This is a genomic window from Candidatus Roizmanbacteria bacterium (assembly GCA_016700135.1).
Lineage (GTDB): Bacteria > Patescibacteriota > Microgenomatia > UBA1406 > GWC2-37-13 > UBA1450.
The window spans coordinates 1,145,802-1,203,472 of record CP065004.1 but is presented as its reverse complement, the minus strand read 5'-3'; the positions used below and the strand labels follow the sequence as shown (position 1 = coordinate 1,203,472).

59 protein-coding genes and 3 tRNA genes (2 of these 62 cut by a window edge) are annotated in these 57,671 nt (G+C 42.8%); 49 read left to right on the top strand and 13 right to left on the bottom strand.

Going from position 1 to position 57,671, the window contains the following annotated elements:
• From IPM65_06380 to IPM65_06355, 6 genes are all read left to right on the top strand, one after another.
• On the top strand, nt 1–195 hold the 3' portion of the coding sequence (locus IPM65_06380; GenBank protein QQS43733.1) for a hypothetical protein. Its footprint begins 570 nt before the window's first position; only the last 195 of its 765 coding nucleotides appear in the window; its start codon lies beyond the left edge, outside the window; its stop codon occupies nt 193–195.
• A gap of 55 nt (nt 196–250) precedes the next feature.
• Nucleotides 251–958, top strand: coding sequence for a M48 family metallopeptidase (locus IPM65_06375; GenBank protein QQS43732.1), 708 nt, complete (start codon nt 251–253; stop codon nt 956–958).
• An 82-nt stretch (nt 959–1,040) separates the two neighbouring features.
• Nucleotides 1,041–1,454: a hypothetical protein gene (locus IPM65_06370; protein QQS43731.1), complete on the top strand. Its 414-nt coding sequence runs from the start codon at nt 1,041–1,043 to the stop codon at nt 1,452–1,454.
• Nucleotides 1,455–1,484: 30 nt separating this feature from the next.
• Entirely contained in the window at nt 1,485–1,958 is a 474-nt protein-coding gene (locus IPM65_06365) for a tryptophan-rich sensory protein (protein QQS43730.1), read from the top strand.
• Entirely contained in the window at nt 1,959–2,600 is a 642-nt protein-coding gene (gene upp / locus IPM65_06360; GenBank protein ID QQS43729.1) for a uracil phosphoribosyltransferase, read from the top strand.
• Between the two features lie 317 nt (nt 2,601–2,917).
• Complete coding sequence (locus tag IPM65_06355; GenBank protein ID QQS44728.1) at nt 2,918–3,409, top strand: peptidylprolyl isomerase; 492 nt, start codon at nt 2,918–2,920, stop codon at nt 3,407–3,409.
• A 46-nt stretch (nt 3,410–3,455) separates the two neighbouring features.
• On the opposite strand, the gene IPM65_06350 is transcribed toward IPM65_06355, so the two are convergent.
• From IPM65_06350 to IPM65_06340, 3 genes are read right to left on the bottom strand one after another with little or no spacing between them, the layout of a single operon-like run.
• The gene (locus IPM65_06350; protein QQS43728.1) at nt 3,456–3,962 is read right to left on the bottom strand and encodes an NYN domain-containing protein; all 507 of its coding nucleotides are present in this window, start codon (nt 3,960–3,962) and stop codon (nt 3,456–3,458) included.
• A 60-nt stretch (nt 3,963–4,022) separates the two neighbouring features.
• Nucleotides 4,023–5,261: an LCP family protein gene (locus IPM65_06345; GenBank protein QQS43727.1), complete on the bottom strand. Its 1,239-nt coding sequence runs from the start codon at nt 5,259–5,261 to the stop codon at nt 4,023–4,025.
• Nucleotides 5,262–5,278: 17 nt separating this feature from the next.
• Nucleotides 5,279–5,959, bottom strand: coding sequence for a ribonuclease HII (locus IPM65_06340; protein QQS43726.1), 681 nt, complete (start codon nt 5,957–5,959; stop codon nt 5,279–5,281).
• Between the two features lie 40 nt (nt 5,960–5,999).
• Between IPM65_06340 and IPM65_06335 the strand changes: the two genes are divergently transcribed.
• On the top strand, nt 6,000–6,623 hold the full coding sequence (locus IPM65_06335; GenBank protein ID QQS43725.1) for an acyltransferase: 624 nt from the start codon (nt 6,000–6,002) through the stop codon (nt 6,621–6,623).
• Here IPM65_06335 and IPM65_06330 read toward each other — a convergent pair.
• Complete coding sequence (locus tag IPM65_06330) at nt 6,620–8,026, bottom strand: VanW family protein (GenBank protein QQS43724.1); 1,407 nt, start codon at nt 8,024–8,026, stop codon at nt 6,620–6,622. The genes IPM65_06335 and IPM65_06330 overlap by 4 nt on opposite strands.
• A 69-nt stretch (nt 8,027–8,095) precedes the next feature.
• Here IPM65_06330 and IPM65_06325 point away from each other — a divergent pair, with 69 nt between their 5' ends.
• The 4 genes from IPM65_06325 to pbpC all read left to right on the top strand — a co-directional run bounded on the left by IPM65_06325 (nt 8,096) and on the right by pbpC (nt 14,981).
• The gene (locus IPM65_06325; protein ID QQS43723.1) at nt 8,096–9,574 is read left to right on the top strand and encodes a sugar ABC transporter substrate-binding protein; all 1,479 of its coding nucleotides are present in this window, start codon (nt 8,096–8,098) and stop codon (nt 9,572–9,574) included.
• A 44-nt stretch (nt 9,575–9,618) separates the two neighbouring features.
• A complete protein-coding gene (locus IPM65_06320; protein ID QQS43722.1) occupies nt 9,619–11,742 on the top strand; it encodes a baseplate J/gp47 family protein in 2,124 nt (707 codons plus the stop codon).
• A 1-nt stretch (nt 11,743) separates the two neighbouring features.
• Nucleotides 11,744–12,490, top strand: coding sequence for a class D sortase (locus IPM65_06315; protein QQS43721.1), 747 nt, complete (start codon nt 11,744–11,746; stop codon nt 12,488–12,490).
• Between the two features lie 139 nt (nt 12,491–12,629).
• Entirely contained in the window at nt 12,630–14,981 is a 2,352-nt protein-coding gene (gene pbpC / locus IPM65_06310) for a penicillin-binding protein 1C (protein QQS43720.1), read from the top strand.
• Here pbpC and IPM65_06305 read toward each other — a convergent pair.
• The gene (locus IPM65_06305) at nt 14,978–15,226 is read right to left on the bottom strand and encodes a glutaredoxin family protein (GenBank protein QQS43719.1); all 249 of its coding nucleotides are present in this window, start codon (nt 15,224–15,226) and stop codon (nt 14,978–14,980) included. The genes pbpC and IPM65_06305 overlap by 4 nt on opposite strands.
• A 51-nt stretch (nt 15,227–15,277) precedes the next feature.
• On the opposite strand from IPM65_06305, the gene IPM65_06300 reads away from it, so the two are divergent.
• The 13 genes from IPM65_06300 (at nt 15,278) to IPM65_06240 (ending at nt 29,362) form a co-directional block, all read left to right on the top strand.
• A complete protein-coding gene (locus IPM65_06300) occupies nt 15,278–16,600 on the top strand; it encodes a hypothetical protein (GenBank protein QQS43718.1) in 1,323 nt (440 codons plus the stop codon).
• Nucleotides 16,597–17,823, top strand: a complete 1,227-nt coding sequence (gene murD / locus IPM65_06295) for a UDP-N-acetylmuramoyl-L-alanine--D-glutamate ligase (protein ID QQS43717.1) — start codon at nt 16,597–16,599, stop codon at nt 17,821–17,823. Before IPM65_06300 ends, murD begins: the two co-directional genes overlap by 4 nt.
• On the top strand, nt 17,816–18,934 hold the full coding sequence (ftsW, locus tag IPM65_06290) for a putative lipid II flippase FtsW (protein ID QQS43716.1): 1,119 nt from the start codon (nt 17,816–17,818) through the stop codon (nt 18,932–18,934). Before murD ends, ftsW begins: the two co-directional genes overlap by 8 nt.
• Nucleotides 18,935–18,951: 17 nt before the next feature.
• Nucleotides 18,952–20,070, top strand: coding sequence for a UDP-N-acetylglucosamine--N-acetylmuramyl-(pentapeptide) pyrophosphoryl-undecaprenol N-acetylglucosamine transferase (locus tag IPM65_06285; protein QQS43715.1), 1,119 nt, complete (start codon nt 18,952–18,954; stop codon nt 20,068–20,070).
• Nucleotides 19,979–20,749, top strand: coding sequence for a hypothetical protein (locus IPM65_06280; GenBank protein ID QQS44734.1), 771 nt, complete (start codon nt 19,979–19,981; stop codon nt 20,747–20,749). The genes IPM65_06285 and IPM65_06280 overlap by 92 nt, the downstream gene beginning before the upstream one ends.
• Nucleotides 20,750–20,788: 39 nt before the next feature.
• Complete coding sequence (ftsA, locus tag IPM65_06275; GenBank protein QQS43714.1) at nt 20,789–22,063, top strand: cell division protein FtsA; 1,275 nt, start codon at nt 20,789–20,791, stop codon at nt 22,061–22,063.
• 88 nt (nt 22,064–22,151) lie between these two features.
• Nucleotides 22,152–23,342 (top strand): cell division protein FtsZ, encoded by a 1,191-nt coding sequence (ftsZ, locus tag IPM65_06270; protein QQS43713.1) that lies wholly within the window; start codon nt 22,152–22,154, stop codon nt 23,340–23,342.
• A 163-nt stretch (nt 23,343–23,505) separates the two neighbouring features.
• The gene (locus tag IPM65_06265) at nt 23,506–23,937 is read left to right on the top strand and encodes a hypothetical protein (protein QQS43712.1); all 432 of its coding nucleotides are present in this window, start codon (nt 23,506–23,508) and stop codon (nt 23,935–23,937) included.
• A 128-nt stretch (nt 23,938–24,065) separates the two neighbouring features.
• Complete coding sequence (locus IPM65_06260; GenBank protein ID QQS43711.1) at nt 24,066–27,035, top strand: isoleucine--tRNA ligase; 2,970 nt, start codon at nt 24,066–24,068, stop codon at nt 27,033–27,035.
• Nucleotides 27,036–27,077: 42 nt separating this feature from the next.
• On the top strand, nt 27,078–28,130 hold the full coding sequence (locus IPM65_06255; GenBank protein ID QQS43710.1) for a rod shape-determining protein RodA: 1,053 nt from the start codon (nt 27,078–27,080) through the stop codon (nt 28,128–28,130).
• Between the two features lie 36 nt (nt 28,131–28,166).
• Nucleotides 28,167–28,478 (top strand): 50S ribosomal protein L21, encoded by a 312-nt coding sequence (rplU, locus tag IPM65_06250; protein QQS43709.1) that lies wholly within the window; start codon nt 28,167–28,169, stop codon nt 28,476–28,478.
• Between the two features lie 12 nt (nt 28,479–28,490).
• The gene (gene rpmA / locus IPM65_06245) at nt 28,491–28,736 is read left to right on the top strand and encodes a 50S ribosomal protein L27 (protein QQS43708.1); all 246 of its coding nucleotides are present in this window, start codon (nt 28,491–28,493) and stop codon (nt 28,734–28,736) included.
• A 41-nt stretch (nt 28,737–28,777) separates the two neighbouring features.
• Nucleotides 28,778–29,362, top strand: coding sequence for a hypothetical protein (locus IPM65_06240; protein QQS43707.1), 585 nt, complete (start codon nt 28,778–28,780; stop codon nt 29,360–29,362).
• A 3-nt stretch (nt 29,363–29,365) separates the two neighbouring features.
• Here the strand turns inward: IPM65_06240 and lepB are convergent, their stop codons facing one another.
• On the bottom strand, nt 29,366–29,965 hold the full coding sequence (lepB, locus tag IPM65_06235; GenBank protein ID QQS43706.1) for a signal peptidase I: 600 nt from the start codon (nt 29,963–29,965) through the stop codon (nt 29,366–29,368).
• A 119-nt stretch (nt 29,966–30,084) separates the two neighbouring features.
• On the opposite strand from lepB, the gene IPM65_06230 reads away from it, so the two are divergent.
• From IPM65_06230 to IPM65_06215, 4 genes are all read left to right on the top strand, one after another.
• Nucleotides 30,085–30,157: transfer RNA gene (locus tag IPM65_06230), tRNA-Val, on the top strand.
• A gap of 57 nt (nt 30,158–30,214) precedes the next feature.
• The gene (locus IPM65_06225; GenBank protein ID QQS43705.1) at nt 30,215–30,469 is read left to right on the top strand and encodes a hypothetical protein; all 255 of its coding nucleotides are present in this window, start codon (nt 30,215–30,217) and stop codon (nt 30,467–30,469) included.
• 2 nt (nt 30,470–30,471) lie between these two features.
• Entirely contained in the window at nt 30,472–31,224 is a 753-nt protein-coding gene (locus IPM65_06220; protein ID QQS43704.1) for a glycosyltransferase family 2 protein, read from the top strand.
• Nucleotides 31,217–32,395, top strand: a complete 1,179-nt coding sequence (locus tag IPM65_06215) for an O-antigen ligase family protein (protein ID QQS43703.1) — start codon at nt 31,217–31,219, stop codon at nt 32,393–32,395. The genes IPM65_06220 and IPM65_06215 overlap by 8 nt, the downstream gene beginning before the upstream one ends.
• On the opposite strand, the gene IPM65_06210 is transcribed toward IPM65_06215, so the two are convergent.
• The 3 genes from IPM65_06210 to IPM65_06200 form a co-directional block, all read right to left on the bottom strand.
• Nucleotides 32,380–32,952 (bottom strand): hypothetical protein, encoded by a 573-nt coding sequence (locus tag IPM65_06210; GenBank protein ID QQS43702.1) that lies wholly within the window; start codon nt 32,950–32,952, stop codon nt 32,380–32,382. The two genes, IPM65_06215 and IPM65_06210, sit on opposite strands and share 16 nt — an antisense overlap.
• A gap of 145 nt (nt 32,953–33,097) precedes the next feature.
• A tRNA-Thr gene (locus tag IPM65_06205) sits at nt 33,098–33,170 on the bottom strand.
• A gap of 26 nt (nt 33,171–33,196) precedes the next feature.
• Nucleotides 33,197–34,450 (bottom strand): hypothetical protein, encoded by a 1,254-nt coding sequence (locus IPM65_06200; GenBank protein QQS43701.1) that lies wholly within the window; start codon nt 34,448–34,450, stop codon nt 33,197–33,199.
• Nucleotides 34,451–34,494: 44 nt separating this feature from the next.
• Between IPM65_06200 and IPM65_06195 the strand changes: the two genes are divergently transcribed.
• Genes IPM65_06195 through IPM65_06185 form a run of 3 tightly spaced genes read left to right on the top strand, consistent with a single transcriptional unit; the run spans nt 34,495 to nt 37,002 of the window.
• On the top strand, nt 34,495–34,650 hold the full coding sequence (locus IPM65_06195) for a hypothetical protein (protein QQS43700.1): 156 nt from the start codon (nt 34,495–34,497) through the stop codon (nt 34,648–34,650).
• Entirely contained in the window at nt 34,631–35,185 is a 555-nt protein-coding gene (locus tag IPM65_06190; GenBank protein QQS43699.1) for a prepilin-type N-terminal cleavage/methylation domain-containing protein, read from the top strand. Before IPM65_06195 ends, IPM65_06190 begins: the two co-directional genes overlap by 20 nt.
• Before the next feature lie 29 nt (nt 35,186–35,214).
• Complete coding sequence (locus IPM65_06185; protein ID QQS43698.1) at nt 35,215–37,002, top strand: glycoside hydrolase family 15 protein; 1,788 nt, start codon at nt 35,215–35,217, stop codon at nt 37,000–37,002.
• Nucleotides 37,003–37,022: 20 nt separating this feature from the next.
• Here IPM65_06185 and IPM65_06180 read toward each other — a convergent pair whose 3' ends face one another.
• The 3 genes from IPM65_06180 to IPM65_06170 all read right to left on the bottom strand — a co-directional run bounded on the left by IPM65_06180 (nt 37,023) and on the right by IPM65_06170 (nt 38,046).
• Nucleotides 37,023–37,349: a DUF2200 domain-containing protein gene (locus tag IPM65_06180; protein ID QQS44727.1), complete on the bottom strand. Its 327-nt coding sequence runs from the start codon at nt 37,347–37,349 to the stop codon at nt 37,023–37,025.
• A 64-nt stretch (nt 37,350–37,413) separates the two neighbouring features.
• Nucleotides 37,414–37,487 (bottom strand) — tRNA-Gly (locus tag IPM65_06175).
• 34 nt (nt 37,488–37,521) lie between these two features.
• A complete protein-coding gene (locus tag IPM65_06170) occupies nt 37,522–38,046 on the bottom strand; it encodes a LysM peptidoglycan-binding domain-containing protein (protein QQS43697.1) in 525 nt (174 codons plus the stop codon).
• Nucleotides 38,047–38,108: 62 nt separating this feature from the next.
• Here IPM65_06170 and IPM65_06165 point away from each other — a divergent pair, with 62 nt between their 5' ends.
• From IPM65_06165 to IPM65_06155, 3 genes are all read left to right on the top strand, one after another.
• Nucleotides 38,109–38,699 carry a LemA family protein gene (locus tag IPM65_06165; protein QQS43696.1) on the top strand — a complete coding sequence of 197 codons (591 nt, stop codon included), beginning with the start codon at nt 38,109–38,111 and terminating at the stop codon, nt 38,697–38,699.
• A gap of 113 nt (nt 38,700–38,812) precedes the next feature.
• Nucleotides 38,813–39,703 (top strand): M48 family metalloprotease, encoded by an 891-nt coding sequence (locus IPM65_06160; GenBank protein QQS43695.1) that lies wholly within the window; start codon nt 38,813–38,815, stop codon nt 39,701–39,703.
• Between the two features lie 12 nt (nt 39,704–39,715).
• Nucleotides 39,716–40,474, top strand: coding sequence for a hypothetical protein (locus IPM65_06155; protein QQS43694.1), 759 nt, complete (start codon nt 39,716–39,718; stop codon nt 40,472–40,474).
• A gap of 1 nt (nt 40,475) precedes the next feature.
• On the opposite strand, the gene IPM65_06150 is transcribed toward IPM65_06155, so the two are convergent.
• A complete protein-coding gene (locus IPM65_06150; GenBank protein QQS43693.1) occupies nt 40,476–40,814 on the bottom strand; it encodes a hypothetical protein in 339 nt (112 codons plus the stop codon).
• Between the two features lie 92 nt (nt 40,815–40,906).
• Between IPM65_06150 and gatC the strand changes: the two genes are divergently transcribed.
• The 15 genes from gatC to IPM65_06075 all read left to right on the top strand — a co-directional run.
• Entirely contained in the window at nt 40,907–41,212 is a 306-nt protein-coding gene (gene gatC / locus IPM65_06145; GenBank protein ID QQS43692.1) for an Asp-tRNA(Asn)/Glu-tRNA(Gln) amidotransferase subunit GatC, read from the top strand.
• A 1-nt stretch (nt 41,213) separates the two neighbouring features.
• Nucleotides 41,214–42,596 (top strand): Asp-tRNA(Asn)/Glu-tRNA(Gln) amidotransferase subunit GatA, encoded by a 1,383-nt coding sequence (gatA, locus tag IPM65_06140; GenBank protein QQS43691.1) that lies wholly within the window; start codon nt 41,214–41,216, stop codon nt 42,594–42,596.
• On the top strand, nt 42,589–43,965 hold the full coding sequence (gene gatB, locus IPM65_06135; protein ID QQS43690.1) for an Asp-tRNA(Asn)/Glu-tRNA(Gln) amidotransferase subunit GatB: 1,377 nt from the start codon (nt 42,589–42,591) through the stop codon (nt 43,963–43,965). The genes gatA and gatB overlap by 8 nt, the downstream gene beginning before the upstream one ends.
• A 27-nt stretch (nt 43,966–43,992) precedes the next feature.
• A complete protein-coding gene (locus IPM65_06130; GenBank protein QQS43689.1) occupies nt 43,993–47,238 on the top strand; it encodes a DNA polymerase III subunit alpha in 3,246 nt (1,081 codons plus the stop codon).
• A gap of 48 nt (nt 47,239–47,286) precedes the next feature.
• On the top strand, nt 47,287–47,574 hold the full coding sequence (locus tag IPM65_06125) for an AtpZ/AtpI family protein (protein ID QQS43688.1): 288 nt from the start codon (nt 47,287–47,289) through the stop codon (nt 47,572–47,574).
• The gene (gene atpB / locus IPM65_06120) at nt 47,558–48,478 is read left to right on the top strand and encodes a F0F1 ATP synthase subunit A (GenBank protein ID QQS43687.1); all 921 of its coding nucleotides are present in this window, start codon (nt 47,558–47,560) and stop codon (nt 48,476–48,478) included. Before IPM65_06125 ends, atpB begins: the two co-directional genes overlap by 17 nt.
• A gap of 42 nt (nt 48,479–48,520) precedes the next feature.
• On the top strand, nt 48,521–48,751 hold the full coding sequence (gene atpE, locus IPM65_06115) for an ATP synthase F0 subunit C (protein ID QQS43686.1): 231 nt from the start codon (nt 48,521–48,523) through the stop codon (nt 48,749–48,751).
• Between the two features lie 14 nt (nt 48,752–48,765).
• The gene (locus tag IPM65_06110) at nt 48,766–49,269 is read left to right on the top strand and encodes an ATP synthase F0 subunit B (GenBank protein QQS43685.1); all 504 of its coding nucleotides are present in this window, start codon (nt 48,766–48,768) and stop codon (nt 49,267–49,269) included.
• 146 nt (nt 49,270–49,415) lie between these two features.
• Nucleotides 49,416–49,703: a F0F1 ATP synthase subunit delta gene (locus tag IPM65_06105; GenBank protein QQS43684.1), complete on the top strand. Its 288-nt coding sequence runs from the start codon at nt 49,416–49,418 to the stop codon at nt 49,701–49,703.
• Entirely contained in the window at nt 49,690–51,198 is a 1,509-nt protein-coding gene (locus IPM65_06100; protein ID QQS43683.1) for a F0F1 ATP synthase subunit alpha, read from the top strand. The genes IPM65_06105 and IPM65_06100 overlap by 14 nt, the downstream gene beginning before the upstream one ends.
• Before the next feature lie 91 nt (nt 51,199–51,289).
• Entirely contained in the window at nt 51,290–52,171 is an 882-nt protein-coding gene (gene atpG, locus IPM65_06095; GenBank protein ID QQS43682.1) for an ATP synthase F1 subunit gamma, read from the top strand.
• A 122-nt stretch (nt 52,172–52,293) separates the two neighbouring features.
• The gene (locus tag IPM65_06090; GenBank protein ID QQS43681.1) at nt 52,294–53,673 is read left to right on the top strand and encodes a F0F1 ATP synthase subunit beta; all 1,380 of its coding nucleotides are present in this window, start codon (nt 52,294–52,296) and stop codon (nt 53,671–53,673) included.
• Nucleotides 53,673–54,086 (top strand): ATP synthase F1 subunit epsilon, encoded by a 414-nt coding sequence (atpC, locus tag IPM65_06085; GenBank protein ID QQS43680.1) that lies wholly within the window; start codon nt 53,673–53,675, stop codon nt 54,084–54,086. The genes IPM65_06090 and atpC overlap by 1 nt, the downstream gene beginning before the upstream one ends.
• Before the next feature lie 65 nt (nt 54,087–54,151).
• Nucleotides 54,152–56,302 (top strand): type I DNA topoisomerase, encoded by a 2,151-nt coding sequence (topA, locus tag IPM65_06080; protein QQS43679.1) that lies wholly within the window; start codon nt 54,152–54,154, stop codon nt 56,300–56,302.
• Between the two features lie 20 nt (nt 56,303–56,322).
• On the top strand, nt 56,323–57,671 hold the 5' portion of the coding sequence (locus IPM65_06075) for a CTP synthase (GenBank protein ID QQS43678.1). It continues 340 nt past the right edge of the window; only the first 1,349 of its 1,689 coding nucleotides appear in the window; it begins with the start codon at nt 56,323–56,325; its stop codon lies beyond the right edge, outside the window.

The following is a 57,671-nucleotide window of genomic DNA, read 5'->3' as shown; positions in this document are numbered from 1 at the left end:
GACGTAATGGCAGACGAGGATAGAAATCTCGAAGTAAACAGACATTTTTTTTGCGATGCTGATCCGCATACGTACCGTACTTTTTTGGGAATACATATCCATACGGAACCGCCGCATTTCCGTTCTGCAGACGGCGATGAAATCGCATCTCTTCCCTATATATCTCTATCCTGCAATCCCAATCAGTTTGTCTAGAAAGTATCTATTTTATCTTTAAAAATCACGTAAATATGGTATCGTATATGGTGTTATGAAAGAGATAAGCTTTGTGTATGCCGGAAAAAAGATTGATTGTCAGGTAGACTACAGCTGGCGAAGATCAACAAGCATCAGTATCAAACCTGACGGTCGGGTCCTGGTCAGAGCACCGAAACTGGTTCCTCTTGTCATGATTGAGAAACTTGTCAGAGACAGAGCTTCCTGGATCTTCAAAAAAGTTCATTATTTTGAACAGCATGCGACAAAAAAACAGGAAAAAGAATATGCGGAAGGTGAAATTCATCATTATCTCGGGAAGGAATATCGATTAAAAATCGAGGAATTACCCGAAGATAGTGTGAACATAAACGGCAACACACTACATGTCACGACAAAAAGACCGTCCCCGCGAATTGTCAAAACACTTGTGAAAGCATGGTATCACGAACAGGGTGTAAAGACACTCTACGAGCGGTATGAGTCGGCCTGCAGGATTTTTGCTCAAGAAGGGATTTATCCGAAATCTCTGACATATAAACCGATGCGGGGAAAATGGGGAACCTGCAGTCACGACGATCATGTCTGTCTCAATCCCGAACTTATCAAAACCCCGCTTGAATGCGTCGATTATGTCGTCTATCATGAATTATGCCATGTGAGGCACCACAATCACGGCACCGGCTTTCATCGGCTTATGCAAAAGATGATGCCTGATTGGAAAAAGAGAAAAAAGATTCTCGATACGTACGGTATCGCCTAAGAGCTAATACGTGTCGTCATGTCCGCCAGTCGGCGGATGTTTCGGGATCTTTCTGTTACGACATTACAATTTATCCCATTTTATGAAATTAAGAACAATACTGCTTTTTGTCACATTTGCGGCACTGATAGCTGTCGTGGTCCTCATGTTCATGCCTTATCCGGGTCAGGATGAACTGATGACTGAAGAACCGCCGGTTGAAACACAGCCTGATTTCAATCCTCAATACGGCGATCTGACGGATGAGCAGATAGCCGTAGCGGACCGAGCTATCGGTGATCTTCTGAATTCGGTTGAAGGTCTTAATCCTTCAATGATTGCCGTGAAAAGTTTTGAGACTCGTGAATACGGCAGCACGGCGCTTGACTGTCCTCAGGAAGGACAGATGTATGCAGAAGTCATAACTCCGGGATATCAGATCGTTCTTGAAGCTCAGGGAGAAGAGTATGACTACCGTCTGGATACGAATGAGTCTGTCATCATGTGTCAGAACTAACCGACATTCATGATGTGATATCATGAATATATGACACTTGATGTGCGGAAACTTTCGATATCACTTCTTGCACCGTTTGCATCCGGAGCCATCGGTTCTATAGCCACGGCATCTTCGATTCCCACATGGTATGCAGGACTGGAAAAGCCCGTTTTCAATCCTCCCAATTGGGTGTTCGGTCCCGTCTGGACAATCCTTTATTTGATGATGGGTATCGCTTTCTATCTGATCTGGAACAGCAGTAAACGTACGATTCATAAAAGACGTGCGGTACTGTATTATTGGATCCAACTTGTCCTGAATACTCTCTGGTCGCTTGTATTTTTCGGACTGCGCACAACGCTCGGAGGAATTGTTGTCATTATTCCGCTATTGATTTTCATAATTCTGACAATGAAAAATGCCAAATCGGTGTCATACGCTTCGTATCTTTTGCTGATACCGTATCTGTGCTGGGTATCTTTTGCGACCGTTCTTACCATTTCACTATTTCTTTTAAACTAAATGGAACAGGTATTTCCCTCAAAGCATCCGCTGGTACAGCACAAACTGTCGCTGCTTCGTGATGTAAAAACAGATCCGAAACTTTTCCGGGAACTGGTCGGAGAGATTGCGGCACTTCTTGTGTACGAAGCTACGATGAATCTGCGGACTGTAGAAAAAGAAATTGAAACCCCTCTTACCGTGACAAAAGGTATGTTCATTCAAGAAAAAATCGGACTTGTCCCGATCCTGCGTGCGGGTCTCGGGATGGTCGACGGTATCTGGAAATTGTTACCGCAGTCTGAAGTCTGGCACATCGGTTTGTATCGGGATGAGAAGACACTCAAACCCGTCGAGTACTACAACAAACTGCCCGTTTCGCCGACTGTTGAAATTGTGTTTGTACTTGATCCGATGCTCGCGACAGGCGGGTCGGCATCTGCTACGATTGATATTCTCAAAAAGTGGGGTGCAAAACGAATTGTTTTTATCGGTCTGATCGCGGCTCCAGAAGGGATTGCAGAAGTTCACAAGAATCACCCTGAAGTCCCGATTCATATTGCTCATATCGATGAACGGTTGACGACTGATGCTGACAAGTTTCCCGCAGGATATATTTTTCCCGGTCTCGGTGATGCCGGTGACAGACAGTTCGGTACATGATGTAAATATTCTTCTTTTCATTCTTCGCTCATGTGGTAATATAGTAGGGTATGAACACTAAAGTTTTTGTCATTCTATTCTGCACGCTTTTTTTGATTATTTTGGTAGGACTTGGTGTTTTGTTCCAAAAAAGAATTTCTTCAAATACTGAGACAAAGGAGCCGGACGAAGTTGAAAAACTGAGTTTGGTAGGAAGTGAAGGAGATTCGCAGCTTCCGGACAATATGTCCGATATTATTAGTTCCGATCCTCAGCAACAGCAGCCTCGGCAGGAATCACAGCCGAAAGCGTTGGGTGAGGATACACAACCTCCAGATATGATAATTGATACAGACTCAACATACACAGTCACTCTGAATACCAGTGAAGGCCCGATTGTGATTGAGATGAAAACCAAGGAAGTCCCGAAAACCGTAAACAATTTTATTTCACTTGCACAAAAAGGTTTCTACGACAACACGGTGTTTCATCGTGTGATCAAAGGATTCATGATCCAGGGCGGTGATCCCAAAGGCGATGGTACGGGCGGACCCGGGTATAAATTTGACGATGAACCGTTCGAAGGCGAATATGTCCGGGGAACGGTCGCTATGGCCAACTCAGGTCCGAATACCAACGGAAGTCAGTTCTTTATCATGCATGAGGATACTCCTCTCCCGAAAAATTATGTCATCTTCGGATTCGTAAAAGAAGGACTTGATGTCGTTGACAAAATTGCCGAAGCTCCCGTCACCATGAGTGCAAGCGGAGAAGAATCCAAGCCGGTAAAGCCGGTGAAAGTATTCGAAACGGTGATCGAAGACGAATAGCTCCTGACCGTTTGAGGAAATTGCGCAGCTGATCCTATCGCGTGGATCAAATCCGAAAAAGGAGTCTCTTCTGATGTTCTTCTATATTCGTGAAATCATCTGCAAGCTCCACAAGTTCCTTGTTTGCCGTACGCTTGAACGCCGCAATTTCAACAAGACATCCCAATGCCTGCTGGAGATAGTTAACAACGGGTTTGAAGTCTCCGTCGCCCGTGACCAGAATGATTGAATCGACTTTATTACCCAGTCTGATGGCATCCATAGCGATTCCTAAGTCCCAATCTCCTTTCTTCGCACCGCCGTAAAATGTCTGCAGTGGTTTTTCTTTTACCTCAAAGCCGGCTTCATGCAGGGCATTAAAAAAGACGTTTTCTTTGGTATCGTCAGCATTGATGACATATGCGATAGCCCGGGTAAGAATTCTGCGCTGTACGACCTGGGTCAGAAGATTTTTGTAATTTACGCGTGAACTATAAAGGTTTTTTCCCGAGTAGTACAGGTTTTGTACATCGACAAGTACTGCTACCCGTTGGTCTCTATTTTTTACAATCATATGCAAGTAGTATAAAGTATCTTACGTCAAGTATAAAGTGAAGATGCTTATAGAATTTTGTTACTTCTCAGGAGTAATTGACGGTTGGGGAGTAGGGGAGGGAGTGATGCCGAGTTTCATGTTTTGAATCTCTTTGCGTATTGCACTCCAGTCGTCTTTCCCTACCTTCGGGACCAGAATGTATCCGCCGTAATCGGAGTAGTCATCAGTCAGAAATTTGTCAGATAAAACCAGTGTTTCTACCTTGTAGTTATTCGCGTTTCTGCCTTCAAGCAAAAGCTTATTCATTTCTGAAAGCGGTAAATCCGTTTTTACGTGCTGTTCTAGTTCATTGAGAAGAGGAATAATCTTCGGAATGAAGCCTATTCCCAAAATTTTCTGTTTTGCCGCTTCTATGACGTTCTGCTGTCTCTGTGCCCGGTTGAAATCTCCCCCGTCTTCAAGGGCATGACGGGAACGGGCATACTTGAGAGCGGTGATTCCGTCCATATGTGTTTCTCCTGCGTCGAAGTGCAGGACTTCATACCGGCAGGGAAATGCCGTGCGGGGATGATCTTTTATGTCTTTGTAAAATTGTTCCAGTTCGGGCTTTTCTTCAAAAAGCTTTTTTTGATCCTCTTCAGTCATTTGCTTATTGATAATCGGTTCAATCTGCTTGAATTCCTCATCCCGTCCGCAGAGATCATTCATTTTTTCTTCGATCGGGTATTCATAATCAGTAAATGTCTTTTTGACATTGACATCAATGCCTCCCAACGTATCGATAGTTTTGACAAAACCCTCAAAGTCCACTGCAGCAAAGGCATCAATGTTCAATCCGGTGATATCTTCGGCAGCCTGTTTGAGAAGACCTGACGGATTATCTTCAGTAAGAGATTTGGTATCAACCGCGGGGTAATTTTTCGGGTTAATACCCATCTGGTAGAGAGCATTGATTTTGCTGTGGAATTCTTCTCCGTTTTTCGTCGGTACCCGTACCCAGATATCCCGCGGAAGCGATACCAGGATTGCCCGTTTGTTTTTGATATCCACGTTGGCTACCATGATCGAATCAGTCAGATATGTCCCTTCATGCGATCCTCCGCCGTATCCGAGAAGGAGAAAGGTGTACTCGGTTTTTTCTTCTTTTTGTACGTTATCAGGACTTTCCTGTGCTTCCGTATGAATAGCGTTGTAAAATCCCAAAAGTCTCGTAATGATCAGTCCCACGGACACAAGAAACACCAGCCCCAGCGATATCAGGGAGAGCTTCAGAACATTGTTTCGTTTTTCTATTCGTTTGAGTCGTGATGCTGACATAAAAATGAGTTTGCGTATTATACCTTATTTGCCATATTCTGTCCGAGGACTGATCGGACAAACAGCAGCCGGTGCCAGGGCGTTATACCGTGATCCGTGATTGCCGTACGGTGATCCTTTGTCCCGTATCCTTTGTTACGGTGCCATTCATAAGCAGGAAACCGTCGGGACAGTGCGCTCATAAACATATCACGGGTAACTTTGGCGATAATCGAGGCTGAAGCTATCGCTACACTCTTCGAGTCGCCTTTAATTACGGGGATACTCGTAACATCCTCTTTATATGGTATCGCTTTGACATCTGGTCCGTCAACCAGAAGTGTAAACGGATCATCCGGAAAGTCCAAACGACAAAGATCAAATAGTTTCACAATCCCAGACCGCCAGGCGTTCATAATACCCACACTGTTTATGGTCGGAACACTGATGGAGACAGTATGAGTGGTGATGGGAAACGACTGAAGTGCTTCTGCAGTTTTTGTTCTTTGTCTTTCAGAAAGCTGCTTTGAATCGCGGACTCCCAGGGCCATTATGCGGGACTGTATTTCTGCGGAAAGCGGTCGGAAACAGGCAGCCCCGAGCACTATCGGTCCTGCAAGACAGCCCCTTCCGACTTCATCAATGCCGATCACCGTATGACCCTTTTTCCAAATCGGCTTTTCCAGCTCGAAATCAGGGATTATTGTATGTTTTTTCATCAATATTCATAATTCTATCAGCTGCGTGTATAATATATCTATGCTATCGACTATACGCGATAAGGACGGGAAAAAACTCAGCGGCGGCCAGGTGATTGACAAGATCGGAGGCAGAATTTCCCAAACGCTTCTTGAAACCGAAACATATATTCTTTTACTTTTGGGCTGGGTTCCCGTGAGTTTTTTTCGCGTACTTCTGTACCGCATTTCCGGCGTTAAAATCGGTTCAAATACAGTGATAAACATGGGTGCCAGGTTTTACGATCCTGACAACATTGAAATCGGTGACGATTGTGTCATCGGCGAAAGGATTACACTTGACGGACGGGATAAGCTGAAAATCGGAAGTCATGTCGATATCGCGAGTGAAGTCATGATATACAACTCCGAACATGACGTCCATGACCCGACCTTTGCAGCAGTATCCGCACCTGTTACTGTTGGAGACTACGTGTTCATCGGACCCAGAGCAATCATTCTTCCCGGCGTGACAGTGGGTAACGGAGCGGTGATTGCTGCAGGAGCCGTCGTGACGAAGGATGTACCGGAAAATGCTATAGTTGGCGGTGTTCCCGCAAAAGTGATCGGTCAACGAAAGCAGAGAAAACATGCATATAGACTGCGAAGATTGGGCCTACTTGATCTTTTCCGGAAAATCTCTTAAGTTCCGGCCGTTCCGCGTAAGTACACTGCCTGCCACGGACGATATGAAGAATAAAATGTTTCGTTCTGCATGACCTCTCCGTTCTTATCAAACACTTTGTATTCGAACTTTGCTTTTGCACCCCACGCCGGGTAGTCTACCTGTTTGATGGTACCGTTCGGAAGAGTCGGATCATCTTCATACAGCGGTTCGGGTGGAGGGGCTACATCCCAGACTGTAGCCGGTGAAATCTCAACCTTTCTGTTGTCTTTTTTCCCGTAAAATCTGAATGTAAGCAGTTTCTGATCTTTATCTACTTCCATCTGAATAAGGATTGCTCCCGGAGTATCATTCTTAAATTTCAGATCTACTGTCGGGGAATAAATAGTAGCATCAAAACCCGGTTCCGAGTCATTTTCATAGTATGATACACGGTATGCATGTGCGTGTCTTTCTGAGATAGGCAATCCCGTATTGAGAGCTGCCCGGAACATGGTTGTTGAGACCTGGCATACACCGCCTCCGTCACCGAGTACCGTTCTTCCGTTCTTGATGACATATGCCGGCTGATAACCGGTACTTGATGAAATATCGCCGACAAGGGTATTGAATGAAAATGTCTCACCCTTCGGAATGATCACTCCGTCGAATTTTGAAGCCGCCAAGATCAGATTGTGGACGCGTGAAGGAATGGAGTGCGTATAATCGGATTTTCCTTCGCCGATCAGTTCCTCGATACCGAAGTCATTCGCTTCCGCAAGGGTGATTTCCGGCTTTATTTCTTCTTCCTTGAACGAGATTACAATATTCTTCTTTTTATCGGAAATTGACTGAATTTCCTTTTTCAAATTCATAAGAAATTCTTCGGACTTGAGCTTCATGCCGGGTTCATCTGCCTTAAACGAAGTTACTTTCCCGTTTTCGAAAGTGAACAATGCATTCTTCGGCTCACGGTTGTATACATCTTCCGACTGTTTGACAAACTGGTCAATGACTCCGTTATTATAGCGTACCTCGGTATCAAATGAAAACGTACGGATCTTCAAAAGCGTATTCAGCTGCTGCGCGATACGTGACGGAAGATGATCGGTCCGTCCGATAAGGTATGCCTGATCTACTTTTGTGTCAATATCACGCTCCAGTTTTAGCTCCTGTCCTGAAAATGATGCAATTTTCGCATCTTTGTACATCACCTCAATCAGGGCATCATTGTAATACTCATCCCTTTTAGACAAAAGGTTCAGGGCTTCTTCCTTTGTTTTATAACCCATATCGATTCCGTCAATATAGGTACGGGGATAGATAGTGTCTTTCACTGTTAATCGGACATAGGTCCACGATGCTCCGATTAGGATCGCCAGTATAAGAAATAGGCCTGCAATACCGGCCAGAATTTTCTGTTTTGACGTCATTTCGGAAAGCATAGACTTTTATTATACATAATAGAAAGAAACCCACTAGTCGAATTCTGAAATCTTCTGTATGATTAAAGCATGGATGACCCTGAGAAGAACATACCTGATACCTCTGATGCCGCGCCTCAGCCTCTTCAGCCAGAGGAAGTCGCTCCGGACATCGAACATCCGGAAGAGATTGCCGGCAGTATCCCGCCTGAATTTCCGACAGATGTACCTGTTTATGAAGAAAATTCAAATAAGCTTCCGATTATCCTGGGAATTATATTCTTTTTTCTTGTGGTGTTCGGTCTTATTTTCTGGTTTTTTCTGAAAGACCGGCTTTTCCCTCCTGACAATACTCCTACTCCGAGCAGGGAAGAAGTTACTCTCACATATTGGGGTCTGTGGGATGAACCTGCCGTATATCAGCCTCTTATTGAGGCATATCAAAAAGAGCATCCGAATGTCACGATCAATTATGAACGGATGGAACCGGAAGAATATCGCGAGCGGCTTATTGCCAGAAGTGAAGCCGGAAACGGCCCGGATATTTTCCGTTTTCATAATACCTGGCTTCCCGAAATACAGGAAGTTATTTCTCCGCTGCCTGAAGACATCATGTCGAATCAGGAGTTTGAACAGACTTTCTACCCCATTCATCAAAAGGATTTGAAAATCGCAGAAAAATATTACGGTATCCCGCTTATGGTGGACGGTTCGGTACTCATTTACAATGAAACACTGCTTAAACAGGCAGGTATCAACACACCTCCTCCGGTTTGGGTAGGAGGAGAAAACGATGTCCTGAACACGGTCAACAAGCTTACGGTGAAAGAACCGAGCGGTCAAATTGTCACTTCAGGAATTGCAATCGGAACAGCGAATAATATTCCTCATTACGGAGAAATTTTCGGCATACTGCTTCTTTTGAACGGCGGTGATCTGAAAGATCTGACAACGAATGAAGCTTCGGAAGCATTGCTTCTGTATCGGAAATTTGCTGAGGACGGTTACTGGAATACGTCAATGCCGAATGCCGTTTCGGCATTCACTCAAGGTAAAGCGGCAATGATTATCGGTCCTTCATGGCATGTCATAAACATCAAGGCGCAGAACCCCGATCTGCAGGTAAAGGTTGCGCCGATACCGAAGGGACTGGATGACAGTGCCGTATCGGTTGCAAATTATTGGGTCGAGGGTGTCAACCGCTTAAGTCAGAATCAGACAGAAGCCTGGAAGTTTTTGAAATTTCTTTCGGAAAGAGAACAGCTGACTAAAATGTATGAAACTCAGACACAGGTAAGACTGTTCGGAAATCCGTATCCGCGTCAGGATATGGCTGAATTACTGAGCGATAATCAGTATCTGTCTCCCGTTATCAAGCAGGCTCAGGATGATGTATATGTCGGACTTCCGCTTGTGGACCTCACCCGTGACGGAGGGATGAATGACGAAATCTTACAGTACATCAAAAATGCCATAAATTCCGCGGAGGAAGGTGTAGATTACGGTGCCGCGCTGGGTACGGCTGACCAGGGGATCAAACAGGTCCTTGACCGTTATGCACTGGAATAGAAAATTATTGCTCTTGCCTGTCGGATATGCTAATATGAGTGCATATGGGTTTCTCTCTGCCGTTTCTCAAAAAGAAGTCTTCCGATAATCTATACTTTGGATTGTATCTGACCGACGCTTCAGAATTCGGGTTTGTGTTTGATGCCTCCGGTAACACCCCGCATATCCTCTCCCAAAATGCCGTCAGCTTGACTGCCGGTTTTGATAAGATCCTGGAAGATACGGACAATCTTATTTCTCAGCTTGAACTGCAGACAGGTAAACATCTTGATAAAACCATTTTTTTCCTTCACTCCTGGATGATTGATGAACAAACTTTTGAAATAAAAGAACCGTACAAAAATATCATCAAAAAACTTTCTAAAGATCTGGAACTGGAACCGATGGGATATATTGATGTGCAGGATGCACTCCACGATCACCTGCGAAAGACATCAGTCCTCAATACCGTAGCAATCGAAGTCAACAAGACTAAAGTCGGCATTTCTGTGTACAAAGGCGGAAAGAAAGTCTACCAGCAATATACTGCAAGAACAGATGTGATAGGAGAAGACATCCAAAGCGTTTTGACGTCCATTCCGGGACATATTGTGATGCCGACCAAAATGCTTGTTTTCGGAGACATGGATACTCCTGAGGTTTCATCAGAGCTTGCAACATATGACTGGGATCAGAAGGTGTTTTCACAGCATCCCACGATCGAAGTCTTGAAACAGAACGAGTTGAATACGTCTCTGGCACAAACCTTCAGTGAAGAAGTCATTTCTCAATCAAAAGTTCCCGATCCTACCCAGGATGAACAGATCCCGGTAGTACAGAACACAAACGGTCTTAAGGATGAGCCTGCTGAAGATTTCGGTTTTGTGGTCGGGAAGGATGTCCGTGATACGCCGCCTCCTGAAGACGATTCAGTTACCGCGGTTGCTCCTCCTACTGCCGTTGTTGATACACTGATAAATGATGCGCCCTCTCAGCGTTCAGGTGATTTTGTTTCCAGGTTAAAGGGAATGATACCCTCATTTTCATTCGCCGGAGGGAGCACAACGGCGAAAAAACCGATTATGTTTGGTGTGATTTTTGCGGCGGTTATTTTTGCATTGCTTTTTGTGTATGAATACTTTTTTCATAAACTAAATGTCACTGTCTACCCCAACACCGAAGCTATTTCTGAAAGTTTCTCTTTTGAAGTACCCGTGACGGATTCCGAATCAGGCGAGCTTTCGGTCCTGAGAAAGACAACCGTACAGGAATTTGAGGATGAAAAGGCAACGTCAGGAAAACGTGAAATCGGAGAGAAAGCTACGGGAGAAGTGATTATTCATAATTACGACAAAGAAGCGCGGACATTCCCGCGCGGAACCGAGCTGAGGAAAGGTGAGCTGGTTTTTTCGATTGATACAGAAGCTAAAGTGGCATCGGCAAGCGGCGGTACTGCAGACGGAGTGAAAGAATCAGGGAAAGTAAAGGTGAAAGCAACTGCTGAAGAAATCGGGCCTGAATATAACATTGCAAAAGGTACACAACTTTCCGTTGCTTCACTTTCCGATTCTTTGTTTGTTGCTTTTGTCGAGACCGCTTTCAGCGGAGGATCAAAGAAAGATGTCACCACAATATCAAAAGCAGACATTGATACCCTCAAAAAGAATGTTGAAACAAAAGCTGAAGACGGAAGTAAAGATGTCCTGGGGACACAGATCTCAGAGGACGAAATCATTATTCCTGATATGACATCGGTGACACTTGCAGACACAACCTTTTCGGGAGAAATCGGAGAGGAAGCTTCCAAGCTGTCCGTCAAAGCGGAATCTGAAATAGAGTTTTATACCGTTAAGAAAACCGCACTTGAGCAAAAGCTGAGAGAAATGATTGAAGAAGAGCTGACGGATGATCTCACCGTCGATGCGGACAACATCACCTATGAGATTACTGATATTACTTCCGGCGATGATGAAGTCACACTGGAGGTTGATGCTTCGGGCAAAGCACATAAGAAGATTGATCTTGAAGCTATTAAAGCGGCGGCAAAATTCACTTCGCTCTCAGGTTTTCAGAGCAAAGTGAAGTCTACCTATGACGTTGAGAATATCGAAGTAAAAAAATCTTTCGGCTTCTCGCTTTGGACACCGTTATTTCAAAAAAACATAACAGTTTCCGCAGCAACCGATTAACATGCCGCTTCGCGTATATAAAAAAGAAGAAACTTCGAGAAAGAAGAAAGTGGTTCGTGCCGCGTCTTATGTCGTTTTGCTGGCAGGAATGGGTTTCTTATTCTGGGCCTTGTATCCTATTGTGTCATTCGAATTGTATGCGCGGGTATTTCTCAAAAAAGATGCCGCATCACCACTACCGGAATCAGAGTCGGTTTCTGCACTGGAATTTGCCAAAAGTGTTTACGCCTCCAACACGCTCTTTTCCAGTAATCTCAGAGATTTCACAAACGCCAACGTCTGGTTTCCCGAAAGCAAACTTCCGACACCGAACGGCGATCTGGTAGTAAAATCTTACTCACTTTCCATTCCGAAGCTGAACCTGAAAGATCTCAATGTAGATGTCGGAGGAGAAGATCTTTCGAAAAGCCTTATTCATTATTTACCGACTTCCATACCGGGCCAATACGGAAATGTAGCCATTTTCGGCCACTCTACATTACCGCAGCTTTACAATGCGAAAGACTACAAGTCAGTATTTACCTACCTTCCCAAGCTTGATGTCGGAGACAGAATAGATGTGAGCGTAGAAGGCAAGCAATACACATATGAAGTAGTAGATATGTTTATTGTCGAACCGGATGAAGTCTCGGTCCTGGAACAGGAATTTGATGATTCATACCTTACCCTTGTGACATGCGTGCCTCCGGGGACTTACAAAGAACGGTTGATTGTAAAGGCACGGATTGTTAGAAATACAGCCAACTGATACATTTGTAAGAAATACCTCATTGAGTGGTTATAACTTTCTGATATAGTCTCCGAATACTTCAAACAGGATATTACTCAATCAAAAAGGATAATAACTTACCCTTTTACTTGCCCTATAGTTTTGTTAAAATATCCGTATGTCAAGTGAAATACGACTATCATTTCGCATGCTTAAAAATGCAATTTTACGGAGTATCTTTTTTCTTCTGTATGTTTGGACGGTCGTTGTAGTATATGTCGGGAAATCCGTAATGCGGGCTGTTTTATTTCCTTATACTTCTTTGCGCTATCTTACTCAAAAAGTGTCTTCACTTATAACTGTTAAAAATATTGGCGCCGCCGGTACAAACTCTGCCGGTGCAGTCTCATACGGTCTAAAGCAGACAGGATCATTTCTTTGGTATGTTATTAAAAATACTCCGTTGTTTCTCATTTCGATTGCGAAACAGATTATTGCAATAATTGAAGGAATATTTTTAGGAATTATTCATCTGATTGCTTCTTTTTACTCTTTTTTGACAAGTAAATATTTTCAGTATTTTGTATACGGATTTTTGTTTTGTTTACTGTTTCTGTTTATCCAACAGGCATACTTTTTTGTGCGTGAACTGCCGTCACCTGCTGCGATCGGTCAGGTAAATTTTGCTCAATCTACTCATTTGTATGACCGGAACGGGAAATTGCTGTACGCGATTTATCGGGATGTGAACCGTACCTCCGTGCCGCTTTCTTCAGTTCCGAAAGCGGTCATTCAGGCGACTATTGCGATTGAAGATAAGAATTTTTACAATCACAAAGGGATTTCCTTTTTCGGAGGTATTCTGCGGGCAGCAAAAGATTCATTTATTTACAATGAACTACAGGGAGGATCGACTATCACACAGCAGCTGGTAAAAACGGCTCTCCTTACTCCTGAACGGACTATTGAAAGAAAACTCAAAGAGATGGTGCTCGCACTATGGACGGAACAGATGTATACAAAAGATGAAATTATGGAAATGTATCTGAATCAGGTGCCGTACGGCGGTTCTGCATACGGCATTGAAGAGGCTTCAAAAGTATATTTCGGTAAAACCGCTCAGGAACTCACGCTCGGAGAAGCGGCATTGCTGGCTGGTCTTCCCAGAGCGCCTTCCATTTATTCGCCTTTTATCGATCCTGACCTAGCCGAAAGAAGGCGTGATCAGGTGCTGCAGGAAATGTATCTTCAGCACTATATTTCCAAAAATCAGTTTGAAAATGCGATACAGGAAGATCTTACTGTGCTCCCTCCGACCACAAACATCCGTGCCCCGCATTTTGTCATGTATACCCGGACCGCACTTGAAAACGAATTCGGCACGAAAAAAGTTGAAGAATCAGGTTTTAATATTGTGACGTCTTTGGATCTTGATATTCAGACGAAGGCTGAAGAAATTTTACGGGAAGAAGTAGAAAAGCTGCAGCCGCTTAATGCGTCAAACGGTGGTGTAATTGTAATGGACCCCAACACCGGTCAGATTCTCGCAATGGTGGGATCAGTAAATTATTTCGGAGAAAACTACGGAGCGTTCAATGTCACGACCGCTCAGCGTCAACCCGGTTCTACGCTGAAGCCGATGCTGTATGCCATGGCTCTTGAAAACGGATATACGGCTGCAACACCTATCGACGACTCACCTATTGTGTTCAATATTGCCGGTGCCGAACCGTATCAACCGGTCAATTACGACAGAAGGTATCACGGAAGGGTTCCGATACGTTACGCCCTCGGAAATTCATATAATGTTCCTGCTATTAAAGTTCTAAACACCATGGGTGTACAACCGTTTGTAGATTTTGCCAAAACCATGGGAATCGACACCTGGGAGGAATCATCACGGTTCGGTTTGTCAATAGCACTCGGCGGCGGAGAAGTAACTCTCGTAGATCTGACACAGGTATACAGCGTATTTGCCAACGGCGGATATAGGGTGGAACCGACTCCGTTTGTGGAGATTAAGGATTCACGGGAAAAGGATGTGACCCATATCCGCAGTACAAAGACTCGTGTTCTCAATGAAGGTGTAGCTTTTATCATTTCAGATATTCTTTCTGACAATACAGCAAGACAGCAGGCCTTCGGAGTAAATAATCCGCTGCATGTTAAGGACGAAATAGTCTCGGCAAAGACGGGAACAACAAATGATTACAAAGATGCATGGACGATCGGATTTACCGACAAAGTAGTAGTCGGAGTCTGGGTCGGGAACAATAACAACAGTTCAATGCACAGCATTGCCGGTTCGCTCGGTGCCGGACCTATCTTTAACCGGATTATGAAATATATGATTGAGGAACATGATGCCGCAGGCAAGATGCCGCAACCGGTTAATGTTGTCTCCATGCCCTGTTATAACGGCCGGGTGGAATACTTCCTGAGAGGCACAGAGCGGAAAAGTTATTGCCAGCAAACCGTAATTAAGCAGGGTGACAAACCGGTTCAGGAAGTCAGAAACGCGGTCCCTTAACCTTTTATTTTTTCTTCAATTTCTTCAATATTCGGTTCAATAAGCACTGTTTTGTCAGGGAACACCAGAAGAGGAATCTTTTGATAACCGTTTGTTTGATTCGTGACTTCAAGAGCAGCGGAAGGATGCTCATCTATGTCGATATACAGATAGGGAATACCGTGAACATCCAAAAAATTTTTGATGCTTTGGCAGTCCCGGCAATCGTGCCTACCGTATAGAATGATCGTTCCCGGGGTTTTCATAATTAGTGATAATGGTACGTCTTAACTGCAGTTATTCATTATAATATACATATGAGTCAGTTTATCTTTGAAGGTTACACTTCCGATATCCATTCTTCTGTCATGAGCTTTCATTACAAAATAAGGCACGAAGGAGAGGAACTTCGTTTTACCGAGAATCTTATATTACCTAACAGGGAAGTACATTCTATTCCTGAAACTCTTCTTCATGCGTTGTTGCAGACTGTGCATATCGTCCTCGGACTCAGTTACTGGAAAACGTATTGTCCGAAAGAGATAATCATTGAAGGGTATTCACTTACACCCGCACAGGCTGACTTCTGGAATACGGTATATACCAAAGGATTGGGGGAGTTTTATTACCGGAACGAAATAGATTTCCGCGGCCTTGTGAAGTTCCCTTTTGATGAAAATCAAACACAAACTCCACAAACAATGAAAAAGAGTAATCGGTATCTGATCGGCGTCGGGGGTGGTAAAGACTCAATCCTTTCCGCGGAGATTCTTAAAAAAAATCAGATAAATGCAGACGGATTTGTGGTGGAAACGCAGAAAAGCTATCCGCTAATTGAAACCGTTCTTAGTTCCATGAAACTCGATGCAATACGGATAAAACGCATTATTGATCCTCAGCTTTTTGCAATAAATAAAAAAGAAGGCGTCACTAACGGCCATATTCCTGTCTCGGCGGTGTATGCCTGTATCGGTATCCTGACAGCCGCATTGTACGGATATGACGGCCTGATCACAAGTAATGAACGAAGCGCTGACTACGGCAATGTCGAGTATCTAGGCGAAACGGTCAATCATCAGTGGAGCAAATCGCGTGAATTTGAAACATTGTTTCAGACATATATCGGGAAATTTATATCTTCTGATTTGCTGTATGTATCGCTGCTGCGACCGTATTCGGAATACACCATTGTCGAACTGTTTTCTAAGTATCCCGAATATTTTTCATCGTTTTCCAGCTGCAACAGAAATTTTAATATCATTGAGCATGAAAATTCACCGAGATGGTGCGGGACCTGTCCGAAATGTGCGTTTGTTTTTGCACTTTTATCGGCACATATCTCAAAAAAGGAGCTTACTGATTTGTTTCAAACGAATATGTATGCTCAGGCTGATCTTATCCCGCTTTACAAGGAACTTCTGGGTGTAAGCGGCTTTAAGCCATTTGAATGTGTCGGTACTCCTGATGAGGTGAAGCTTGCAATGGTGAAAGCTGCTTCACAGGGAGAATATAAAGGGACACCTGTCATGGATCTGTTTGAACAACAGATTTTGCCTAAACTTGATATAACAACCCTTGAAAAAGAAGTTACCAATATTGACCGCTCGGTTATACCTGAGCAGTTCAGAACAATGATATGAAGATTCAAGACTTGATGAACAAACGTATTTTGATTGCGGGGTATGGTATTGAGGGAAAATCGACGGAGAATTTTCTCAGGAAATTTGTGCCGTCTGCGACATTTGAAATAACTGACCGCAAGGACGGTGAGGATTACCTGAAAAAGCAATCAGAGTTCGATCTGGTCATTAAAACACCGGGCATCAGAGCACAGGAGATTACTGTACCGTATACAACTGCCACTAATATTTTTTTTGCAAATCTTGATAAGAAACATGTAACGATCGGTGTGACGGGGACAAAAGGTAAAAGTACAACGGCATCGCTTATTCATCATATTTTTTCTCAAACAGGCAGACAAACGGAACTTCTGGGCAATATCGGTAAACCCCTTCTTGATTTTTTTAACGAGGAACACGAACAGACCGTGTATATCGTTTGTGAATTGTCCAGCTATCAGTTGTCAGACATTCAGTTCTCACCTCATATTTCTCTTATTGTGAGTCTGTTTCCGGATCATGTCCCATATCACGGTACGCTTGACAATTACTATGAAGCGAAACACCGGATGATCGCGCATGCAGAGAAAACGGATTACTATGTATATAATCCTGCGTTTACTCGTCTTTCGGAGTGGACAAAAACGACATCAGCACAGCCGAAACCGTATGAGAATGACTTTATTCCCGAACGGATTCCCCTGCTCGGACAGCACAATGTTGACAATATCAGAGGGGCCATCACAGTGACATCTCTGTGCGGGGTATCGTATCGCGAGGCGGAAGATGCGATCCAATCATTCAATCCGTTGCCGCATCGGCTGCAGAAAGTCGGGACCTTTAAACGGATTACCTTTTATGACGATGCGATCTCAACAACGCCTGAATCCACAATTGCAGCCGTAAAAGCAATTCCGGGTATCAGTACCATTTTCTTGGGTGGTGAGGACCGCGGATATGACTTTCTTGAACTGGCAAGTGAATTGAGGGAAACGTGTATAAAAAATATTGTGCTTTTTCCCGAGTCAGGAGCACGGATCAAAACTGCACTTTTTGAGGTTGATCGTTCCTTCTGGAATATCTGTGAGACCCAGAGCATGGAGGAAGCGGTTGCATTTGCATACAATCATGCCCCTCCGCTCAGTGTTTGTCTTTTATCTACCGCATCACCCAGTTATAGTCTCTGGAAAAATTTTGTTGAAAAAGGCGATCAGTTTCAGAAGTTTGTGAAACAGTATGCGTAAGAGGCACAAAAGACTGAGAAAGGTCGAGAAAGAAGGAAACGGATTGACGATGACATGGGTGCTTCTTATTATTGCGGTTCTTCTTGTATTCATCGGTCTGATATTTGTGTTTGAAGCTTCCTCGATACGTGCACTGAACGCAACCGGAGACAGTTTTCATTATCTCAAACTTCAACTGAGATGGATATTTTTCGGCTCGATCGTTTTAGGTTTTTTTTCGTGGTACAACTACAAAAACCTTTACTTTTTATCCATTCCTGCAATGATCGGAGTTATTCTTCTACTCATTGTGGTGCTTATTCCCGGCATTGGGCATACGGCAGGCGGAGCAAGAAGCTGGATTAATCTGGGTTTTATTACCGTTCAGCCGACCGAGTTTACCAAGTTTGCTATTATCCTCTATTTGGCCTCCTGGTTCTCAAAAAAGGAAAAAAGCAGGTTTTTACCGTTTGTTCTTCTCTTGGGTTTTCTCCTTTTACTTATAATGCTGCAGCCTGATATGGGAACTGCAATCATGGTATTTTCTCTCGGAATTGCGATGTATTTTCTCGGAGGTCAGGATCTGCGGTATCTGCTCGCGCTGGCTCCCGTTGCGGTCATCGGATTTGCCGGGCTCATTTTTGCCGCTCCTTATCGTCTCAAACGTCTGACTGCGTTTCTCAATCCCGAAAATGATCCGCTCGGTGTGGGATTTCATATCAATCAGATCCTGATATCCGTCACGGAAGGCGGTCTGTTCGGAAGAGGCTTCGGTGCATCAAGGCAAAAGTATTTATTTCTTCCTGAAGCTCATACCGATTCTATTTTTGCAATTATCAGCGAAGAGCTCGGCTTCGTCGGCAGCTTTCTCATTATCACACTGTACTTTGTGTTTTTGTATAAGCTGTATCAGTTGTACAATTCCGTTGATGATCGGTTCGGGAAATTGTTAATCGGAGGCATTTTTACGTACTTCGGTCTCCAAATTATTATAAATCTCGGCGGAATGGTGAATATTATGCCTCTGACTGGTGTGACTCTGCCTTTCGTTTCATACGGAGGATCATCAATGCTTGCGTCCTGTATGCTTTTGGGAATTGCGATAAATGTTGCCCGTCAGACAAAGACATAAGCGTGTTACAATACCATATGCAGCCTACGAAAATCATCATAACCGGCGGGCATGTCACCCCTGCGCTTGCAGTTATTGATTTGATTGAAGATAAGTTTCCCGAGACTGAGATCGTCTTCGTCGGCAGGAAATACAACAACAACAAGGAACGTACCGAAAGTTTTGAGTATAAGGAAATTCAAAGAAGATCAATACGATTTTATCATTTGGTGACGGGTCGATTTACCAGAACAATATCACTCCGGACGCTTCAGGATATCATAATGATACCTTTCGGCTTTTACCGTGCATGGCAGATCTTGCGATCAGAAAAACCTGAATTGGTGCTTTCTTTCGGCGGATATCTTGCATACCCTGTGGCTGCAGTTGCGTCGACGATGAAGATTCCCGTGTACACTCATGAACAAACCATACATCCGGGATTGGCCAACAGGAAAATCGGTCGTATAGCTGCAAAGGTATTTATATCCTTTCCTGAATCAGCCGGTTTTTTCCCGAAGTCAAAAGCAATATTGACGGGCAATCCTGTCCGGAAAAGTGTATTTACCGCAAAGACAACTATTCCGACTCCTTCAGGAATCCCGTGTGTTTATGTGACGGGAGGGTCACTCGGAGCTCATGCAATAAACAAGCATATCGAACAAATCCTTCCCGAGTTGCTGAAAGGCTGTTCAGTCATACACCAAACCGGGAATCTTCGTGAGTATAATGATTATGAACGGTTGAAAGCTGTAAGGGAATCATTACCTGAAGATCTGAGACAAAGATATACCGTCAGAACGCATATCGGCGATGATGAGATTGGGGCGCTGCTCCGAAAAGCGGATGTAGTTGTAAGCAGATCCGGTGCAAATACATTCTTTGAGCTGGTAGCTCTGAAAAAACCGGCAGTCCTGATTCCTTTGCCTCTTGCCGCATTTGATGAGCAGCGTAAGCATGCCGGCATTTTGAAAACTGCAGGTGCAGCCGAAATATTTGAGCAGGAAGGTAAATCTGAAGATTTGCTTTCGTTAATCATGTCTGTACTACATAACAAAGAACACTATGAACGAGCATACCAAAAACTTGAAGGAACATACATCACCGAAGCGGCAGAGCGGATTGTGGAAGAGATATACCGGGAAAATCGCACCTAGTTTGCTATTTCTGACTATTTTTGCTCTCACAATTGTTCTCGCATATCGTATTGATCATGCTTATCGGGTACAAGAGATGAAGGTTTACGGCGAATCAAAGGAGTTTCCGTTTAAAGGAAAGAACCAGTACAGGGGTATGCATCTCTGGCGTCTGGATCTTCGCGAAGCTGAGAAGTATTTGACGAATGCCAATCCGTATTACCGCATCCTTTCGATCGGGAAAAAATACCCTTCTGTAATCGAAGTTGAGGTAAGCAGACTGACCCAGGCAGCATACCTGATGGTCGGAGACGGTTATCTGCTGCTCAGTACGGAAGGTATCATACTTGAAAAAGTCCGGGAAATTGAGAATACCGGCATACCGGTCATTACTTTTTATCAGAATGTGCCGTATAATTCTTTTCAGAGAGGAGATGAAATCGGCTTTAAGGAAGTGGAAGACAGTCTTTATTTCCTGGGGATTGTTCAGGATGCAAGACTCAAGGTAAATAGTATTGCTATTGAAGGATTTCATATGCTAGGATTATATACAGACAGCAGTGCGTTTTTATTTTCCTCTGAAAAGGATATTGAGCTGCAGAAGTATCAGTTCGAACAGTCTCTTAGGCAGCTTTCAGTTGAAGGTATAGCGTTTGAAACGTTGGATTTGCGTTTTGATAAGCCGATTATTCGGTTTTGATCATAAATTTTTTAAGAAGTCACTAGGCTCATACAGATTATGGCGGAAACACTCATTTGCGGCATCGACATCGGCAGCACAAAAATTGCAACGATTGTCGGACTTTACTCAGCTGAGACTGATGAAATCCGGATTATCGGATTCAATGCCACGCCTTCAAGAGGGGTAAAAAAGGGGCTGATTGTTGATATTGATCAGGCGACTGCATCCGTCGAGGCAAGTGTGGAAAAAGCAGAACGTATGGCCGGCCATCAGATCAAGGAAGCATATGTATCCGTCGGAGGTCCTCATATAGCTTCGATTAATTCACATGGGATAGTTGCCGTTGCGAATCCTCAGTTTGAAGTGGTCGAAGATGATGTTCAGCGTGTTATAGAAGCAGCCCGTGCGATCTCTCTTTCGAATACCAGGCAGATTATTGAAGTAACACCGCGTGAGTACAGTGTAGACGGACAAAGCGGAATCAATAATCCGGTGGGGATGAGCGGCGTCAGGCTGGAAGTAGACACCCATATCATCACAGCATCAGCAACCAATCTTAAGAATATCGATAAAGTCCTAAATGATCTGGGAATAAAAAATACGGGCTATATTTTTTCCGGTGTGGCAGCAGCAGAAGCAGTTCTTACGGACACTGAGAAGGATCTTGGTGTGGCTGTAGTTGATATTGGCGGTGGAAAAATTGATATGAGCATTTTTGTAGAAGGCGCTTTATCGTTTTCTTCATCCATACCGATTGGTGCAAGACACATCAGCAATGATATTGCAGTCGGTCTGAGGGTTTCACTTGAATCGGCGGAAAAAGTGAAACTGTATCTCAGCAATAATGCACGCCGTGTCGAAGAAGCTATTAAAAAGAAAGAGAAAAATATACTTACTTCCGAGAAACTGGGTATTCCGGAAAAACTTCCAGACGTCAGCCCGAAAGAAATCATTGAAGGTATTATCAGTCCGCGTATTGAAGAAATTTATTCTTTTGTAGCCGAAGAGCTCAGTAAAAGCGGTTATGAGAAAGCAATCCCTTCAGGAATCGTTATCACGGGCGGCGGTTCGATGACTGTCGGTATGGTTGAGATGGGAAAACGGATTGCAAGACTTCCGATACGGGTGGGTGTACCGGAAAAAGCCACAGGTCTGGTCGACGAAGTGATGAATCCGATGTATGCCGCGACGCTCGGACTTGTCTACTACGGGAACTCCCAGATGTTTGAGGATCCTGCGAATTTCAAAGATTTCAATTCAGTTCTGAAAAACTTCTCAATGAATGATATAATGTCTAAGGCGAAGAAAGTGTTCAAACAGTTTCTTCCCTAACATTAGTCATCCTGAGGGATACCAAAGGATCCCGTTCCGGACTTCACAAGACGAGATTCTTCTTCCCGCATGCGACTAGACATAACCTATGTTAATCAAACCAAAAGCAGGACAAGCAGCAAAAATTAAAGTAGTCGGTGTAGGCGGAGGCGGCGGGAATGCCATCTCTTCCATGATCAAAGAAGGCGGTATCGAAGGCGTAGAATTCGTTGCCGTAAATACTGATGCACAGGCTCTTCTTCATAACAAAGCGGAAATAAAAATTCAGATCGGGGATCAGGTCACCAAAGGACTCGGTTCTGGAGGGAATCCTGAAGTCGGCCGCGAAGCGGCAGAAGAATCCCGGGAAAAACTGAAAGATGAACTTGGTACAGCTGATATGATCTTCATAACCTGCGGTGAAGGAGGAGGGACCGGGACAGGTGCTTCTCCGATTGTGGCAGAAGTTGCCAAAGAGTCAGGTGCACTCACCGTTGCCGTGGTTACAAAACCGTTCGACTTCGAAGGTTCTCCTCGTAAAAATCAGGCTTCAGAGGGAATAGAATTACTGAAAAGTAACGTCGATACTCTCATTGTTATTCCGAACCAGCGTGTTCTTCAGGTCATTGACAAGAAAACATCTATTGTCGAAGCATTCAGGAAGATTGACTCTGTGCTTCATCAGGGTGTAAAAGGTATTGCCGAGTTGATTACCCTTCCGGGACTTATCAATGTGGACTTTGCCGATGTGCGTTCTATCATGGACAATGCCGGTAATGCCATCATGGGTATGGGAATCGGAACGGGTGACAAACGCGCTATCAGTGCCATTCGTCAGGCAATTTCTTCACCGCTTCTTGATGCATCTATCGACGGAGCAAAGGGAATTCTGTTGAATATCGTCGGAGGATCAGATCTTTCGATGAGTGAAATTGATGAAGCCGCAACCATGATTACGAAAGCTGCCGATCCTGATGCAAATATCATTTTCGGTGCGGCAATTGATGAGAATCTTACCGATCAGATAAAGATTACGGTAATTGCTACCCGATTTGACGAAAGTACGATGAAACTCTTCAAGTTCCAAAGACCCCAACAGGCTGATGCAGAAGATAAACGAGAAAAAACTATAGAGGAAGCTGAAGCAGAAGCTGCTCTCTCAGAAGAAAAAGATGACTTTTCACTTTATCCCCCTGAAGAACCGTATCAAAGACAGGAAGAGCCGGTACAACGTAAGCCTGCATCATCAGTGCGTGACGATGACGAATTTGATATCCCCGCATTCCTCCGAAAGAAATAACGACCTACATTGACTTATTTTCTTCCAGTTTATATACTATAGGGTAATTCTACTGGCATACCGTATGCATTGCCGTGTACAGTGGTGTCAGAAGAAGGTTCTTTGATGTACCGTCCAAACCAACCAGAAAGGAATGAACATGTTTCAAAAGCTTGTAGCCTGTATGTTACTGTCCTTGTTTGTCTTAGCAAACACAGGAAGCGTGTACGCCCAGGAACCTACCGCAACGGAAAGGACACTGTATATGCCTCTGATATCGACAGCTTTGGCAGCACCTCAGCAACAAGGTGAGGGAGAAGGAAAATGGTACCAGGGGGTGATAATTCACACGGAATGGTATGATTTTCAGCCGCACTACACGTTGCAAATCGGTGTGCCGGATCCCGGCAGTTATATGTGCCGGGAACTCGTCATGTGGAACATTGTGAAGAAACAGTACATCGCCGTGACCGACGGGCATTGGCGGGATTATCCCGACAATCCCGATGTCTGGGGGCCGGAGTTTTGGCAAGTGACCAAGTCTTGGATCGCAGCTCATCTCATCGAGGCCCTGCGTCCGGGTTACTACTGGGCATGGTGTACGGACGGTACATGAAACGGAGGGGTGCTTCAAGCACCCCTCCATCACACTTCTTTTATCGGAACTTTATTGCTTCCGGCTACTCGTGATGATACAATAGGGACTTGACGTGTTGCATTATTATTTCCGTTTTCTGATACCCTATGGCAGATACTAATCCGCTGAACGAATTTTTCATAAACATGGAGCATAAATGGCTCAAGCATTGGTATGAACAGGGTATTATTGAAAAATATCTTCATAAAAACGATAACTCCAAAACGTATTTTTCTTTCCAGGACGGACCGATCACGGCCAACAATCCGATGGGCGTACATCATGCCTGGGGACGGACCTACAAAGATTTATGGCAGAAATTCAACAATCTTCTCGGTCACAAACAGCGTTTCCAGAACGGCTTTGACTGTCAGGGATTGTGGGTTGAAGTGGAAGTGGAAAAGGAGCTGGGGCTTAAATCAAAAAAAGATATCGAAAATCTGGTACCCGGTGATAAAAAAGCTTCGATTGCGAAATTCGTACAACTTTGTAAAGACCGCGTGAATAAGTTTGCCGGTATCCAGACAGATCAGTCCAAACGACTTGCGTATTTTATGGACTGGGATCATTCCTACTTTACCATGAGTGAAGATAATAACTACATGATCTGGCACTTTCTCAAAACGTGCTATGAAAACGGATGGATCTATAAAGGACACGAGTCCGTACCGTGGTGTCCGCGGTGCGAGACGGCGATTTCACAGCATGAGATGCTGACTGAAGACTATAAAGAAGTCACCCATGAATCAATTTATATGGAGTTTAAACTGACCGATGCCGAAAATGAATATCTCTTGGTGTGGACCACAACACCGTGGACCATTCCCGCAAACATCGCCGTCGCCGTTGATCGAGATATTGAGTATGCGATGGTAGAAGGTGAAACAGGTGATCATTTCTGGCTTGCAAAAGACAGAGTCGAAACATTATTCGGGAAAGATGCAAAGATAATAAAAACTGTTCCGGGCAAGGAACTTGTCGGGCGAAAATATACTGGTCTTTTTGATGAACTTGAAATTGTCAAAAAAACCGCCGCAGAAAATCCTGAGACCTTTCACACAGTGGTGATGACTGATCCGAAGATCATGCCAATTTCTACAACAGAGGGAACGGGACTGGTTCATACAGCTGTGAGTGCCGGTACTGAAGACTTTAGACTCGGAAAGAAACTGGGACTTCCCATGATCCCCGTAATTGCAGACAACGCAGATTACCTTTCCCATATGGGCTTTCTTGCCGGGAAGAATGCTAAGAATGATCCGAGGATTATTCTCGATCATCTTGAAGAAGAGGAAAAAAAAGGAAAGAATTATATTTTTAAGATTGAAAAATATAAACACAGATATCCGGGATGCTGGAGATGTAAGGCAGAACTTGTCTGGAAAGTCGCTGATGAATGGTACATCGCAATGGATAAACCGTCGGCAACTGGAGATAAGCGAACTCTTCGTGAACGGATGATAGAAGTAGCCAAAAAAATTCAATGGATGCCGTCATTCGGGCTAGAACGTGAGCTGGATTGGCTCAATAATATGCATGACTGGCTTATCAGCAAAAAGAACAGGTATTGGGGACTGGCTTTGCCGATTTATGAATGTGAAAAGTGCAATTCATTTGATGTAATCGGATCAAAGGACGAGCTGAAAGAGCGTGCAGTGGGAGGATGGGAGCAGTTTGAAGGACATACACCGCATAAACCATACATAGACGATGTTATCATCAGTTGTTCTTCATGCAAGGGCCCCATGCACAGGATTGGTGATGTAGGAAACCCCTGGCTTGATGCCGGAATTGTGCCGTACTCAACGATCAAAGAGAACAACCAGGGAGAACCGTTGTATCTCTCGGACAGGAAAGAATGGGAAAAATGGTTTCCCGTTGATTTTATCACTGAATCTTTTCCGGGACAGTTCAAAAACTGGTTTTATGCCATGATTGCCATGTCTACCGTACTGGAAGACACGAATCCTTTCAAACGGGTACTCGGGTTTGCGACACTTTTGGGAGAAGACGGTCGTCCGATGCACAAAAGCTGGGGAAACTCAATTGCATTTCATGAAGGAGCTGATGTGATGGGTGTAGATGTCATGAGATGGATGTACAGCCGTCACAATCCGGCAGAGAACCTGCTGTTCGGATACAAAAAGGCTGATGAAGTCAGAAGACAGTTCTATATTTTGACGTGGAATATCTATAAATTCTACCGTCAAAACGCTGAAGTTGACGGAGCCGTATACGAGAGGAAAGATCTGAAGCTTGATGATTTTTCATCTGCTCTTGACCGATGGATTCTCTCAAGGTTTAAAGAAACCACTGATATTGTCAGGAAATCATTAACTACATACGACACAAAAACAGCTGCTACAAGCATTGAAAGTTATATTCAGGATCTTTCAACGTGGTATGTCAGACGCTCCCGTGATAGAGTAGGGGTAACGGCTACTGATACCAAAGATAAGCAGGCGTTTTATGACGTGATGCAGTACATGTTTGTAAACCTTTCGATTGTACTTTCACCGTTTATTCCGTTTTTGACGGAGGAGATCTATACGCAAATCACAGCCAATGAATCAGTACATCTTGAAACGTGGCCGGAATTAGGCGATCTTGTCCCGGATCAAAAACTTATTGAAGACATGATCATCGTACGTGAAGTAGTTGAAGTTGGTCATCGTATCCGAAAGGAACTGACAATAAAAGTCAGACAGCCGCTGGCATCAGTTACCGTTTCTCTTCCGTCGGTAAAAGAACTCAGCATCAAAGACAATGAAGATGAATATAAGAGATTGCTGGAAGCCGAACTTAACGTCAAGAAGGTAGAGTTTGTGACGGTAAAGGAAGCCGAAATAGGAGTTCAGTATGATACTGAGTTGACAGAAGAACTGAAGACGGAAGGAGAAATTCGCGATCTTATCAGAAAAATTCAGAACAAGCGGAAAAAACTCGGTGTCCAGGTTACGGATAAAGTACACCTCGTCCTTCCTGAAAAATTCAGAGAACAGGAAGAGCTGATCTCGAGGGAAGTGCAGGCATCTCAGGTGACGTACGGTGATGAGATGGATGTGACTATGGCATAAATAGCCATTTTCGGTGAAAAAAGGTATACTTTACGGTACATTATGTCACTTGTGTATTTTCTTCCGATACTGCTTATTTACCTTTTCGGACTGATCAATTTATTCGGGATTCGGCCTGATCTAGTTACGACGTCCCTAATGCATTTCGGGATCGGAATTGCTTTTTTCTTTGTTATCCGTTATCTCCAAATGCACAAGCATTTTTTCCGGTCGAATGCTTCCTTTTTTTATGTTTTTTCGCTTATCCTCCTGATTATTACATTTTTTTTCGGGATGGACATCAAGGGATCACGCAGATGGCTTGATCTTTATATTTTTCCGCTCCAGACTTCTGAAATCTTTAAAGTATTCTTTATTGTTTTCCTTTCAACAATCTTTGCGAAAGTCTATAACCCGATTGAAAACGGCAGATTATTTCTGAAAACGCTGATGCTTACATTATTGCCGTTTTTTTTCATATATAAACAGCCTGATCTGGCAACAAGTATTATTGTATTCGGAATCTTTTTTGTCATGGCGCTTCATTCCTCCATTCCGAAAAGACACATCATGATATTCCTTCTGATTCTCCTTTGTTTGCTCCCGGTAGCCTGGATTGCAATGCATGACTATCAAAAAGCAAGAATTTTGAGTTTTATGGACCCTGAGCATGACACTTCCGGAACCTCCTACAATATGGTTCAGGCAAATATTGCCGTCGGATCCGGGAATTTGTTCGGGAAAGGTCTGGGTTTAGGCAAGCAGTCACAGCTTTCGTTTTTACCGGAGTACCACACTGACTTTGCTTTTTCATCACTTGTCGAGCAATTCGGGTTTATCGGTGGTTTTATTGTTATTTTTCTCTACATTATTTTTTTCCTTTTTGTTTTTATACAAATGTTCAGACATATGCACGGAAGGGACTATGATGAGCAGTATTCATTTTATTATCTGCTGGGTTTTTCCGTGATGATGATTGTCCAAACGGCGGTCAATATCGGTATGAATTTGGGCATTGTGCCGATCGCGGGAATTACGCTGCCGTTTGTCTCATACGGAGGTTCATCGATGATTACTTTCATGATTGCAATGGCTCTGATACCTCCTAAACAATAGTCTTGCACTTCTGTTAATTTACAGTATAATAATGAAATGAAAACGCATGCAGTTATTGAGGTGGGTGGAAAACAGTACCTCGTACAAAAAAACGATGAACTCATTGTTGAAAATATCAACAGAAACGCTGATGAGACGGTTGAGTTTCCGGCTCTTCTTTCATTTGATTCAGATAAAGCGGATGCCGAAATCGGTGCTCCTGAACTGAAAGGAAAAGTAACAGCAAAGGTTATTGAAAACCTTAAAGGTGATAAAGTACGTGTGGCAAAGTTTAAAGCAAAAGTACGATACCGAAAGGTTCGCGGTTTTCGACCTCAGCTTACCAGAATTAAAATTACAGCAATTTAACGATTATATTCTATGGCTCATACTAAAGCTCAGCGAGCAGTTAAAGGAAATCGTGATTCGATTTCAAAAAGACTTGGTGTAAAACTGTTTGGCGGTCAACTGGCACAGGCCGGAAATGTCATCATAAGACAGCGCGGCAGTAAAGTACATGCCGGTGACGGCGTTCTTTTGTCAAAAGATTTTACTCTTATCGCCCTTCGTGAAGGAACTGTTGAGTTCTATACACGCATGGGAAAACAGTACGTAAGAGTTGTCTGATTCCGTCTTTCTTTTGACGTTTACTACCATCTTTTGTCTTCATGGACACCGCAACACAAGAACTTTTTGACAAACTAAATCAGGAAAAGGATGTCCTACAAAAAGCAGAAATCGTGAAAAGACTTCGTTTTGACCGTGAGGTTTCCGTAAAGAGAATTGCCAGGGCAATTCACAAACATCCTTCATATGTCTCTCATCTACTTCGTCTGACAAAAATTCCGCAGATAGTTGTCGACGGATATTATGCAGAACAGCTTTCCCCGACACATCTGATGATTCTATCACGACTTCAAACCGAAGAAGAGATTATTGATGCATATGAACAGATCTTGAAGAAAGGTCTTACAGCAGGACAGACTGAGTTATTGATTCGCAAGTTCAAATACGATGTAGAAGATGAAGGGAAGAGTATCGATACCAGACATCTTGAAGCACTTGAAAAGGAGCTTCGTGATATTTTGAACGCAAAAGTAACACTTATACAATCACGGGTACGGACAAAGATAGTGTTGGAAAAAAGGGGAAATACGGACACTACAACTGCTTTTATTGAAGAAGTGGTTGAAAAACTCAAACATCAACTTTCTGATGAAGAAAAAGGGAAACAGCTGAAGCAGCTTGATTGAGTGTCATCTTAGAGCAAATGCGATTGCGTTTCGGGTTCTCAGAGATTCATCATACGGATTTGTGATTGCTCCAAGTTTATCTGTCGGGAAATAGCGGAAAAAGACCTGTCCGACAAAACTTGTACCGGGAACCGGCCCAAACTCACGTGAATCTGACGAGCGGGGTCTGTTGTCACCCATTACAAAATAATATCCTTCCGGAATATCAATCGGAACTCCTTCTTCAGCAAAGTTCCCGGGAATAAGTGTAGTAGGGGATGATATATAGGGTTCTTCTACACGTTGCCCGTTGACATAGACCTGCTGATTTTCGATGAGTACGGTATCACCCGGTATCCCGATGATCCGTTTGATATATTCGATATCCGGATTACGGGGTGAATGAAACACCACGACATCTCCCCGCTCGGGAAGACGCAATTTGTAGGTGATTTTACTGGTAAAAATATAATTCCCGTTGTAAAAAGTCGGTTCCATTGATGCTCCTTTTATCTGGTTCGGTTGAAGTACAAAAAGGTAAATGACGATGAAGAGAGACCCTACGAATACCACTGTCTCCATAATCTCCATCACAAACATGATCAGCCCTTTCACGATAGACATATGGACTAATTGTAAAGAAGTCTGAGTGTAAATACAACCGCTGTAATGATATAATCTTTCTAGTCTTTGGTCGTATAGCTCAGTTGGCTAGAGCGTTCGATTCACACCCGCCTGCCATAGCACACATAGCTCAGTTGGTAGAGCATTCGATTCACATTCGAAAGGTCTCTGGTTCAAGTCCAGATGTGTGCACAAAAGCGGTGGGCAGGTTCGGAAGGTCCCTGGTTCAAGTCAAGGTACGACCAATATATGCTGTTAGCGTTAACTGCAATTGATATGTGGACTGTTTTTAATTTTCTCAAACGGTTTGTTCTCGATTTGTTTCATGCAATCTTTTTTGCTGCGATAGAATATGATGACAAACTCAAAATGACAAAAACGCAAGGTCAAAGGATGACTATTTGGATCATTATATTCGTTATTGCCTCAATTGCTTTATACGGTCTTCTTCACGGTATTTGGTACTTCCTTGATACTCTTGATACGAGTAAAATAGAACTATAATCATGCTTACCGGTATTGTTATAGCAAAAAACGAGGCTGAGATTGTACAGCAGGCATTAAAATCACTTTCTTTTTGTGACGAACTCCTTCTTATAGACAACAATTCAACCGATGAAACGGGAGAAATAGCACATGAAGCCGGAGCACGGGTGATATATGACAAAACTTCCGGAAACTTTTCAAATTTGCGAAATCTCGGAGCTGAGCAGGCGAAAGGCAATTGGCTGTTGTATCTTGATGCGGATGAAGAAATCAGTCCTGATCTGCGGGCAAATATCAGGCACGAGATGGAACAACCGAGTGCCGATGCGTACTATCTGCGAAGACGGGACCGGTTTATGGGAAGGGTCCTCGAGCATGGAGAGGTTGCAAAAGTTTATAAACGCGGAATTATTCGCCTGATGAAGAAAGGATCCGGTTTATGGAAAGGTTCGATACATGAAGAATGGACCACTGTCGGCCGAATATCATCGTTGGACGGTTTTATTGAGCATTACCCTCACCAGACGATACATGAGTTCCTGCAGCACATAAATACGTACAGTCAGATCCGCGCCGATGAATTATTCTTGCTGAATAAGCGAACTAATATGTATGAGATAGTTGCTTTTCCCATCGGGAAGTTTCTTTACACATATGTGATCAAAGGAGGCTTAAAGGACGGAACTGCGGGCTTTGTGTATTCATTTTTGATGAGCTTTCACTCATTTCTCGTTCGAAGTACGTTATTTATCAAACAGATGAAACATGAATAAAACACGGATTATTACGGTTCTGTTGAGCATATCACTTGTTTTATTTTCTTTTGGGCAGCTTGCAAGAATCAGCATTCCGGAACAGCCGGTATTTTTTTATCTCTACGAAGTGTTTGTAGCAGCGGTGTCGGGTATCCTACTAGTGAAGTACCGTAAAAATCCGCTGATGGAGAGCAAATACAGCCCCATTATCGTTTTTTTTATCTGGATACTTATATCATTTGTTCTTTCTTTGAGATTTTATAGTTTAGAACAAAATACCGTTGCGTTTTTGTATTATCTTAGACTTCTTCTTTATTTTATCTTTTATGTGTATGTCAGTTATTTTTTTACTCATGAGAAGCAATCAAAACGGCCTATTGTTATTCTTAATCTAGTCACAGTCTGGGTTATTTTGTCTTCATTTATTCAGTACTTCCTGTATCAGAATCTCGGCAATCTGGCTTATCTCGGTTGGGACCCTCATTTATACCGGGTGGTAGGACTTTTTTTTGATCCTCCCGTGACCGTATCTGTATTTCTTTTGCTCATGATATTTTACCTGCTTGAACTGCAAAGCAATCATGATTGGAAAAAACTCGGATTTATAATTCCCCTTTTTATACTGAGTTTTCTGACATACTCAAGAGGGGGGGGGTTGGCACTGATTGCAGTCAGCGTATTGTACGTCATCAGGAGGTTCAGCCGGAAAACTGTATTGATTGGCTTAGCGGTCTTAGTCGCCGGTTTTCTTTTTATTCCCAAAGGCTCAAGTGAAGGAATAAATTTATTGAGGACAACTTCAATCGAAGCCAGAATCAATGATTATGAAAAAGCAATTATGATTTGGAGAAAAAATCCTGTAGCGGGAATAGGCTACAACCACATTAGATACGAAAAGGACATATATGAAGAACAGTTGTTTTACGGACCTTATAATCCTTCACATGGCAGTACTGCGTTTCATTCAAGCTTTTTAGTCATACTTGTGACCGGAGGCGTGATCGGTCTTGGTTTGTATATATGGATGCTTATCAGTCTTGCCAGGACATCAGAATTTATGATGTTTGGTATTGTCCTTTTGAGCGTGATTTCAGTATTTGATAATGTTCTGCTGCATCCGTTTTTGTTGTTTCTTTTGTTTCTACTTGAAGGGTATAGAAAAAGTCACAGAACTCAATCCTCTCTTTGATACGTGACTTTCAGCTCCTGTTCCACGGTATTTCCGGCTGCATCCGTTGCTACAAACAGCAGGGTATTTTCGCCGTCTTTTAGCCGGTAAGTACTACTGAACTCCCCTGAAAGGTCAACAACAATCGGTTGGCCGTTTACACGAAGTGATGCACCCTGGTCGGTCAATCCTTTAATACTCAGTTCCTGTGTCGACGTTTTCATGTCTGCTGAGGGTGATTCGATTTCCAGTTTTAAAGGTTCTTTCTTGTAAAAAACTGTATATGTCTCAGATTCTTTTGAATGTTCGGTACCGGATCTGGCAATGGCATAAATCTTATTTTCACCTTGTTTTAAAGGACCGATCTTTTCATTAAAACTGCTCTTCCCTTTTACAGTCACTGACTCCGCTTTCGTATTGTTGATATAAATATCCAGTTTCTCAAAATCTTCAACAGTTCCTGAAACGTATATTTGAGCAGAGTTTGTAGCAGTGGGCGGTTCTTCAAGATCAAAGACTCCGTAAAAATCTTCTTTATTCTTTTCCTGTGCAGTCTCCTCAGATTGCGGGTTGATCAAACCGCTTATAAATATTGTCGCGTTTATTAGCAAACGAAATCCTACCGTGACCATAAATACGCTCAGTATAAGTATGAAAAGCAGCAATCCAAACAACTTTCTGTTGTTTTCATGCTGTTTATGTTGATACAGACGGGATCTCATGAGCCAATGGGGGGAGTCGAACCCCCGACCTCTGCTTTACGAAAGCATTGCTCTACCAACTGAGCTACATTGGCTTTCTTTTAAAAGATTATACCACGTTTTATTCCTGCCATATCCCTCCCTTTATCACGATCCATGGCTCTATGTAATCACCTTCATATCCCAGTGACCAAATGGCTATCCCGGCCAGATCTCTGTCATGAATAAACTCAATTTTTGATTCAAGGGATTTCTCGTCTTCATAGTAAATTTGCTTGATCCGGCCGTTCTGACGATAGGTGATCCAAGGCGATTTACTGTCAGGATCATATTGAATAGATACGGTTTCTTTATTTGCAATAAGCTCCCTGACACGTTTATAAGTCGCAATCGCTCCTGTATGAGGAACCGTCTTGCTTCGGAAATCATCAGTCAGTGTCTGCCACTCATATCCGTAAAAAGGCACGCCGAGAACCGTTTTTTCCGGTTCAACACGGCCTTTCAATGAATCAAGGGTCCGGCTGAGACTTGGAGAATTGTCGTTCATCTCAATTGGAGAAACGGGTCCTGCAGCGACAGATGAAGGCTGAGAATAATCATACCCCATAATGATCACCTGATCGACCGTATCGCCAATCTTCACCATGTCATATGCCATGTCGGCATATACAGCTGTGGCATTTACATCAAAAGATATGATGATATCAGCTTTTTCTTCCCGTAAATCATCTGCCAGAATTTTGAGAAACTGATTATAGAATTTCTGAGTTGGAAAATCGGAACGGGTAACATATTCGAAATCAATATTTACTCCGTCAAGTTCGTACTCAGTAATTATTGCTTTAATTTCACGTATTGCCGTTTGTACGGAGGTTGGGTTACTGATAAGTGTATTTATTTCATCGTTATTAAAGTTCTTGATTGCGATAAGTACTTTCGTATCGGTTTTTCTGGCATTTTCTCTTAGGGATTTGAAATAAGCAGAGTTGAGACTGTTCCACTCGGGCAACGTGTTTCCGTTTTTATCTTCCGTTTGGAGTTTTCCTGACTGATCCATGGTCAGACCGAAATAGATCATCTGATCCATGTATTCCGGATACACCTTAGCTTTGTTCCCGACTGCCCAATACGGAAGAAATCCGATAATCTGTCTTCTTTCTAAATCTTTTTTTGTATTTTCAAGAGGAGCGGAAAAATGTTGAGATACCGGCTCGATCATAGATGTTTGAAACAGTTCGGAACCGAAAGAGTACTGAGGAGCGGTATAAACAATAAGAGCGGCAAGAGCACCTGTGATAATGGTAAAAAGGGCAGATACTATACTGCGGTAGGAAGAATCTTTTGAATATGTTCCGGTCTGAGGTTCTGCAAGCATAATTCATTATATACAATACAAAAAAGATATTGTATAATGATTCTATGAAAGTTACCACGCTCCTCAGTATCTTTGTCGGAAGTGCTGTTATCGTTCTTATTGCGATTCTTGTCATGTCCATCCAGAACTCGAACAAAAAAACAATTCCTCAAGAAATTATAAATACGCAACAACCTTTTGATGGCGCAATTCCTCAATAATATAAATAAGTGTTTTAGAAATAAAGAGAGCTTTACTCTTGTTGAGCTACTTATCGTCATTTCAATAATTTCAGTACTTTCGACGCTCAGTATCGGAAGCTATTCAAATGTAATGAAAAATAGTCGTGATACTAAACGAAAAGCTGATTTACGAAAGGTACAAATAGCTCTCGAACAGTATTATGCCGCACACGGTACGTTTCGCGTTGACGGCGGGGCCAACTGGACGGATCCGAAATGCGGATGTGGCTGGCTTTCATATGTTGACGGAGGGTATTATCGTAGATCTGTGATTCAGGCCCTTCATGATGAAGGCTTTTTAGAAGAAACACATCTTGAGGATCCAAGGCAAGAACCGGGTTATATGATTTACATCTGTGAAGGAGGAAAAGTATATTCGCTTACGGCAACACTTGAGAATGCCAAGCAATCTGATGTTGAGTTTGCACGAGATCATACCTGCAACGGGAACGGTTCAAACGGTACCGTGACTCGATACGGTAAGAATTACGCAGTAACCAATAAAACATATTAGCAGCTGACTTATTGTGTTATCATGTCAATATGAACCGCATCGAAGACTATTTTCTCATTGGCGATTTGCAGACGGCGGCTCTGGTTTCTTCCGGGGGTTCCATTGACTGGATGTGTCTGCCGTACTTTGATTCTACAAGTATTTTCGGCAGAATCCTTGATGAGAACGGCGGCACGTTTTCCGTCGAAATGCCCGAATATAACGTCGCTTCATCGTATGTTCCCGAGACTGCAATCGTTTCTCATAAGATCTCAAATGAAAACAGATCGTTCAGTGTGAAAGACTTTATGCTTCCCAAACCGACATCCTCATGCAGAACACAGCTTCTAGTCCGGAAAATCGAAGGACTCTCCGGTTCGGGATCCGTAATCTTTCGATTCCAACCCCGTCCTGAATACGGAAAAATAGCAGCAGATATGCATCAGGACGGTTCCCGTATCAGCTTCACGAGCGGAGAAGGCCGCTTTATTCTTTTCCTTCCGACAGGAACGGCAATTTCCCGCAGTAACGGATCTTTCTTGCTTCGGATACCGATAGGTGAAGGTGAATCAAAACAGTTGATCCTTGAACATATCAAAAAAGGAGAATTATCCGTACATCCGAGAGGAGATTTTGAAAAAGAAACGGAGGAATTCTGGAAAGACTGGGTTTCAAAAGGCAGATTTATTCCCGAGAGTAGAGAAAAATTAGTGCGGTCCGCAATCACTTTGAAACTCATGCAGTTTTACCCGACCGGGGGTATCGTGGCTGCACCTACCATGTCACTGCCTGAACAAATCGGCGGTTTGAGAAACTGGGATTATCGGTATGTATGGGTACGTGATTCAACATTTATTTTGTATGCATTGTATATTCTCGGGTATGTCGATGAAGCAATGAAATTCTTTTCCTTTATTGAAAATGTGACCGAATTCGATCGTGAAAGCGAGCATGATATTCAGCTTATGTACACCATACACGGCGAACATGTCCCTGAAGAAACATATCTTGATCATTTGTCAGGTTATCGGAACTCAAAGCCGGTACGTGTCGGAAACGGCGCAATGGAGCAGTTTCAGCTCGACACATACGGCGCACTTATTGATGCGTATTACTTTGTTTGTTCCCTCGGCGCAGAGCTAACTGATGAAAATAAGAAAATGATCCGATATCTTCTCACCAGAATTGAACATTTGTGGGATGAGAAAGACAACGGTATTTGGGAAGTGCGGAGCGGAAAGCAGCATTATACATACTGCAAAGTGATGTGCTGGGTCGGAGTCAACCGCGCACTTAAGATACACGACAAAATAGGACTTAAGGAGCATGAAGTTGAACGCTATGCACGATTGGAAAAACAGATTCATGAGTGGATCTGGGAAAACAGCTACGATAAATCACAAGGAATCCTGAAGCAATACCCGGGAACTCTGCATATGGATGCGACGAATTATCTTTTTGTCTTGTTCGGGTTTTTGAAGACATCAGATGAAAAAACGAGAAAGATAATCGAAAAAACTGCGAATGAACTTGTTCACAGCGATGTGTTTGTGTACCGGTATTTCAGTGAAGACGGCTTACAAGGTACTGAAGGTGCATTTCTCCTTTGCACATTCTGGTATATCTCAGCGCTTGCGAAAATCTGTGAAGTGAAAAAGTCTGCGGAACTATTCAGGAAAGTAGAAGATCTCATGAACAAGCAGGGTTTGCTTGCAGAAGAAATCGATGAAAAGACTCATGAATACCTCGGCAATTATCCGCAGGCATTTTCTCATATAGGTTATATCATGAGCGCATATTATATTGAGAGGAATAAGAAGGTAAGTAAAGATCTATAACAGTCCGATACCTTCTGCCGTTACTTTCTTAAAATGCTTTCCATCGGTTTTCCTTTTGCAAGTTCATCAACCAGTTTATCCAGATATCGAATTTCACGCATAAGGGAATCCGCTATCTCTTCTATTCGGACGCCGCAAATTATGCCTTTTATTAACGATCTTTTCGGATTAAGTTGAGGAGCGTTAGCAAAAAATGTCTCGAAATCTACTTTTTCCTTCAGTTGCGTATCAAGAGCTTGCTGATTATAACCAGTTAACCAACGAATTATTTCATCCACTTCGTCCTTTGTTCGGCCTTTTTTCTCGGCTTTTGTTATATACAGAGGGTATACACTTGCAAACGTCATGGAGTAGATTCTGTGTTTTTTTGTTGAATTTTGCACGTTAAAAAAATATCGCAGTAATTAAAAATGGAGCGGGATACGAGAATCGAACTCGCTTCTCATCCTTGGGAAGGATGCATACTACCGGTGTACTAATCCCGCATTTTCAATATTATACACAATCCGAAAGAAGATATTAGCGGGGGATGGTGAGTTCCATTCCGACCTCGATGTGGTCAGGATTGGTGATGTTGTTTGCCTGCGCGATACGTACCCAGGCATTCGGATCTCCGTACACTTTTCGGGCAATATCCTGCAGACTTTCTCCTCTTTGTATTGTGTATTTATTCCGCTGATATGTCACCTGTCCAGAACTGATCGCGCTGATTTGACCGTTCTCTTCTGCCACAATTCCCAGGCTTTCCGATTGCTCTATTGATTTCTTGGGTACAGGAGAGATATAGTTGATGGATTGATCCCTGACTGAATTTGCAATTTCGTCAAGATTCCCGTTTGAAGTTTCAGTAGTGGCAAACAATTTTGAAAACCTCATACCTTGCTGAGAAAGGGTTTTCCCTATACCTTCACCGTATCGGATTCCGACAGCTGCAAGGGCGATCAGGAACAGAAACCCTCCTATAGCAAATGCCGTTGTATTTTCTCGAATAATATCAGCTGTCATTTTTTTGTAGTCTTGTGTCGCATGTGCGTCCTGTTCCATACATCTTATTCTATCAAATTAGCCTGTAATTACAATACAAATAATATTTGCTTCAAGCGTATATGCTACAATGTATCTATGCGAAAGGAGGTGATATTTACTTGAATCCATTACTTATAGGCGGCGGTGTTCTGCTTGTTGTAGGACTGTATCTTGTTGCGACATACAACAGTCTTGTTGTACTGAAAACCCGCATACAGGAGGCCTTATCCGGAATTGATGTACAGTTGAAGCGTCGCGCAGATCTGATCCCGAACCTTGTCGAAACGGTCAAAGGGTATGCTAAGCATGAAAAGGAGGTTTTTGAAAATGTCACTAAAGCACGTTCCGCTTTGATGAATGCTCAGGGAATGCAGGAAAAAGCTGAAGCCAATGACATGCTTACAGGTGCTTTGAAATCACTGTTTGCAGTCGCTGAAGCATATCCTGATTTGAAGGCAAATACCAACTTTCAGGATTTACAAAGACAGCTTGAAGATACTGAAGACAAAGTTGCATACTCAAGACAGTTTTACAACAGCAATGTCCTTGATTACAACGCCAAAATACAGATGTTCCCGTCCAATATCGTTGCTGGATTATTCGGATTTAAATCATTCGAATTTTTCAAAGCAGGCGAAGCGGACAGAGAAAACGTCAAAGTCAGTTTCTGAGAATTTGTATAATAGTGCAGTTTCTCAGACGTTCTGAGTACTGAATGTCATGCCTTGACGGTCGTCTCACGTACGATATTCTGGGAAACTGATTATTATATAAATCTGATCTTATGACACCCTACGCACATATATCGGCAAATAAATTCAAAACGTATCTGATTTTTGTTATTTTTACCGTCATATTTACGGGGTTCTTTTTTATAATCGGAAAAGTATATGATGATCCGTGGACCTATGCATTGCTCGGATTGGTCATTTCCGTCGGCTCTTCAGTGGGCAGCTATTTCTTCTCCGACAAACTGGTTTTATCTACGACAAGAGCCCGACCCGCCACAAAGGATGAGTTTTTCGATTTTTATACGGTATCGGAAAATCTCAGTATGGCTGCCGGTCTACCGATGCCGAAACTGTATGTGATTGATGATCCGTCTCCGAATGCATTTGCAACCGGTCGTGATCCAAAACACGCAGTTGTTTGTGCCACTACCGGACTTCTTCACAATCTTGAACGGTCTGAAATAGAGGGTGTGATCGCTCACGAACTCTCCCACGTCAAGAATTATGATATTCTGGTAATGACTGTTACATCGGTGCTGGTTGGCTCAATATCACTTGTTGCAGATATCGTAATGAGATCGTTGTGGTGGAGAGGCAGTGACAATGACAGACGAAATACTCATCCCGCACTCTATATTTTATTTATTCTGGCTTTAATTCTCACCCCGATAGTTGCAATGCTTATACAGCTTGCCGTATCACGTCAGCGTGAATACCTCGCGGATGCAAGCGGCGCCCTTTTGACCAGATATCCTGACGGTCTTGCCAATGCGCTTGAAAAAATCAGCAGTTATCCCCGGGGTGTAGAGTCCGCTACAACCTCAACATCTCATTTGTTTATTGCAAACCCCTTTAAAAAAGGACAGATATCCTCGGTCGTTGCAAATCTTTTCAGTACGCATCCGCCGATTGAAAAACGTATTCAAATATTGAGAAATATGTAATATATTGAGACCATGAAACAGGAATTATACAAACCTAATAAGGGGAAACAACTGGTAATTGACGTGAATGGAACGTCGTATTACCGATATCCGATAAAAACGGAGGTATTTGCTAAAGGAGATGATTATGCTGTAAAGATTGCCAGGTTCATTAGTACAGCTGTTGATACGTTTTCGAAGGAAAAAGACTTCAATTGTGATTGGTATGTGATCGTCTCAGAAAAAATCGTAGCCATCTCGCAGGGAAGATCGTATTTTATAAAAGATATCAAGCCTTCTTGGTGGGCGAAGACATTATCAAAGTATGTCAAAAAAACCCCTCACGGAATCGGTCTCGGAAGCCCATGGACTATGGAACTTGCCATAGGGGAAGTGGGGTTACCGCGTATTTTGCTGGCTGCGGTTGCATCGGTACTTACCAAGCCTTTCGGACTGTCAGGAGTTTTCTACAGAATCGCCGGACCTCAGGCTGCAGCAATTGACGGCCCGACATCATATTCTTTGTATCCTTCCAATGTCTCAGCGAAACTTGCACCGAAAGATCCTCAAAAAGCTGCTACAAAAATATCAGATGAGATAAAGTCTAAACTAACTGATGAAGCCCTGATAAAAAGATTTAAAGGGACTGTAATCATCGATGCGAATGATTTAGGGAGAAACGCACTAGGAAATGCCACAGGAAAACCAAATGGTTTTTTTGAAGATGTTATGCGTGATAATCCGATGGGGCAAGGAAGCGAACAAACACCGCTTGTCATCCTAACCTTATAATTTACTCGCCTTTAGATCCGTCGTACCATCCTGATGGAAGGGTAACCGAACCGGTATCTTGCAGAAATCCGTTTTCTGGATCTCGTTTGGTAGCATCCCATTGTTCGAGTTGTCGTCTGACTTCTTCCTGGTTACCGCATTCTTCAATACGGTTTGTTATTTGATTTACAACGCCTTCCCATTGGGAAAGGGTCATGTAGGGTCCTGGATTTGTATCACCAGGTTCAAAAGTTTGAGTTCCGCCTTCTTGTGCCTGAGTTTCCAGCAAAGCTTCTTTGTAGCATTGCCCGATACGTTGACACATTTTTCCTCCGTTATAGGAGCATTGTTCAATTGACATAAAACTATTATAATAAATCCTATAGTATTTATCAAGTCGTCTTTACTATTCTTTAACGTACAAAAATTTCTTGATAGGTTATAATAATCTTCATGTCAAAAACAGGTGATCTTACGAAAAAGGATGTTCTTCATATTGCCAAATTGGCAAATCTTCAAATACAGGATGCAAACATTGAGATGTACCGGACACAGCTTGAGGAGACGATCAATTATGTCGAAAATCTCGACGAGCTGGATACTACGAATGTCGAGCCTACCTCACATTCGACCAGGCTCTCAAATATATATTTCGAAGACGGTACAAAAAATTCGAGACAATTCACTCAAAAGGAAGCGCTCCAAAATGCAAAAAGTACAAAAAAATCAATGTTTGTAGTTAAAAGAATAATGGAATAATATGGACATATTCGGAACATCCCTTACAGGTTTAAAAGAACTTATTTCTGCAAAAAAGATATCATCAAAGGAAGTATTTTCGTACTTTCAATCCCGTGCACATACCTACAATGACGACTTGAACGCATATCTCACCATGATTGATTTTACGGATCATAATGACGGAGACTTATCCGGACTTCCGATAGCAGTAAAAGATAATTTCTGTACAGAAGGAGTGCGGACCACTGCATCCGCCAAGGTGCTTGACACCTTCATCCCTCCATATGAATCGACGGTAACGAAACGTCTGAAAGAAGCGGGAGCTGTATTTACGGGAAAAACCAATATGGATGCATGGGCACACGGTTCATCCACTGAGACATCTGATTACGGACCGACCAAAAACCCCTGGGATACCACACTTGCTCCGGGAGGCTCATCAGGAGGATCTGCTGCTGTGGTATCGGCATATCTCGCCCCTGCAGCAATCGGTTCCGAGACGGCCGGTTCCATCAGACAGCCGGCATCCTGGTGCGGAATAGTCGGACTGAAGCCGACATACGGCCGCGTTTCCCGGTATGGTGTGATTGCGATGGGATCTTCTTTTGACTGTCCCGGACCCATGACACAGACAGTTGAAGATGCTGCCATGATTTTACAGGTAATTGCAGGAAAAGATCCGTTTGATGCGACATCCGCAACTGAGGAAGTACCTGATTACAGGAAACAGATGACGGAAAAGCGGACACTGACATTCGGGGTCCCTGATGAGTACATGAAAGGACTTGATAAAGATGTTGAGAAAAAAGTTGAGGAATCGTTGAAAGTGCTTGAAAAACTGGGTCACAAAGTGAAAAGAGTTTCTCTTCTTGACCCGAAATACTCAATTTCCGTATATACAATACTTCAGAGAGCTGAAGTTTCATCAAATTTGGCTAGGTATGACGGTATCAGATACGGCAACGGTCGCGATGCTTTCGGACGTGAAGCAAAACGCCGGATGATGTTGGGGACATACACACTTTCACACGGCTATTACGATGCTTTTTACAAAAAAGCTCAGAAAATAAAAACACTTATTATTGAGGATCTCAAGCGGGTATTCAATGATGTCGATCTGATCGTGGCTGCTCCGACTCCGATGACTGCTCTTAAATTGGGTGAGTTTGAAAAGTATCCTTTCTTCGGAGAAACAATGGATGTATTGAATGAAGCGGCTGCCGTCGCAGGAACTCCTGCGATCAGTGTGCCGTGCGGACTGGATTCGAAGGGGTTGCCTGTCGGTTTGCAGTTTATGGGGAATTATTTTGATGAAGGTACAATACTCAATGCCGCTTATCAGTTCGAGAAAGAGACCGACTTCTTCAATGTACTCGCAGAAGGGAGAAAGAAATATGAATAAGTATTTTCCTGTCATCGGCATGGAGATTCATGTCGAGCTGAAAACGAAATCAAAAATGTTCTGTCAGTGTTCGGCAAATTATTTCGGAAAAGAACCAAATTCCAATACCTGCCCGGTATGTCTCGGTATGCCCGGAGCGCTTCCCGTGCCGAACAAACAAGCCGTAGAATGGACTGTCAAAATCGGGAAAGCTTTAAACTGTAGTATCAATAAACGTACGAAATTTGATAGAAAGCATTACTATTATCCCGACCTTCCGAAAGGTTATCAGATCAGTCAGTATGATGAACCTATTGCAGTAAAAGGTCATCTTGATATTACTCTCAAAGGAAAAGACAACACCCTTACGGAAAAACGTTTCAACATCACACGAGTCCATCTTGAAGAAGACACGGGCAAACTTACACACGCCGGAGAAGATACACTCGTCGACTTCAACAGATCCAGCGTACCGTTAGTCGAAATTGTGACCGAGCCTGATTTTGAAAATGCAGACGATGTGAAAGTATTCCTGGAAGAGCTTCATACCATCATAAGGACACTTGACGTCTCCGATGCCGATATGGAAAAAGGATCCATGAGAATGGAACCGAATATATCCTTGAGTATTTATGAAAATAAAGAAGAGCGGATGAAAAACCTTCCAAAATACAAAGTCGAAGTAAAAAATATCAATTCCTTCAATTTCGCAAAAAAAGCCATCGAGTATGAATTGAAAAGACAGGCTGAGATCCTTGATAAAGGAGAAATCCCTGCGCAGGAGACGCGCGGTTACAATGAAGACAAAGGCATTACCTATTCACAACGCTCAAAAGAAGAAGCACAGGATTACCGATACTTTCCGGAGCCTGATATTCCTCCTATGGAATTTACCGATGAGTTTATTGAAAAAGTAGAGAAGACAATTCCTGAACTTCCGGCTTCACGGGTTAAGAGATACCTTACTGACTACCAGCTCAAATATGACGATGCCTTTATTTTGACCCGGGATACTTCACTTTCGAAGTATTATGAAAAACTTATTGCAGAGTTGTCAAAAGAGAAAGAACTCGATCTAAAAAAACAAAACCTTGAACAGGCAATAGCGAATGTAATTGTGAATAAACGTATACAAACTAACTTGTCACATGAAGAGTTTGCACAGAAGTTTGTAAAAATGTTTGCAAAAGTTGAGATTGATGAATCACAGCTGCACTCAGCACTGGAAAAAGCAATTCAGGAAAATCCTAAAGCAATAACTGACTATAAAAGCGGCAAGACTAATGCCGTTATGGCGCTTGTCGGTTCCGTGATGCGCGAAATGCGCGGACAGGCCGATGCCATGGATGTCCGTAAACGATTGGAACAGCTGATACAAGATCAGGCATAAACCTCATTCAATAGGTATAATAGATACATGTCATTCGTTCATTTACATGTCCATTCCGAATACTCTCTTCTTGACGGAATGTGCCGTATCGATAAAGCAGTTGACCGCGCAGTCGAACTCGGGATGCCGGCCCTTGCACTCACAGACCACGGTGCTTTATACGGAGCATTCAAGTTTTTTATAAAAGCTAAAGATGCCGGTATCAAGCCGATTATCGGTTGTGAATTGTACAAAGCAAACGGAAAACGTACCGAAAAACCGGAAAAAGGTGAACGCAACAACTTTCATCTTCTTGTTCTGTGTAAAAATCTTCAGGGTTATAAAAACCTGTTGCAGCTTGTCACTTTATCAAACCTGGAAGGTTTTTATTACAAACCGCGTGTCGATTGGGAGCTTCTCGAAGAATACCATGAGGGACTTATTGCCACAACGAGTTGTCTTGCAGGAGAAGTTCCGCAGCTTATCATGCAGGATCAGATCCAGAAGGCAGAAGAGATTCTCAAGCGATATCATAGTATTTTCGGGGAAGATTTTTATATTGAACTTCAGAGACATCCAAACTTGCCTGAACTCGACAAAGTAAATGAAGTCCTGGTGAAGTTCTCCAGAACTCACGGAATCCCTCTTGTTGCCACGAACGATGTACATTATCTTGATAAAGAAGATGCCTATGCTCAGGAAATTTTACTCTGTATTCAGACACAGCGAGCGATTTTTGAAAAGAACCGACCGATGTCGATGATAGATGTGCCGGACTATTACTTCAAAACGCCTGAAGAGATGAAGACCATCTTCCATGATTATCCTGAAGCAATTGAAAATACACTGAAAATCGCGGAAAAATGTGATCTGGAAATCCCGCACGGGAAATTGATTTTGCCGAAATATGATCTGCCTGAGGGGTATACAAACGAAGAATACCTAAGGAAAATGACCTATGAAAAGAAGGGCAGAATTAAGGGCTTCGATGATAAACTGGTATGCGAGCGTCTCGATTATGAGCTTGATATCATAAACAGAAAAGGATATGCTCCGTACTTCCTTTTTGTACAGGATGTTGTGACCTGGGCAAAGGATACCGGGATTGCGGTAGGTCCGGGAAGAGGATCCGCAGCGGGATCACTTGTATCGTATGTGCTCCGTATTACGGATATCAACCCGCTTGAATACAATCTGCCGTTTGAACGATTCCTGAATCCTGAACGTCCGACTCCTCCTGATATTGACGTCGATTTTTCCGATAAAAGACGAGATGAAGTAATACGTTTTATTTCAAAACGATACGGCAAGAAAAATGTCGCACAGGTTATTACCTTCGGAACGCTCGAATCAAAAATGGCAATTCGTGATGTTGCACGCGCTCTCGGGTATTCTTATGCACAGGGAGACCGTATATCAAAAATGATCCCCCAGGGAAAACAGGGATTTAAGATGTCCATAGACGGGGCAATGGAAGAGTCAGCCAATCTGAAACTGGCCTACAATGCAGAAGAAGATGTCAAAAAAGTGATAGATATTGCTCGAAAAGTCGAAAGCCTTCCCAGACATTTTTCAGTACACGCGGCTGCGGTTGTCATTTCGGACAAACCGCTGACGGAATATGTGCCGCTCCAGCGCGATAACAAAGAAGACCGTATTATCACACAGTACGATATGTACAGTATCGATCTGAATGCTGTATCCGAGAACAAAGCAGTCGGACTGGTCAAGGCTGATATTCTCGGACTTCGCAATCTGTCAACATTGGAGGAAGCTTTGGGCTTTGTACGACAGTTTAAGGGCAAAGATATTGATATCCATGAGGTGCCGCTAGATGATCAGAAAACCTATGATCTTATGGGGCGCGGTGAGACAATCGGTGTATTTCAGCTTGAATCTGCGGGAATGAGACGGCTTGCCCGTGAGATACAACCGTCAAAGTTGAGTGATATCACCGCTATGGTCGCGCTGTATCGCCCGGGGCCTATGGAGCTTATTCCGACATTCATTGCCGGAAAGAAAAACCCGAAGCGGGTAAAGTACCTTCACCCCGATCTTAAACCGATTCTCGAAGAAACATACGGAATTCTTGTGTACCAGGAGCAGGTAACCGAAATCGCTGTTCACCTTGCCAAATTCAGCAAGAGTGAGGCCGATATTCTCCGTATGGCCATGGGTAAGAAGAAGAAAAAACTCATGGAAGCGGGAAAAAAGAAATTTCTCGAGCGTGCCGTGGAATACGGTTATAACAAGAAAGTGGCTGCTGAAATCTTCAGCTTTATGGAAAAATTTGCGGCATACGGATTCAACAAAGCTCACGCCGCCTCTTATGCACTTATAGCATACTGGACAGCTTATATGAAAGCCAATTATCCCGTCGAATTTATGACCGCTCTGATGACTGCTGAGTTGCAGGGTGTTGCCGGACCTATGCGTGAGCAGAAAATGGCACAGGCTCTCGAAGAAGCAAAACGTATGAAGATTGAAGTACTTCCTCCTGACATTAATAAATCATTTTTGAAGTTTTCAATTGAAGGGAATTCTATCCGATTTGGTTTATCTGCTATTAAAAACGTCGGTTCGGCTGCAATCGAGTCAATTATTGAAGCGCGGGAAAAGGACGGCTCGTTTATCAGCTTCAGAGACTTTCTTGCGAGAGTTGATCTCCGAAAAGCAAACAAGAAGACGATTGAAAGTCTGATAAAAGCCAATGCGTTTGCCGCATTCGGGAACAAAGCGACTCTTATGATGTATTATCCTGATGCAGCAAAAGAAATATCAAAATACAAAGAAAATCAGGAACAGGGACAGTTCGGACTTTTCGGGCAACACGATAAGGAACGCTATAAAATGGATAATTTTAAACCGATTCCGGAATTCCCCGAGGAAAAGCTTATTGAATTTGAGAAAGAGGTGATCGGATTTTTGATCACACGTGACCCGATGGATAAACATAAAGATATCATCCTGCAAAAGGTGACCAAAAAGTTTATTGATATCGAAGAAACCGATATTGATAAACCGTTTATCTTTGCTGCGAGTATTTCCAGTGTGAAAGTCGTAAAAACTAAAAAGAACAACGATGATATGGCGTTTCTCCTCTTGAATGACAACTCAGCCGGTATCGAAGCTATCGTATTCCCTAAAACATATGCAAAAATCCGGTCAGCATGTATACCTAACTCAGTTATCCTTCTGAAGGGTAAGATCAGTGAGAGAGAAGGAGATTATAGTATTATTGTAGAGAAGGCAATAAACCTTGACCAGCGGGCTCAGGCTCTGAGAAATGCTTAAATTGATGCATATCCAATATGTTTGCAGTTCATATGTATAATTGCTACAATGGCAACCAAGAAAACTAAGATTTTTACTACTGTAGACAAAGAAGGCAACGTAATAAAAACAGAGGTTGAAGATAAAGTAAAGAAGAAATATAACATCCCCGTTGAGTATCTCAATTTGGGGATGTATTTTGTTATTCCTATTCTGACAGGTTTTTTTATCGGTCTTTGGCTTGATAAAAGATTTGACAGAAAAGGTTTTTTTACTATACTATTGATGTCTATAGGGGTTATTGCATCCTTTTATAATTTAATTAAACTTTATAAACAAGATGAGTCCGCACATTAGTATTAAGGGAGAAGTCGTTTACGAATTATTCGGATTCCCGATCACAAACACCATAGTCACGACTGTTATTGTCCTTATTGCATTCTTTTTTATTGCCCGGTATTTCTATTCTCAAATACAAAAATCGGACAGAAGCCTCGCTTTCTACGCACTGCACGGTATTATCGTAGCTATATACAATCTGTTTGAATCAGTTCTCGGCAAGAAGATCAACTATTTTTTTCCTCTTCTCGGCAGCTTCTTTGTTTTTATTCTCATGATGAACTGGTCAGGTCTTTTTCCCGGTGTAGGATCGATTCTAATCGAACCCCCCAAACATGAAGTGGAAGTAACCGAAGATTTGGTTGTTCCTGAGGAAGAAGCTGCTTCCCCTGTTTTGGAAGAGGAAATAGTTGGTGTCGATGAGCACGCGGATGAGGCTCCAGAGGAAGGTGACAATACAGCTGCCGCAACTGAAGAAGTGACGGAAGAACATGAAGGAGAAAGCGCCGAAGAAAAGCATTATGTCCCGCTTATGCGCGGAGGTACTGCTGATCTGAATACTACATTGGCTCTTGCTCTAGTTTCAGTCTTCGTTACACAAATCTACGGATTCAAATTCCTTGGACCGAAAGCACACCTTGCGAAATACTTTGATTTTCGTGACCCGATCATGATTATGCTCGGACCTCTTGAGCTTATTCAGGAGTTTGCACGCATCGTCTCGTTTGCTTTCCGACTTTACGGAAATATTTTTGCAGGAGAAGTTCTTTTGACTATTATTCCGTTCCTTTTACCGGTATTTCTGTCATTCTTTGTGACACCGATTTTCTTTATGGAAATATTTGTCGGAGTCGTACAGGCTTTGGTATTCACGATGCTGTCTGCCGTCTTTATCAATATGGCGACTGCTCATCATCATTAATTTGTTAATTATTATTAATTATTATTTATTATTTATAAACCTATGGAAACAGAAACAATGCGTTTACTTGCAACAGCACTCACAATTGGCATTGGTGTCATCAGTCCGGCACTTGCAGTAGGACTTATCGGAAGCCGAGCAATGGAAGCTCTTGGCCGCAATCCTGAAGCAGAAGGACCTGTCCGTACAACCATGATTCTTGCCGCAGCATTTGCAGAGTCAATCGCTATTTTCGCGCTTGTCGTGGCTCTTATTATCAAATTCGTAGCATAATACGGTAATTAATTATGGAAAATTTAGGCATTGACCTCAAACTCATCATTGCCCAGATCGCGAGCTTTGCCATTTTCTATCTTGTATTCAGCAAATTTATTTCGACACCTCTTCTTAAATTCCTTAAAAAACAGAAGGAACAGGAAGAACTTCGTGAGAAACTTGCAGAAGAACTCGAGGAGCGAAAAGCAAAACTTGAGGAAAAGGATAAAGCAATGGATCGCGAGCGTAAAAAAGCTCTTGAAAAAGCAATGGAACAGATTAAAAAAGATGCTGACGAAGTGCGACGAGAAATGATAGAAGATGCCAAAAAAGAGGCAGCTGCTATTGTCACAAAAGCACGTGAGCAGATGGAAGAAGAACGTGAAACAATGTACAAAGATATGCGAAAACAAATCGCAGATGTCAGTGTACTGATGGTTTCAAAAGCTCTGAAGCAGTATCTGACACCAGATGCTCAAAAAGAGGTCACCAAGTACATTATTTCAAATGTACCTGAAACCAAACTTGAAAGTTAATGAGTATTTTGTCATCCTGACCGCAGGCTGGCGGATGTTTCATCATCCTTGCAATTTCAGGGATTCAGAAACTCGTCTATAAGACTATGAGCTGGGGCTCAAAGTTCGGGATGACGGAAGTATTCTCAATTAGAACACTATCAATTATGCATATAGATCCAGCAGTAAAAGAAGATCTGAAAAAATATCTTCTCCAAAAACTGAACAACAACCAAGTACCGCAGGTAATAATACGTGCGCCGTTTCAATTAAGTCAGGATGAAGTATCAACACTTAAAAAGAAAATTGATCTTCTTGAGAAAGCGGACATTACGGTCGAAGTCGATTCTTCGATTTTAGCCGGAGTAATTATTCAGTTCGGGTCTAGTGTCATTGATTTGTCTATTAATACCGAGTTACAAACATTAGCTCATACGCTTTATGAAACAGTTTGACCAATACATTAAGGAAATTGAAAAAGAGCTTTCAGCCCGTGAAGGGATGAAAGTTGAAACGAAACAGATCGGAACCGTAACCGAGGTAAAAGACGGTGTCGTGACTTTGTCAGGACTGGACAAAATAGGATACGGCGATCTTATTGAATTTGAAAACGGTGAACGTGCAATGGTCATCGATTTGTTTGAAGACACTGTTGGAGCTATTGTTCTTGGAGATTATTTGGGTATTACTGCCGGTCAAACGGCAAAAGGAACGGGAATTACTCTTTCGATCCCTGTAAATGATGATGTCCTTGGTCGCATTTTGGATCCTTTGATGAGAGCACAGGATGCGGGAGTTGATATCAAATCCGAAACATATTATCCGATTGAAAGAACGGCACCGGGAATTGTCCGTAGGAAATCAGTTTCCGAGCCGCTGCAAACCGGAATCAAGGCTATTGATGCTCTTATCCCGATCGGTCGCGGACAGCGTGAACTTATTATCGGTGACCGAGGAACCGGTAAAACAACTATTGCCATCGATACGATTTTGAACCAGAAAGGTAACGGAGTGATCTGTGTCTACTGTGCAGTTGCCCAGAAAAACTCAAAGATTGCTACCCTGACCGAGCTTCTTCGACAAAAAGGCGCAATGGATTACACCGTAGTCATCAATGCATCGGCAGCTGATCCCGTCAATCTGCAGTACATGGCACCTTATGCCGCTACTGCCGTTGCTGAGTACTTTATGGATCAGGGAAAAGATGTACTGGTCATTTATGATGATTTGTCAAAACATGCATGGGCATACCGACAGATTTCACTCATCCTCCGAAGACCGGCAGGGCGAGAAGCATATCCCGGCGACGTATTTTTCCTGCACTCACGCCTTCTTGAGAGATCGGCACGTATTCATCCTGATTACGGAGGTGGATCAATCACGGCACTCCCGATTATCGAAACATTGGAAAACGACGTTTCGGCATATATCCCGACAAACGTAATTTCAATCACTGACGGACAGATCTTTCTAGAAACTGATTTATTCAATTCAGGCGTACGGCCGGCAGTAAATGTCGGACTGTCAGTTTCCCGTGTGGGGTCTTCAGCACAGACAAAAGCTATGAAACAGGTAGCCGGCAAGCTGAAACTTGATCTTGCTCAGTATCGTGAACTTTCGGCATTCTCACAGTTTGAATCCGATCTTGATCCCGAAACGAAAAAGCAGCTAAACCGCGGTGCAAAAATGACTGAAATTCTGAAGCAGAAAAACAGCAATCCTTACAATCTAGCAGAGCAGGTCGCTGTCATTTGGGCCGGTTCCAAAGGTTACCTGGATGATGTTCCTCTGAACAAAGTAATGGAATTCGAGTCAAAGTATTTAGCTGATTTGAGGGGCAGAGGAAAGAGTATTCTTTCAACAATCAATAAAGAGAGAGTAATTTCTGAAGCGATGGAAAAAGAGCTCGAAACATACGTCAAAGACAATTTGCCGGAAGAAGAGAAATAGGTCATAGGGGATAGCTGATAGCTTATAGATCTAACTTCTATAAGTAAATTACACCCTATAACCTAAACCCTATCAGCTATAAGCTATTTGTATGAATATCCGAACAGTCAGAAAAAAAAATAAGTCGATCAGAAACGTTCGCAAGATCACCAAAGCTATGCAGATGGTATCTGCGGTGAAAATGCGAAAAGCTCAACAGCTTGAAGTAGAAAGCCGGCCTTATCGTGACGGCTTGACGGAGCTTATTGCCAAACTTATCAAAAAAGTCGATCCGTCAAAAGCGAAGCTTCTTCAGGTTGATGTCTCACAAGCTGAGAAGCGCCTTGTAATCGTTGTCTCATCGAATAAAGGACTGGCAGGATCTTTCAATGTCAATATTTTCCGGTATGCTTTGTCCGCAATCCAGGATTTCAAAGATGTCGAGCTTGTGACTGTCGGAAGCAAGGGAACACAGTTTTTCGGCAGATTGCAGGATGCCCATATTCTTGCTGATTTTTCAGGAAGCAATCTGATTATTGAGGCATCGCCGCTTTTTGATTTTGTGCTTGAACAGTTTCAGACCGGGAAATTTAAATCCATTTCGATCATTTACAGTCAGTTTATATCAACCATGCGATCTCAGGTTGTTGAAGAGACACTTCTGCCTTTGACCAGCGTTGAAGTAAAGGAAGACATCAAAGAAGAAGGTCAGGAAAAGAAGAAGTTTGAAAATACTGACATTCTGATTGAACCATCACCCACTGAAATTCTTGAAAGCTTGCTTATGAGTTTTATCGAAAATAAAATAAGAGGAGCTCTTATCAGCAGCGAAGCAGTAGAACATTCAGCACGTATGATGGCGATGAAGAGCGCGACAGACAATGCATCCGATTTGATATACCAATTGACACTGTTATCAAACAGACTCCGACAGGAAAAAATCACATATGAACTGTTGGATATGATAAATGCGATAGAGAGCGTCAAACAATAAATTTATTAATAGTTATTACAAATTAGACATTTGTCATCCTGAGCGAAAGCGAAGGATCCAGTACAAAATGGATTCTTCACCCACGGTTCAGAATGACATACGTTAGTATTTACAAAAATAATATGGCAGACACAGCTGAAGGTAAAATTATTTCAATTCGAGGTGTCGTTGTTGATGTTCAGTTTCCTGAAGGTCACACACCGGAGATTTACGATGCTCTTCATATTGAAGATAAGAAACTCGGATCAATCACTTTGGAAGTTGAAGCGGTTATCGGGCCCGGATTAGTCCGCACTGTAGCCCTTACTGACGTTTACGGCCTCCAAAGAGGAACAACTGTAACAAATACCGGTAAACCGATCGAAGTTCCTGTCGGAGAAGAAGCACTCGGACGTATTTTGAACGTCCAGGGACAGGTAATTGATGAAGGAAAAGATATCAAAACTGACAAGAAACTAACGATTCACCGACAGGCACCGACACTCCCTGAGCAATCAGTCAAACAGGAAGTGTTTGAAACAGGTATTAAAGTCATCGATCTTGTTGCCCCGCTTGCAAAGGGAGGAAAAGCCGCCATTTTCGGAGGAGCAGGAGTAGGAAAGACAGTTACCATTCAGGAACTTATTCACAATGTCGCCAAGCAGCATGAAGGAGTATCAGTATTTACCGGAGTGGGAGAACGAACCCGCGAAGGAAATGATCTCTGGAATGAAATGAAGGAAACGAAAGTTCTTGACAGTACCGTTCTGGTTTACGGACAGATGAATGAACCGCCTGGTAACCGTCTCCGCGTCGCTTTGACCGGTGTCACTGAAGCAGAATACTTCCGTGATGAAAAAAATATGGATGTTCTTTTGTTTATTGATAATATCTTCCGTTTTGCACAGGCCGGAGCTGAAGTATCCGCACTTCTCGGACGCATCCCGTCTGCTGTAGGATATCAGCCGACACTTGCAACGGAAATGGCTGCTCTTCAGGAGCGAATTACTTCAACAAAGAAAGGATCTATCACATCTCTGCAGGCCGTATACGTACCTGCTGACGATTATACTGATCCCGCACCAGTCGCGACATTCGCGCATCTTGACGCGACAATCACACTTGAACGATCTCTCGCTGAACAGGCATTGTTCCCTGCAGTCGATCCTCTGACATCAACATCGCGCGCACTTGCACCTGATGTTGTCGGTGAAGAACATTACGAAGTGGCACAGGGAGTTTTGAAAACTCTTCAGAGATATAAGGATCTTCAGGATATTATCGCCATTCTCGGTATGGAAGAACTTTCAGAAGATGATAAACTTGCAGTAAGCCGTGCACGAAAAATGCAGCGTTTCCTGACACAGCCGATGAACGTCGCTGAGCCGTTCACTGGACGTCCGGGAAAATATGTCAAGATTGAAGACACCGTCAAAGGATTCAGAGAAATCCTCGAAGGAAAGCATGATAACAAACCTGAAGGTGCCTTCTACATGGTGGGGACAATTGACGAAGTAAAATAATGATACATCTAAAAGTCATAACACCGAAAAAGCTGGCCTTTGAAAAGGATGTGACGTCAATCACAGTGCCGACAGTGGCCGGAGAGCTGACAATCCTTCCTAAGCACTCTGATCTTCTCTCTCTACTGAAGGAGGGAGTCGTTACGATTCGGACTGAGAAGGAAGAACAATACATGTCTATCGGAGGAGGATATATGCAAACTGACGGCAAATCTATCCAGATTTTAGTTTCCCGAGCATTCGGACAGGATGAAATCAATGAGGAAATGACCCAAAGAGCTATCGAAAGCGCACAGAAAGTCCTCGAAGAAGTAGAAGATAAAGCCGAACGAACGGAAGCTCTCAGCACATTGAGACGCTCAATGGTAGATATGAAACTCCTTTCAAAAATGAGAAGGAAGGCAAAAGCTTAAATCTGTTATACTACGTTATTGTTGCTTATTGCACTGTTTTACCAATTGTTTGAGAAATAATTTGTATGGCCCTTATTGTTGTTGAGTCACCGACAAAAGCAAGAACCTTTAACAGAATTTTGAAATCGAAAGAATGGGGAAGCGATTACTTCGTATTCGCAACCGTCGGCCACTTCAGAGATCTTCCGTCAAAATCAATGGCTGTAGACCTCAGTCATGAATTCGCTCCTGAGTATGAAATCATGGAAAAAAAGATGAACATGGTCGAAAAGCTCAAGGATCTTGCAAAGGAACATAATGAAGTTATTCTGGCCACGGATCCGGACCGTGAAGGAGAATCCATCTCTTATCATGTCGCTTATATTTTGGGATTTGTAAATGAAAACTGGCCTGACTTTGATTTGAAAAACAGAGATTCTCTCAAACGTATAGTATTCCATGAGATTACACCGTCAGCTCTTGAAGAAGCTCTGAAAAACCCCGAGCATCTCCGCGAGGATCTGGTAAAAGCACAACAGGCTCGACGTATTCTTGATCGTATCGTAGGATACCAGTTGTCACCACTTCTTTGGAAAAAAATGGGGAAAAACTGGCTCTCAGCTGGCCGTGTACAGACTGTCGCTCTCAGACTGATAGTAGAACGCGAGAAAGAGATTGAAAAATTCGATAAATCACCCTACTTCCAGCTCTATGGGAACTTTATTAACTCCGAACCTATTAAAGCAAAACTTATTGCAAAAGACGGAAAAGAATATGAGGTAAAAACAAAACTGGATCTTTTTGACGGCTCATATGAATTTATAAAGACTACGATAGACAAGACATTATCTGAGGAAATTGAAAAAGATCTTAATGGGGATACATTCAAGATAACATCAATTGATGAAAAGATAGCAAACCGCTATCCGCCGCCCCCCTTTACAACATCACTTCTGCAGCAGGAAGCATTCCGAAAGCTCGGATATCCGTCAAAACTGACAATGCGGATCGCACAGTCATTGTATGAAAAAGGACTTATTACCTATCACCGTACCGATTCGTTTAATCTTTCTTCCAAATATGTTTTTTCGGCAAAAGATTACATCATATCTGCATACGGCAAAAAATATGCTTTAGAAAAGCCGAGAGGATACCGTACAAAATCTAAGAATGCGCAGGAAGCTCATGAAGCCATACGACCGACTAAAGCCGAACGGTCACCGCGTGAAATTAAGAATAAAAAGATGAGTATTCAGGAGAAGAAACTGTATGAGCTTATTTATTATCGTGCTCTTGCAACTCAGATGAAAGAAGCGGAAATCAAAGAAAGCACAATCAAAATCACAAGCGGTAAAGGATATGAATTTGAAGCAACTCATCAACAGGTCATATTTGACGGATTTTTAAGGGTTCTTTCACCGGCTTTCGTCAAGAACAACACGACCGAATTGAAAAAATCAGACACGGAAAACGTCACACTGGAAAAACTGGATATTGAAGAAAAAGAGACCAAACCGCCGTACAGATATAGTGAGGCATCTCTGATCAAAACGCTTGAAGAAAAAGGTATCGGCCGTCCTTCAACTTATGCCAGTATTATTTCGTTGATCATTGATAAACATTACGTCGAGAAAGAACACAGATATCTTAAGCCAACTCCGCTCGGCGGCAGTATTTCGAATTATCTTTCAGAAGCGTTTCCTGATATTTTTGGCCTGACATTTACCGCTCACATGGAAGATGATCTTGACGATATTGCAAACGGAGACAAAAAACTGCTGGATGTATTGAAGCATTTTTATTCTCCGTTTGAAACTGAACTTAATGTACGCAAGAAAGATACAGGGACCATTGATGTTGCAGAAGATAAACTTGAAGAAAAATGCCCGAAGTGCGGATCGGACCTTGTCGCCAGATACGGAAAATACGGTAAATTCTATGCCTGCAGCGGTTATCCTGACTGCAAATACATCAAACCCAATTTGAGATATGTAAACGGATATAACTGTCCTCAATGCAACGGCCGATTGGTGATACGATACAGTCGCGGAGGAAAGCGATTTTATGGTTGTGAGAATTATCCGACATGTAAACATGTGCAGTGGGCGCTGAAGGTTGATGAGAAACCCGCAAAAGCATCAGCGGAAAAAAAGCCGGACAAAACGGTGAAAAAAACCGCTAAACCAAAGAAATCAGCGGTAAAATCAAAAACAAAAAAATCTGTTAACAAAAAATAAGTTATGTAGTAAAATTACATATGCAAGGTTTGAAATATATTTTCGTTTCCGGTGGTGTTATTTCAGGTATTGGAAAAGGCGTTACAACCGCTTCGATCGCTCTTCTTCTCAAACAGGCAGGATACAAAGTCTCTCCGATCAAATTTGAAAACTATCTGAATCTTGATGCCGGTACTATAAATCCTATTGAACACGGTGATCCGTTCCTTTGTGAAGACGGTACAGAAGCCGATATGGATATGGGTACGTATGAAAAATTTTTGGGTGAGAACATGACAAAGGACAACTTTGTCACAATGGGAAAGATCTACAAAACGGTTATCGACCGTGAACGCAGATTCGAATACAACGGAGAAGATGTCGAAGCTATTCCTCACATCACGGATGAAATTATCCGCCGCATTCATATTGTTGCTGAGAAAAACAAGTCAGATATTGTCATTATCGAACTCGGCGGCACGGCAGGAGAGTATCAGAACATTTTTTACTATGAAGCATCCCGCATCCTTACACTAAGAAAACCGAACGATGTCATTCACGTACACGTGAGCTATGTTCCGACACCGGGACACTTGGGAGAGCCGAAAACAAAGCCGACACAGCTTTCCGTACGCACACTCAATTCTATGGGCATTCAGCCGGACTTCATCGTCGCAAGATCTACAAAAAAACTTGATAAAAGACGAAAAGACCGTTTTGCATTGTTTTGCAATATGCATCCCGATGAGATCATTTCGAATCCTGATTTGAATAATATCTATGAAATTCCTCTAACACTGCATGAGCAAAACATGGATAAAAAAATACTTGAGAAGCTTCATCTTGAAGTAAGAGAGCCTGAACTGGCTGATTGGACAAAACTCGTTGAGGAAATTAATACAAAAAAAGAGAAGACGGTAGAAATAGCCATTGTCGGTAAGTACTTCGGAACGGGTGATTACCAGCTGAAAGACTCATACGCAGCTCTGTTTGATGCTATTGACCATGCGAAGTGGCAGGTAGGTGTAGAAGTAAAGACCAAGTGGGTGAACTCTGAAAAGCTTGAATTTGACGGATTGTCAGACGAGGAAGCAATGGAAAAAATTGCCGAAATTGTCGGAACACCGGACGGGCTGATTGTCCCGATCGGTTGGGGAGAGCGTGGAGCAGAAGGCATGATTGCAGCAGCAAACTACGCAAGAGTAAAAAAGATTCCATACTTGGGACTTTGCTATGGCATGCAGCTTGCTTGTGTGGCATTTGCGCGTCATGTGATCGGTATCAAAGATGCAAACACTGCTGAGAACTCTCCTGAAGGTGTAAATCCCGTCATCCATATCATCCCGTCACAGAAGGAGCTCATGGAACGAAGGGCATACGGCGGTACTAT

What these genes read in the sequence shown, in the direction of transcription:
- IPM65_06375 (QQS43732.1), top strand. Translation starts at nt 251, where the DNA reads ATGAAAGAGATAAGCTTTGTGTATGCCGGAAAAAAGATTGATTGTCAG.
- IPM65_06370 (QQS43731.1), top strand. Translation starts at nt 1,041, where the DNA reads ATGAAATTAAGAACAATACTGCTTTTTGTCACATTTGCGGCACTGATA.
- IPM65_06365 (QQS43730.1), top strand. Translation starts at nt 1,485, where the DNA reads ATGACACTTGATGTGCGGAAACTTTCGATATCACTTCTTGCACCGTTT.
- upp (QQS43729.1), top strand. Translation starts at nt 1,959, where the DNA reads ATGGAACAGGTATTTCCCTCAAAGCATCCGCTGGTACAGCACAAACTG.
- IPM65_06355 (QQS44728.1), top strand. Translation starts at nt 2,918, where the DNA reads ATGATAATTGATACAGACTCAACATACACAGTCACTCTGAATACCAGT.
- IPM65_06350 (QQS43728.1), bottom strand. Translation starts at nt 3,962, where the DNA reads ATGATTGTAAAAAATAGAGACCAACGGGTAGCAGTACTTGTCGATGTA.
- IPM65_06345 (QQS43727.1), bottom strand. Translation starts at nt 5,261, where the DNA reads ATGTCAGCATCACGACTCAAACGAATAGAAAAACGAAACAATGTTCTG.
- IPM65_06340 (QQS43726.1), bottom strand. Translation starts at nt 5,959, where the DNA reads ATGAAAAAACATACAATAATCCCTGATTTCGAGCTGGAAAAGCCGATT.
- IPM65_06335 (QQS43725.1), top strand. Translation starts at nt 6,000, where the DNA reads ATGCTATCGACTATACGCGATAAGGACGGGAAAAAACTCAGCGGCGGC.
- IPM65_06330 (QQS43724.1), bottom strand. Translation starts at nt 8,026, where the DNA reads ATGCTTTCCGAAATGACGTCAAAACAGAAAATTCTGGCCGGTATTGCA.
- IPM65_06325 (QQS43723.1), top strand. Translation starts at nt 8,096, where the DNA reads ATGGATGACCCTGAGAAGAACATACCTGATACCTCTGATGCCGCGCCT.
- IPM65_06320 (QQS43722.1), top strand. Translation starts at nt 9,619, where the DNA reads ATGGGTTTCTCTCTGCCGTTTCTCAAAAAGAAGTCTTCCGATAATCTA.
- IPM65_06315 (QQS43721.1), top strand. Translation starts at nt 11,744, where the DNA reads ATGCCGCTTCGCGTATATAAAAAAGAAGAAACTTCGAGAAAGAAGAAA.
- pbpC (QQS43720.1), top strand. Translation starts at nt 12,630, where the DNA reads ATGTCAAGTGAAATACGACTATCATTTCGCATGCTTAAAAATGCAATT.
- IPM65_06305 (QQS43719.1), bottom strand. Translation starts at nt 15,226, where the DNA reads ATGAAAACCCCGGGAACGATCATTCTATACGGTAGGCACGATTGCCGG.
- IPM65_06300 (QQS43718.1), top strand. Translation starts at nt 15,278, where the DNA reads ATGAGTCAGTTTATCTTTGAAGGTTACACTTCCGATATCCATTCTTCT.
- murD (QQS43717.1), top strand. Translation starts at nt 16,597, where the DNA reads ATGAAGATTCAAGACTTGATGAACAAACGTATTTTGATTGCGGGGTAT.
- ftsW (QQS43716.1), top strand. Translation starts at nt 17,816, where the DNA reads ATGCGTAAGAGGCACAAAAGACTGAGAAAGGTCGAGAAAGAAGGAAAC.
- IPM65_06285 (QQS43715.1), top strand. Translation starts at nt 18,952, where the DNA reads ATGCAGCCTACGAAAATCATCATAACCGGCGGGCATGTCACCCCTGCG.
- IPM65_06280 (QQS44734.1), top strand. Translation starts at nt 19,979, where the DNA reads ATGAACGAGCATACCAAAAACTTGAAGGAACATACATCACCGAAGCGG.
- ftsA (QQS43714.1), top strand. Translation starts at nt 20,789, where the DNA reads ATGGCGGAAACACTCATTTGCGGCATCGACATCGGCAGCACAAAAATT.
- ftsZ (QQS43713.1), top strand. Translation starts at nt 22,152, where the DNA reads ATGTTAATCAAACCAAAAGCAGGACAAGCAGCAAAAATTAAAGTAGTC.
- IPM65_06265 (QQS43712.1), top strand. Translation starts at nt 23,506, where the DNA reads ATGTTACTGTCCTTGTTTGTCTTAGCAAACACAGGAAGCGTGTACGCC.
- IPM65_06260 (QQS43711.1), top strand. Translation starts at nt 24,066, where the DNA reads ATGGCAGATACTAATCCGCTGAACGAATTTTTCATAAACATGGAGCAT.
- IPM65_06255 (QQS43710.1), top strand. Translation starts at nt 27,078, where the DNA reads ATGTCACTTGTGTATTTTCTTCCGATACTGCTTATTTACCTTTTCGGA.
- rplU (QQS43709.1), top strand. Translation starts at nt 28,167, where the DNA reads ATGAAAACGCATGCAGTTATTGAGGTGGGTGGAAAACAGTACCTCGTA.
- rpmA (QQS43708.1), top strand. Translation starts at nt 28,491, where the DNA reads ATGGCTCATACTAAAGCTCAGCGAGCAGTTAAAGGAAATCGTGATTCG.
- IPM65_06240 (QQS43707.1), top strand. Translation starts at nt 28,778, where the DNA reads ATGGACACCGCAACACAAGAACTTTTTGACAAACTAAATCAGGAAAAG.
- lepB (QQS43706.1), bottom strand. Translation starts at nt 29,965, where the DNA reads ATGTCTATCGTGAAAGGGCTGATCATGTTTGTGATGGAGATTATGGAG.
- IPM65_06225 (QQS43705.1), top strand. Translation starts at nt 30,215, where the DNA reads ATGCTGTTAGCGTTAACTGCAATTGATATGTGGACTGTTTTTAATTTT.
- IPM65_06220 (QQS43704.1), top strand. Translation starts at nt 30,472, where the DNA reads ATGCTTACCGGTATTGTTATAGCAAAAAACGAGGCTGAGATTGTACAG.
- IPM65_06215 (QQS43703.1), top strand. Translation starts at nt 31,217, where the DNA reads ATGAATAAAACACGGATTATTACGGTTCTGTTGAGCATATCACTTGTT.
- IPM65_06200 (QQS43701.1), bottom strand. Translation starts at nt 34,450, where the DNA reads ATGCTTGCAGAACCTCAGACCGGAACATATTCAAAAGATTCTTCCTAC.
- IPM65_06195 (QQS43700.1), top strand. Translation starts at nt 34,495, where the DNA reads ATGAAAGTTACCACGCTCCTCAGTATCTTTGTCGGAAGTGCTGTTATC.
- IPM65_06190 (QQS43699.1), top strand. Translation starts at nt 34,631, where the DNA reads ATGGCGCAATTCCTCAATAATATAAATAAGTGTTTTAGAAATAAAGAG.
- IPM65_06185 (QQS43698.1), top strand. Translation starts at nt 35,215, where the DNA reads ATGAACCGCATCGAAGACTATTTTCTCATTGGCGATTTGCAGACGGCG.
- IPM65_06180 (QQS44727.1), bottom strand. Translation starts at nt 37,349, where the DNA reads ATGACGTTTGCAAGTGTATACCCTCTGTATATAACAAAAGCCGAGAAA.
- IPM65_06170 (QQS43697.1), bottom strand. Translation starts at nt 38,046, where the DNA reads ATGGAACAGGACGCACATGCGACACAAGACTACAAAAAAATGACAGCT.
- IPM65_06165 (QQS43696.1), top strand. Translation starts at nt 38,109, where the DNA reads ATGCTACAATGTATCTATGCGAAAGGAGGTGATATTTACTTGAATCCA.
- IPM65_06160 (QQS43695.1), top strand. Translation starts at nt 38,813, where the DNA reads ATGACACCCTACGCACATATATCGGCAAATAAATTCAAAACGTATCTG.
- IPM65_06155 (QQS43694.1), top strand. Translation starts at nt 39,716, where the DNA reads ATGAAACAGGAATTATACAAACCTAATAAGGGGAAACAACTGGTAATT.
- IPM65_06150 (QQS43693.1), bottom strand. Translation starts at nt 40,814, where the DNA reads ATGTCAATTGAACAATGCTCCTATAACGGAGGAAAAATGTGTCAACGT.
- gatC (QQS43692.1), top strand. Translation starts at nt 40,907, where the DNA reads ATGTCAAAAACAGGTGATCTTACGAAAAAGGATGTTCTTCATATTGCC.
- gatA (QQS43691.1), top strand. Translation starts at nt 41,214, where the DNA reads ATGGACATATTCGGAACATCCCTTACAGGTTTAAAAGAACTTATTTCT.
- gatB (QQS43690.1), top strand. Translation starts at nt 42,589, where the DNA reads ATGAATAAGTATTTTCCTGTCATCGGCATGGAGATTCATGTCGAGCTG.
- IPM65_06130 (QQS43689.1), top strand. Translation starts at nt 43,993, where the DNA reads ATGTCATTCGTTCATTTACATGTCCATTCCGAATACTCTCTTCTTGAC.
- IPM65_06125 (QQS43688.1), top strand. Translation starts at nt 47,287, where the DNA reads ATGGCAACCAAGAAAACTAAGATTTTTACTACTGTAGACAAAGAAGGC.
- atpB (QQS43687.1), top strand. Translation starts at nt 47,558, where the DNA reads ATGAGTCCGCACATTAGTATTAAGGGAGAAGTCGTTTACGAATTATTC.
- atpE (QQS43686.1), top strand. Translation starts at nt 48,521, where the DNA reads ATGGAAACAGAAACAATGCGTTTACTTGCAACAGCACTCACAATTGGC.
- IPM65_06110 (QQS43685.1), top strand. Translation starts at nt 48,766, where the DNA reads ATGGAAAATTTAGGCATTGACCTCAAACTCATCATTGCCCAGATCGCG.
- IPM65_06105 (QQS43684.1), top strand. Translation starts at nt 49,416, where the DNA reads ATGCATATAGATCCAGCAGTAAAAGAAGATCTGAAAAAATATCTTCTC.
- IPM65_06100 (QQS43683.1), top strand. Translation starts at nt 49,690, where the DNA reads ATGAAACAGTTTGACCAATACATTAAGGAAATTGAAAAAGAGCTTTCA.
- atpG (QQS43682.1), top strand. Translation starts at nt 51,290, where the DNA reads ATGAATATCCGAACAGTCAGAAAAAAAAATAAGTCGATCAGAAACGTT.
- IPM65_06090 (QQS43681.1), top strand. Translation starts at nt 52,294, where the DNA reads ATGGCAGACACAGCTGAAGGTAAAATTATTTCAATTCGAGGTGTCGTT.
- atpC (QQS43680.1), top strand. Translation starts at nt 53,673, where the DNA reads ATGATACATCTAAAAGTCATAACACCGAAAAAGCTGGCCTTTGAAAAG.
- topA (QQS43679.1), top strand. Translation starts at nt 54,152, where the DNA reads ATGGCCCTTATTGTTGTTGAGTCACCGACAAAAGCAAGAACCTTTAAC.